The sequence below is a fragment of the Thermostichus sp. OS-CIW-32 genome (assembly GCF_054060415.1).
In genome coordinates, this window is the sequence record NZ_JBSSDD010000001.1 from 168,336 (window position 1) to 225,675 (window position 57,340).

At 57.9% G+C, this 57,340-nt stretch carries 50 protein-coding genes and 1 tRNA gene (1 of these 51 running past the window's edge); 36 read left to right on the forward strand and 15 right to left on the reverse strand.

Features of this window, described 5'->3' with window-relative positions:
• Positions 1 to 25: 25 nt before the first annotated feature.
• Together ACVWY8_RS00835 and ACVWY8_RS00840 are read left to right on the forward strand one after the other, a co-directional pair.
• Positions 26 to 1,417, forward strand: a complete 1,392-nt coding sequence (locus tag ACVWY8_RS00835; protein WP_457392699.1) for a histidine phosphatase family protein — start codon at positions 26 to 28, stop codon at positions 1,415 to 1,417.
• Positions 1,418 to 1,419: 2 nt separating this feature from the next.
• Positions 1,420 to 2,784, forward strand: a complete 1,365-nt coding sequence (locus ACVWY8_RS00840) for a dihydroorotase (RefSeq protein WP_457392424.1) — start codon at positions 1,420 to 1,422, stop codon at positions 2,782 to 2,784.
• 82 nt (positions 2,785 to 2,866) lie between these two features.
• Here ACVWY8_RS00840 and ileS read toward each other — a convergent pair whose 3' ends face one another.
• From ileS to ACVWY8_RS00855, 3 genes are all read right to left on the reverse strand, one after another.
• A complete protein-coding gene (gene ileS, locus ACVWY8_RS00845; RefSeq protein WP_457392697.1) occupies positions 2,867 to 5,650 on the reverse strand; it encodes an isoleucine--tRNA ligase in 2,784 nt (927 codons plus the stop codon).
• 775 nt (positions 5,651 to 6,425) lie between these two features.
• The gene (locus tag ACVWY8_RS00850; protein ID WP_457392421.1) at positions 6,426 to 7,688 is read right to left on the reverse strand and encodes an RNA-guided endonuclease InsQ/TnpB family protein; all 1,263 of its coding nucleotides are present in this window, start codon (positions 7,686 to 7,688) and stop codon (positions 6,426 to 6,428) included.
• 237 nt (positions 7,689 to 7,925) lie between these two features.
• Positions 7,926 to 8,840, reverse strand: coding sequence for a hypothetical protein (locus ACVWY8_RS00855; protein ID WP_457396726.1), 915 nt, complete (start codon positions 8,838 to 8,840; stop codon positions 7,926 to 7,928).
• Between the two features lie 120 nt (positions 8,841 to 8,960).
• On the opposite strand from ACVWY8_RS00855, the gene ACVWY8_RS00860 reads away from it, so the two are divergent.
• Entirely contained in the window at positions 8,961 to 9,335 is a 375-nt protein-coding gene (locus tag ACVWY8_RS00860) for a rhodanese-like domain-containing protein (RefSeq protein ID WP_011432658.1), read from the forward strand.
• A gap of 157 nt (positions 9,336 to 9,492) precedes the next feature.
• Positions 9,493 to 11,295, forward strand: coding sequence for an aminopeptidase P family protein (locus tag ACVWY8_RS00865; protein ID WP_457392415.1), 1,803 nt, complete (start codon positions 9,493 to 9,495; stop codon positions 11,293 to 11,295).
• Here the strand turns inward: ACVWY8_RS00865 and rlmN are convergent.
• Entirely contained in the window at positions 11,269 to 12,366 is a 1,098-nt protein-coding gene (gene rlmN, locus ACVWY8_RS00870) for a 23S rRNA (adenine(2503)-C(2))-methyltransferase RlmN (protein ID WP_457392412.1), read from the reverse strand. The two genes, ACVWY8_RS00865 and rlmN, sit on opposite strands and share 27 nt — an antisense overlap.
• A 416-nt stretch (positions 12,367 to 12,782) precedes the next feature.
• Between rlmN and ACVWY8_RS00875 the strand changes: the two genes are divergently transcribed.
• From ACVWY8_RS00875 to ACVWY8_RS00905, 7 genes are all read left to right on the forward strand, one after another.
• Positions 12,783 to 13,439, forward strand: coding sequence for a chromophore lyase CpcT/CpeT (locus ACVWY8_RS00875; protein WP_414400746.1), 657 nt, complete (start codon positions 12,783 to 12,785; stop codon positions 13,437 to 13,439).
• A gap of 112 nt (positions 13,440 to 13,551) precedes the next feature.
• Positions 13,552 to 14,745: an RNA-guided endonuclease InsQ/TnpB family protein gene (locus ACVWY8_RS00880; protein ID WP_457392410.1), complete on the forward strand. Its 1,194-nt coding sequence runs from the start codon at positions 13,552 to 13,554 to the stop codon at positions 14,743 to 14,745.
• Positions 14,746 to 14,769: 24 nt separating this feature from the next.
• The gene (locus ACVWY8_RS00885; RefSeq protein ID WP_457392407.1) at positions 14,770 to 15,180 is read left to right on the forward strand and encodes a YihY/virulence factor BrkB family protein; all 411 of its coding nucleotides are present in this window, start codon (positions 14,770 to 14,772) and stop codon (positions 15,178 to 15,180) included.
• A gap of 24 nt (positions 15,181 to 15,204) precedes the next feature.
• A complete protein-coding gene (locus tag ACVWY8_RS00890; RefSeq protein ID WP_414416909.1) occupies positions 15,205 to 16,296 on the forward strand; it encodes an L-threonylcarbamoyladenylate synthase in 1,092 nt (363 codons plus the stop codon).
• 14 nt (positions 16,297 to 16,310) lie between these two features.
• The gene (gene purE, locus ACVWY8_RS00895) at positions 16,311 to 16,841 is read left to right on the forward strand and encodes a 5-(carboxyamino)imidazole ribonucleotide mutase (RefSeq protein ID WP_457392404.1); all 531 of its coding nucleotides are present in this window, start codon (positions 16,311 to 16,313) and stop codon (positions 16,839 to 16,841) included.
• Between the two features lie 80 nt (positions 16,842 to 16,921).
• Complete coding sequence (locus ACVWY8_RS00900; protein WP_011432665.1) at positions 16,922 to 17,680, forward strand: hypothetical protein; 759 nt, start codon at positions 16,922 to 16,924, stop codon at positions 17,678 to 17,680.
• Between the two features lie 324 nt (positions 17,681 to 18,004).
• On the forward strand, positions 18,005 to 18,700 hold the full coding sequence (locus tag ACVWY8_RS00905) for a DUF3318 domain-containing protein (RefSeq protein ID WP_457392401.1): 696 nt from the start codon (positions 18,005 to 18,007) through the stop codon (positions 18,698 to 18,700).
• A gap of 4 nt (positions 18,701 to 18,704) precedes the next feature.
• Here ACVWY8_RS00905 and ACVWY8_RS00910 read toward each other — a convergent pair whose 3' ends face one another.
• The gene (locus ACVWY8_RS00910) at positions 18,705 to 19,658 is read right to left on the reverse strand and encodes an asparaginase (protein ID WP_414400684.1); all 954 of its coding nucleotides are present in this window, start codon (positions 19,656 to 19,658) and stop codon (positions 18,705 to 18,707) included.
• A 142-nt stretch (positions 19,659 to 19,800) separates the two neighbouring features.
• Here ACVWY8_RS00910 and ACVWY8_RS00915 point away from each other — a divergent pair, with 142 nt between their 5' ends.
• From ACVWY8_RS00915 to ACVWY8_RS00935, 5 genes are all read left to right on the forward strand, one after another.
• Positions 19,801 to 20,595 (forward strand): sirohydrochlorin chelatase, encoded by a 795-nt coding sequence (locus tag ACVWY8_RS00915; protein ID WP_457392398.1) that lies wholly within the window; start codon positions 19,801 to 19,803, stop codon positions 20,593 to 20,595.
• A gap of 64 nt (positions 20,596 to 20,659) precedes the next feature.
• Complete coding sequence (gene cobA / locus ACVWY8_RS00920) at positions 20,660 to 21,442, forward strand: uroporphyrinogen-III C-methyltransferase (RefSeq protein ID WP_457392396.1); 783 nt, start codon at positions 20,660 to 20,662, stop codon at positions 21,440 to 21,442.
• Positions 21,439 to 22,227: an ABC transporter permease gene (locus tag ACVWY8_RS00925; protein ID WP_457392393.1), complete on the forward strand. Its 789-nt coding sequence runs from the start codon at positions 21,439 to 21,441 to the stop codon at positions 22,225 to 22,227. The genes cobA and ACVWY8_RS00925 overlap by 4 nt, the downstream gene beginning before the upstream one ends.
• A 94-nt stretch (positions 22,228 to 22,321) precedes the next feature.
• Positions 22,322 to 23,515, forward strand: coding sequence for an RNA-guided endonuclease InsQ/TnpB family protein (locus ACVWY8_RS00930; RefSeq protein WP_457392694.1), 1,194 nt, complete (start codon positions 22,322 to 22,324; stop codon positions 23,513 to 23,515).
• Between the two features lie 167 nt (positions 23,516 to 23,682).
• On the forward strand, positions 23,683 to 24,372 hold the full coding sequence (locus ACVWY8_RS00935) for a response regulator transcription factor (RefSeq protein ID WP_414389514.1): 690 nt from the start codon (positions 23,683 to 23,685) through the stop codon (positions 24,370 to 24,372).
• Here ACVWY8_RS00935 and ACVWY8_RS00940 read toward each other — a convergent pair.
• Complete coding sequence (locus ACVWY8_RS00940; RefSeq protein WP_457392390.1) at positions 24,358 to 24,621, reverse strand: ParB N-terminal domain-containing protein; 264 nt, start codon at positions 24,619 to 24,621, stop codon at positions 24,358 to 24,360. The two genes, ACVWY8_RS00935 and ACVWY8_RS00940, sit on opposite strands and share 15 nt — an antisense overlap.
• A gap of 148 nt (positions 24,622 to 24,769) precedes the next feature.
• Here ACVWY8_RS00940 and ACVWY8_RS00945 point away from each other — a divergent pair, with 148 nt between their 5' ends.
• From ACVWY8_RS00945 to ACVWY8_RS00970, 6 genes are all read left to right on the forward strand, one after another.
• Positions 24,770 to 25,204: a hypothetical protein gene (locus tag ACVWY8_RS00945; protein ID WP_457392388.1), complete on the forward strand. Its 435-nt coding sequence runs from the start codon at positions 24,770 to 24,772 to the stop codon at positions 25,202 to 25,204.
• A gap of 138 nt (positions 25,205 to 25,342) precedes the next feature.
• The gene (locus ACVWY8_RS00950; RefSeq protein ID WP_457392385.1) at positions 25,343 to 25,825 is read left to right on the forward strand and encodes an ABA4-like family protein; all 483 of its coding nucleotides are present in this window, start codon (positions 25,343 to 25,345) and stop codon (positions 25,823 to 25,825) included.
• Positions 25,826 to 25,991: 166 nt separating this feature from the next.
• Positions 25,992 to 26,714, forward strand: a complete 723-nt coding sequence (locus tag ACVWY8_RS00955) for a hypothetical protein (protein WP_457392383.1) — start codon at positions 25,992 to 25,994, stop codon at positions 26,712 to 26,714.
• A gap of 69 nt (positions 26,715 to 26,783) precedes the next feature.
• Positions 26,784 to 27,203 carry an archease gene (locus ACVWY8_RS00960; protein WP_457392380.1) on the forward strand — a complete coding sequence of 140 codons (420 nt, stop codon included), beginning with the start codon at positions 26,784 to 26,786 and terminating at the stop codon, positions 27,201 to 27,203.
• A gap of 13 nt (positions 27,204 to 27,216) precedes the next feature.
• Positions 27,217 to 28,647 carry an RtcB family protein gene (locus ACVWY8_RS00965; RefSeq protein WP_457392377.1) on the forward strand — a complete coding sequence of 477 codons (1,431 nt, stop codon included), beginning with the start codon at positions 27,217 to 27,219 and terminating at the stop codon, positions 28,645 to 28,647.
• A gap of 204 nt (positions 28,648 to 28,851) precedes the next feature.
• Complete coding sequence (locus tag ACVWY8_RS00970) at positions 28,852 to 29,466, forward strand: biotin transporter BioY (protein WP_457392374.1); 615 nt, start codon at positions 28,852 to 28,854, stop codon at positions 29,464 to 29,466.
• 404 nt (positions 29,467 to 29,870) lie between these two features.
• Here ACVWY8_RS00970 and gshB read toward each other — a convergent pair whose 3' ends face one another.
• Entirely contained in the window at positions 29,871 to 30,818 is a 948-nt protein-coding gene (gshB, locus tag ACVWY8_RS00975; RefSeq protein ID WP_457392371.1) for a glutathione synthase, read from the reverse strand.
• A gap of 254 nt (positions 30,819 to 31,072) precedes the next feature.
• On the opposite strand from gshB, the gene ACVWY8_RS00980 reads away from it, so the two are divergent.
• Positions 31,073 to 31,801, forward strand: coding sequence for a pentapeptide repeat-containing protein (locus tag ACVWY8_RS00980; RefSeq protein ID WP_238376916.1), 729 nt, complete (start codon positions 31,073 to 31,075; stop codon positions 31,799 to 31,801).
• Positions 31,802 to 31,840: 39 nt separating this feature from the next.
• Here the strand turns inward: ACVWY8_RS00980 and rpmB are convergent, their stop codons facing one another.
• Positions 31,841 to 32,077 carry a 50S ribosomal protein L28 gene (rpmB, locus tag ACVWY8_RS00985; RefSeq protein ID WP_011431026.1) on the reverse strand — a complete coding sequence of 79 codons (237 nt, stop codon included), beginning with the start codon at positions 32,075 to 32,077 and terminating at the stop codon, positions 31,841 to 31,843.
• Positions 32,078 to 32,101: 24 nt separating this feature from the next.
• Positions 32,102 to 32,464, reverse strand: a complete 363-nt coding sequence (locus ACVWY8_RS00990) for a hypothetical protein (protein WP_011432684.1) — start codon at positions 32,462 to 32,464, stop codon at positions 32,102 to 32,104.
• Between the two features lie 179 nt (positions 32,465 to 32,643).
• On the opposite strand from ACVWY8_RS00990, the gene ACVWY8_RS00995 reads away from it, so the two are divergent.
• From ACVWY8_RS00995 to ACVWY8_RS01015, 5 genes are all read left to right on the forward strand, one after another.
• Entirely contained in the window at positions 32,644 to 33,756 is a 1,113-nt protein-coding gene (locus tag ACVWY8_RS00995) for a dockerin type I domain-containing protein (protein WP_457392368.1), read from the forward strand.
• A gap of 357 nt (positions 33,757 to 34,113) precedes the next feature.
• Positions 34,114 to 35,256: an NYN domain-containing protein gene (locus tag ACVWY8_RS01000; protein WP_457392365.1), complete on the forward strand. Its 1,143-nt coding sequence runs from the start codon at positions 34,114 to 34,116 to the stop codon at positions 35,254 to 35,256.
• 280 nt (positions 35,257 to 35,536) lie between these two features.
• Positions 35,537 to 36,154, forward strand: a complete 618-nt coding sequence (locus ACVWY8_RS01005; protein WP_457392362.1) for an HD domain-containing protein — start codon at positions 35,537 to 35,539, stop codon at positions 36,152 to 36,154.
• A gap of 70 nt (positions 36,155 to 36,224) precedes the next feature.
• On the forward strand, positions 36,225 to 36,662 hold the full coding sequence (locus ACVWY8_RS01010; RefSeq protein WP_011432689.1) for a peroxiredoxin: 438 nt from the start codon (positions 36,225 to 36,227) through the stop codon (positions 36,660 to 36,662).
• A 48-nt stretch (positions 36,663 to 36,710) separates the two neighbouring features.
• Complete coding sequence (locus ACVWY8_RS01015; protein WP_457392359.1) at positions 36,711 to 37,451, forward strand: M15 family metallopeptidase; 741 nt, start codon at positions 36,711 to 36,713, stop codon at positions 37,449 to 37,451.
• A 49-nt stretch (positions 37,452 to 37,500) separates the two neighbouring features.
• Here ACVWY8_RS01015 and ACVWY8_RS01020 read toward each other — a convergent pair.
• Positions 37,501 to 37,572, reverse strand: a tRNA-Gly gene (locus ACVWY8_RS01020).
• A gap of 152 nt (positions 37,573 to 37,724) precedes the next feature.
• Here ACVWY8_RS01020 and zds point away from each other — a divergent pair.
• The 8 genes from zds (at position 37,725) to ACVWY8_RS01060 (ending at position 52,698) form a co-directional block, all read left to right on the forward strand.
• Complete coding sequence (gene zds, locus ACVWY8_RS01025; protein ID WP_457392357.1) at positions 37,725 to 39,164, forward strand: 9,9'-di-cis-zeta-carotene desaturase; 1,440 nt, start codon at positions 37,725 to 37,727, stop codon at positions 39,162 to 39,164.
• Between the two features lie 455 nt (positions 39,165 to 39,619).
• Positions 39,620 to 43,219 (forward strand): helicase-related protein, encoded by a 3,600-nt coding sequence (locus tag ACVWY8_RS01030; RefSeq protein WP_457392354.1) that lies wholly within the window; start codon positions 39,620 to 39,622, stop codon positions 43,217 to 43,219.
• A gap of 29 nt (positions 43,220 to 43,248) precedes the next feature.
• Positions 43,249 to 43,953, forward strand: coding sequence for a Uma2 family endonuclease (locus ACVWY8_RS01035; protein ID WP_457392352.1), 705 nt, complete (start codon positions 43,249 to 43,251; stop codon positions 43,951 to 43,953).
• A 340-nt stretch (positions 43,954 to 44,293) separates the two neighbouring features.
• A complete protein-coding gene (locus tag ACVWY8_RS01040) occupies positions 44,294 to 47,350 on the forward strand; it encodes a DUF1156 domain-containing protein (protein WP_457392350.1) in 3,057 nt (1,018 codons plus the stop codon).
• Positions 47,351 to 47,419: 69 nt separating this feature from the next.
• Positions 47,420 to 48,067, forward strand: coding sequence for a Uma2 family endonuclease (locus tag ACVWY8_RS01045; RefSeq protein ID WP_414329080.1), 648 nt, complete (start codon positions 47,420 to 47,422; stop codon positions 48,065 to 48,067).
• A gap of 47 nt (positions 48,068 to 48,114) precedes the next feature.
• Entirely contained in the window at positions 48,115 to 48,687 is a 573-nt protein-coding gene (locus ACVWY8_RS01050) for a Uma2 family endonuclease (protein WP_457392691.1), read from the forward strand.
• A gap of 37 nt (positions 48,688 to 48,724) precedes the next feature.
• Positions 48,725 to 49,297 (forward strand): Uma2 family endonuclease, encoded by a 573-nt coding sequence (locus tag ACVWY8_RS01055; protein WP_414329670.1) that lies wholly within the window; start codon positions 48,725 to 48,727, stop codon positions 49,295 to 49,297.
• Positions 49,298 to 49,335: 38 nt separating this feature from the next.
• On the forward strand, positions 49,336 to 52,698 hold the full coding sequence (locus ACVWY8_RS01060) for a Swt1 family HEPN domain-containing protein (protein ID WP_414329672.1): 3,363 nt from the start codon (positions 49,336 to 49,338) through the stop codon (positions 52,696 to 52,698).
• A gap of 154 nt (positions 52,699 to 52,852) precedes the next feature.
• Here the strand turns inward: ACVWY8_RS01060 and ACVWY8_RS01065 are convergent, their stop codons facing one another.
• The 5 genes from ACVWY8_RS01065 to ACVWY8_RS01085 form a co-directional block, all read right to left on the reverse strand.
• A complete protein-coding gene (locus tag ACVWY8_RS01065) occupies positions 52,853 to 54,217 on the reverse strand; it encodes a cytosine deaminase (RefSeq protein WP_457392347.1) in 1,365 nt (454 codons plus the stop codon).
• A gap of 74 nt (positions 54,218 to 54,291) precedes the next feature.
• On the reverse strand, positions 54,292 to 54,621 hold the full coding sequence (locus tag ACVWY8_RS01070; RefSeq protein WP_011432695.1) for a YggT family protein: 330 nt from the start codon (positions 54,619 to 54,621) through the stop codon (positions 54,292 to 54,294).
• Between the two features lie 170 nt (positions 54,622 to 54,791).
• Positions 54,792 to 55,160, reverse strand: coding sequence for a hypothetical protein (locus ACVWY8_RS01075; RefSeq protein ID WP_011432696.1), 369 nt, complete (start codon positions 55,158 to 55,160; stop codon positions 54,792 to 54,794).
• Positions 55,161 to 55,208: 48 nt separating this feature from the next.
• Positions 55,209 to 56,981: an ABC1 kinase family protein gene (locus tag ACVWY8_RS01080; protein ID WP_457392345.1), complete on the reverse strand. Its 1,773-nt coding sequence runs from the start codon at positions 56,979 to 56,981 to the stop codon at positions 55,209 to 55,211.
• A 121-nt stretch (positions 56,982 to 57,102) separates the two neighbouring features.
• Positions 57,103 to 57,340: the final stretch of a glucose-1-phosphate adenylyltransferase gene (locus tag ACVWY8_RS01085; RefSeq protein WP_457392343.1), read on the reverse strand. It continues 1,049 nt past the right edge of the window; 238 of the gene's 1,287 nt are visible here — the last part of the coding sequence; its start codon lies beyond the right edge, outside the window; its stop codon occupies positions 57,103 to 57,105.

Here is a 57,340-nt window from a genome sequence, read left to right on the forward strand (position 1 = left end):
TGCGATGAGTAAGTCCGTGCAAGCGATGGCAAGGACTCCGTCCCGCTACCGCGACCAGCCTGCCCTGCGCATCTTGATCGTGCGCCATGGTGAGAGCACCTTCAACCTGGAAAATCGCATTCAAGGCCGCTCCGATCTCTCCCGGCTCACCCCCACTGGAGAAGTGCAGGCGCAGCGTGTAGCCGAGGCCCTGGCCGGGATCCCGTTGGATTGCGCCTATTGCAGCCCCCTGTCTCGCGCCCTCGATACCGCTCGCGTCATTTTGAAAGACCGAGAAGGGATCCCTCTGCACATCACCGATCAACTGCGGGAGATCGACCTGACGGCCTGGGAAGGGCTGACCTTTGCCGAGGTGCAGGAGAAATACCCCGAAGATTACCACCTGTGGCGGCACCATCCCGACACCCTGGAGCTAGAGGGCCGCTTTCCGGTGCGGGATCTCTGGCAGCAGGCGCAGGGGTTTTGGGAAATGCTGGCTTTCCATCTGCAATCGGCTTCGGGCCCCTGGAACCATGGAGCGGATCCCTCCCCAAGGCAGACCCTCAATATCCTCATCGTGGGCCACAGCGGCATCAATCGCGCCCTGGTCAGCACCGCCATCGGCCTGGGGCCACACCACTATCACCGCCTTGGGCAGGATAACTGCGCCATCAGCGTTCTCAATTTTCCCGAGGGCCTGCAGGGGCCGCCACAACTGGAATCTCTGAACATCACCGCTCACCTCGGCCAAGCCCTGCCCAAGCGCAAGCAGGGGATGCGCATCTTGCTGGTGCGGCATGGGGAAACCCAATGGAACCGAGAGCGCCGTTTTCAAGGGCAGCGGGATATCCCCCTCAATGCCACCGGGGAGGAACAGGCAGCCAAGGTGGCAGAATTTTTGGCCACTCAACCTCTGCAACTGGCCTTCTCCAGCCCCCTGAAGCGCCCTTGGGCCACAGCCGATGCCATCTGCAGCAACCACAGCAACCTCATTTTGCGCCCAATGCCCGACTTGCAGGAGATCTGCCACGGGGACTGGGAGGGCAAGCTGCAAAGCGAAGTCGAAGCCGAATACCCCGGCGAGCTGGAGCGCTGGCAACGGGATCCGGCCAGTGTGCAAATGCCCAATGGGGAAAACCTTCACCAGGTGTGGGAGCGCACTCGCTCCGCTTGGCAGGAGCTTTTGGCCATCACCGCAGCCCAGTTTCCTCAGGGCACGGCGGTTGTTGTTGCCCACGATGCCATCAACAAGGCGATCATCTGTCAGTTGTTCGACCTTTCCCCCCAAGCCTTTTGGATCTTCAAGCAGGGGAATGGCGCCATTACGGTGATCGACTATCCAGAAGGCAAGGAGGGTGCCCCGGTTTTGAAGGTGTTGAACCTCACCACCCATCTGTCGGGCCAGATCTTGGACTGCACCACTGCCGGAGCTTTGTGAAGATGGGATCCTCTCCTCTCCGCAAGCTGACCGGTCGCGTTAGCGGGACGGAGTCCTTACCAGATGTGTGTCTCCAGAGAGTGCGCCTATTGGATCCCTTGCGCCAGCGGGATGAAGTAACCGATGTGTGGTTGCAAGAGGGTCGTCTGCGGGCCACCGAGCCGGCAGGGATCCCTGCCGATATCCCCACCATCAATGGCTCAGGTTGGGTGGTGGGGCCGGGTTTGCTGGATCTGTATGCCCACAGCGGCGAGATGGTTGGCAGCGATCTGGCCCACAGTCGGGAAACCCTGACCTCTTTGGCTGCAGCGGCTTTGGCGGGAGGCTTTACCCAGGTGGGGCTTCTGCCCACCCCCCTTCCTGGAACCGGCATATTTCCGGTGCTGGATCACCCGGAACACCTGAACCGCTACCCCCGCCAATTGGGGGATCCCCGCTGGCTGCCCTGGGCTGCCCTGAGCGTGGGTGGCCAAGGAGAAACTCCAACCCCCTGGGGAGAACTGGCGCAAGCGGGAGCAGTTGGTTTTGCAGAAGTTCAGCCGCTGCGCTCCCTGGCTCTGCTGCGGCGGGCTCTGGAGTATTTGCGGCCGGGGAAGAAACCCCTACTGCTCTGGGCCTGGGATCCCACCTTGGCCGGGCAAGGCAGCCTTTACGAAGGGATCTGGGCGCTGCGCCTGGGGCTGAAAGGGATCCCTGCCAGTGCCGAAACTGCCGCTCTGGCCCGTCTCTTGGAGGTGATCAGGAGCGTTCCTTCCCCTCCGCCTGTGCATATTATGCGCCTGAGCCAAGCCCGCAGCCTGGAGCTGATCCAACAGGCCCAAGCCGAAGGACTGCCGGTTACCGCCAGCACCACTTGGATGCACCTGATCTTGTCCGAAGAGGCCGTCCTTGAGCATCTCTACGATCCCCACCTTCGTCTCCTGCCCCCTCTTCCCAGCGCCGGCGACCGGGAGGCTCTGATCGCCGGGATCCGTTCCGGCAGCCTGGGGATCGCGACGGATCACCACCCCTACACCCATGAAGAGAAAACCCTGCCCTTTGCCGATGCCCCGCCGGGGGCGATGGGCCTGGAGCTGGCTCTGCCGCTGCTGTGGCACCATTTGGTAGAAACGGGATCCCTGACGGCGCTGCAACTGTGGTCTGCCCTCAGCCTGTACCCGGCCCGCTGCCTAAACCTAGATCCGCCCACCCTCACCCCCCACAGCGACTGGGTGCTGTTTGATCCCACCCACCCCTGGACGGTTTCTGCGGCCACCCTCCACTCCCGATCGCCAGCGACTCCCTGGCTGGAGAAAACCCTGTGCGGCAAAGTGCTGCACACCCATGTCGAGGGGATCCCCTCCGGCAGCTCCACCCCTCGATCCTGAAGAAGGCCGACAAGACCTGTCCGGAGAAAGAGCCAATTCAAAGAGGGGGATCCCTTCCCGCCAGCGGGACGGGGTCCCGAATTCAAAACTCCCCGGCCAGAGCGGCTACACAACGCTCACACAGCTCTGGATGTTCGGCAAATTCCCCCACACGGGTGGAATAGTTCCAGCAGCGCACGCACTTTTGGCCGTCAGCCGGAAAAACAGAGACCTCCAAGCCTTGACCTGAGGTTTTCTCCAGTTCCACCTGTGAGGTGATGAACAAGTAGCGCAACTCGGCAGCCCGCTCCTGCAAAAGAGCGTATAGGCTGGGATCCGCTACCTTCAGGATTACCTTGGCCTCGGTGGAAGCGCCGATGGGCTTAAAGGACTCCGTCCCGCTAACGCGACCGGTACGGGCTTGCTCCAGAGCCTTGTTCACCTCTTGGCGCACCTCTCGCAGCTGCTCCCAAATGGCCGCCAACTGGGGATCCCGCCAGTGCTCCGGCAGCTTCATCCACCCCCCCTCAAACACCGAACGGGTGGGCTTGGGATAGGGCAGATGGCTCCAAATCTCTTCGGCCAGGTGGGAGAGAACGGGGGCGATGGCCTTGGCTAAGTTCTCCAGCAACAGGGAGAGCACCGTTTGACATTGGCGCCGCCGTAGACTTTGGGCATGGCTAATGTAGAGGCGATCCTTGGCAATATCCAGGTAAAAGTTGGAGAGATCCACCACACAGAAGTTCTGAATCGCCTGGAAAAATCGGTAGAACTGATAGCTGGCAAAAGATTCGCCGATCTCGGATCCCACCTCGTGCAGGCGGTGCAAAATGTAGCGGTCTAGCTCCGTCAAGGCTTCAAAAGGAACGGCATCCTGAGTTGGATTGAAGTCGTAGAGGTTGCTCAGCAAAAAGCGAGCTGTGTTGCGGATTTTGCGATACACATCCGCCATTTGCCCAAGAATGGTCTTACCCAGCGGCACATCCCCGGAGTAGTCCACACTGGAGACCCACAGGCGCAGCACATCCGCCCCGTAGGCGGGATCCGTCTGGGGATCTTTGCCGCCGTTAATTAACACCAGCGGATCGATGACATTGCCCAGGGACTTGCTCATTTTCTGGCCTTTCTCGTCCAGCACAAACCCATGGGTGAGCACCGCCTTGTAGGGGGCATGGCCGTTGACGGCCACGGAGGTAAGCAAACTGGATTGGAACCAGCCCCGGTGTTGGTCCGAGCCCTCCAAATACAGATCCACCGGGTAGCCCAACCCCTGCGCCTTGGCCACTGCCGCCCAGGAAGAGCCGGAGTCAAACCAGACATCCATGGTGTCTGTGCCCTTGCGGTAGGTGCGGCCATTGTGGCGGTACTTCTCCGGCAGCAACTCCTCCACCGGGCGCTGCCACCAGGCGTCGGATCCCTCTTGGGCGAAGATGGCCTTGATGTGGTCGAGGGTCTCGGCGGTGAGCAAGGGCTCGCCGGTTTCTTCGTCGTAAAAGACGGGGATGGGCACACCCCAAGCCCGCTGGCGGGAAATACACCAATCCGAACGCTCCGACACCATAGCAGTGATGCGGTTCTCCCCGATGGCCGGGATCCATTTCACGGTTTTAATGGCCTGCAGGGCCAGCTCCCGGAAGCCAGCTACAGACGCAAACCACTGCTCGGTGGCCCGGAAAATCGTTGGCTCTTTCGTGCGCCAGTCGTAGGGATATTTGTGGTTGTAGGGCTCTTCCTTGAGCAAAGCCCCCGCAGCCTGCAGAGCCTGGATGACAGCAGCATTGCCGCTGGTCTCCGGCTTCTTGGAGAGCACATCCAACCCGACGAACTGGGATCCGGCCTCGGCGGTAAATCTCCCCTGATCGTCCACAGGGCTGAGAATGGGCAGACCGTACTTTTGGCCGGTTTTGAAGTCATCTTCCCCATGCCCCGGAGCTGTGTGCACAATGCCGGTGCCGGACTCGGTGGTGACATAGTCCCCCAGCACGCAGAGGCTGGCGCGGTCAAAGAGGGGGTGCCGTCCTTGACTGTATTCCAGGGCGGATCCCGGCAGGGTGGCCTTGATCTCCAGAGGCGTCTCCAGAACCTTCTCCAGCCGCTCCCGCAGATCGGCGGCGATCAACAGCAGGCCGAAGCGGGGAGACTCCACCACTGCATAGGTGAGCTTGGGGTTAAAGCAGAGAGCCAGGTTGGCCGGGATCGTCCAAGGGGTGGTGGTCCAGATGGCTGCCCGCAGGCCCGGCATGAAAGGCTCCAAAACCGGCTGCGCCGCCGGGCTGAGGCTCTGCAGGGGAAAGGCCACGTAGATGCTGGGGGAGATGTGGTTGTCGGGGTACTCCAGCTCGGCTTCCGCCAGAGCCGTCTGGGAGCTGGGGCTCCAGTGGACGGGTTTGAGGCCGCGGTAGATGTAGCCCTTGAGGGCCATTTGTCCAAACACCTCAATTTGTGCGGCTTCGTACTCCGGCGACAGCGTCAGGTAGGGCCGATCCCAGGATCCCCATACCCCCAGGCGCTGAAAACTGGCCCGCTGCACATCAACGTAGTGCAGGGCGTACTCCTTGGCTTTTTGTCGCAGCTGCAGAGGGGTGAGGTTTTCCCGCTCCTGCGGGGTGAGGCTTTGCAACACTTTCAGTTCGATGGGCAGGCCGTGGCAATCCCAGCCGGGCACGTAGCGCACCTTGCGCCCCTGCAGGATGTGGTACTTGTTGACGATATCCTTGAGGATCTTGTTGAGGGTGGTGCCCATGTGGATATCGCCATTGGCGTAGGGCGGTCCATCGTGCAGGACAAAGGGATCCCCAGGATTGTGGTCGGCAAGGCGCTGGTAGATTTGCTCTTCCTGCCAAAAGGCTTGAATGGCGGGTTCTCTCTTGGCGGCCTCTGCCCGCATGGGAAACTGAGTTTGGGGCAGGTTGAGGGTACTTTTGTAGTCCACGGCAACTCGAGCCAACTAGAGGGCGTCCTTCTATCCTACGCTGTTGCCTTATCCTCAGCAGTCCATCCCTCACCCCTCTTGTGGGACAGGGGATCCGAAGCCCACGGTCACCCAGAGCGCCTGGAGCTCTCAAACGGCTCCAACAAACCACCGCATGAACTCCCTGATCGAGAAAACAAGAAAAGATTTGTGCTAGTCTCAGGGTGTCGTTTAGTAAGGGAGGTTCCTGCGGATGCCAGATAGTAGTAGTTGTAAGGGTCGTCAAGTTGGGTTCAGCCGGCTGTGCGCCGGGGCTGTTCTCTAACGGTCTGAACTTAGATCCTTCAGTCTGCTGAAGAGTCTTCGCGTTCTGGCTCGCTTGGAGTTCCTCCCGGCAGTCAGGTTCCAGTTGAAGGCCCGCTAGACCGCTCTTTCCCTGACCGCCTGTTGTTGCCTTGGGGGTGGGAGAGAGCGGATAGTTTTGCAGATAGCTGTAGCGGGGCTTGGAATGGACGGGCGTCTAAAGATGCCAGTGTTTCTTGAGGTTGGGTCCTTTCAAGACACCTCGACCCAACCTTTCGAGACCCCTCGGGATTGTTCGGTCAATTGCTGGCAGGAGTGGGGCGATCCACCACCGGAGCACCAAGGGAGTCGCCGCTATCGCAACCGCTCAAAAATAGGGCCAGCACCAGAAAGCAAACAAGCTGAGGGGCGCATAGTTTCCCATCGTGACATCCTCCCGACGCTGACCCTACGGGTACAGCGCGGGCTTCCTAACCTCACGGTTAGGCATTCCTGCCCCACGCCACTTATCTAGGTCATAGACCCCCGACAGAACGACTTGGCAGGCTGTTTCCGTTCGCCAGAGTCCCTGGGCTACTACATTCTCTAGTCCACGATGCAAAACCATTTCTGCTGCTGCATGGTCACGATGAGTTCGATACCCACACTCAGGACAATGATGCTCCCTTGCTGTCAACGTTTTGCTGACAGTAGCAAAACATTTGGGGCAGGTTTGGCTAGTCCCGTTGGAGTTGACTTTAGCGAAGTACACTCCACGTTTCCAGCACACCCATTCCAACAGAGACAGAAATTGTCCAAAAGCGACATCGACACAATCTTTTCGCAGCATTCCCCGTGTCAAGCCTGTGACATTGAGGTCTTCTGCAAAGATGGTTTGCGCTTGGTCACAAAGCTTATGAGCCGTCTTCAGGTGGAAATCTTTACGACGGTTCTCAATCCGATGGTGCATTCTGGCAACTTTGATTTGTGCCTTCTCCCAGTTTCGTGAGCCCTTTTGTTTTCGTGTCGCTCTGCGTTGCAGCAATTTCAGCTTGCGTTGCATCGACCTAAAAAACTTGGGCCGCTCCTGGAAGCTGCCATCTGAGACCGTCAAAAACCGTTCCAATCCCAGATCAATCCCAATCGCACGACCGTGAACCGGAGCATCGGGAACCGATATGTCCGATTCGATGGTAACGACGACATACCATTGCGTCCCTCTTACCTTGGACAGTACCCTCACCTGCTTGACCTTGAACCCATCTGGGATAGGACGATGCAAGTTGATAGGCACTTTTCCTATCTTTGGTAGCTTGATACTGCTGCCGGAGATGGGATTGTCCTTGAACTGGGGAAACACAAAAGACTTAAATTGGCCTTGTTTCTTGAAACGGGGGAACCCATATCCCCGCTTCTGGAATGCCTCCCAAGTATCATGCAGCCTGCGAATCGTAGTCTGCAAGACCTGAGAATGCACCTTGGCCAAATGCGGGAATTGCTTCTTTGCTTTGGGTAGGTTATTTTGCTGACGATAGCAAGACGGGAATGGCTCATCGGCAGGAATGATGTATTCCTTCTCCAGTGAGCATCTGTCTATGGGACACTTACGGGAAGCAATCCAGTCTTTGAGTTCGCGCAAAGCGTAGTTGTACACGCCTCTGCACGTCTCAAGCCACGACCGCAGCTCGGCCTGCTGTGCGGCATCTGGATAGATCCGGTAAGTGTAGTTCATGGTCAGCATAGTGGCAGTTTACCACAAGCTATAGCTGCTGGTAAATACTTGTCTTATCCCATCGAGAGAATCGACAAGTGCGGGGAGTCCATGTATCCCGACGCTGTAGCTAGCTTCCCGCAGGGTTGCTTTGCATACAGCGCGGGACTTATAGCTCCCCGCGCCCCTCCTTTGTTAACAAGCTCAACTGCCTGTCCAGATTACCCCAGAGCCATTCCTCATCATCCTGAAGATTTCCTAAGGGACGGTGGGGATGGCCAGGGATCCCTCCAGAGCCAAGCGATCGCTGACGATAAGACGCCGACTCTCCAGCGTGATGCCGGTTTGGTTAACCAACATCACAGAAATCCACTCAGCACCGGGTTCTTGCGGAGCATCCGCCTGTAGGAAGATCCCTCCGGCCTGTAGAGGTTCGAGAGCAAACGAGGTCACCTCTGGGTAGCCCGCCCCGGCAACGGGTTGTTTGGCAACGGCGCCCAACAGCAAAGAGTGGGTGAGAGGCTCTGCCACAATCGCCTGCAGCGAATAGGTGGATCCCGGTTTGACCACCTCCGGCAGGTTCAAGGTGACGGTGGGAGGGGCAGATCCAGAGGTGAGGGTGCTGGCCTCCCGCAGCACTTCTTGGTCAATCAACAGCAGTTGTCCGGGATTGGCTGGATCCGGGCGATAGCGATTGCGCACCAGGGCAGAGGCTTCTACCTGAAAGTCCCCCCGCACCGAGGATTGGGATCCCTCTACTTGGCTGAGAATATCCGCAACAATCTCAGGGCCCACCTGCCGCCAGGAGAGGATCTGGGCCGAATAGGTGAGCTTGGGATGAGAGCTCCACAGCTTGCGGATGGCACCTTCCACCTCTTCCCGGTCCAGCCCATCTCGGTGGCGGAAGTCGGGGCTGTAGCCGGCCATCACCCCTGGCAAATCCCGCCGGTTGGCGGCGGCCACCTGCTGGCTTAGCCACTCCACCAGGGCGGCTGGCGGTGGGCTGGAAACTTGCCGCTGGATCCCACTTTCTAGGGGCATCGGGGCAGCTTGGGCCCAAGCCGAGGACTCCGTCCGGCTGACGTGACCGGCTGTCAATCCAAGGGGGACGCTCCAGCTCACGGCCAGAGCAAGGGGCCAAAGCAGTTGCGGAAAGTTAGATCGGGATTTCAAGCCATGGGCCTCCAGCCGGCAAATCTGGATCCCAGTCTAGCCTTAGGGCAGTTGGGATCCCAAAGTCCAGACCAGATAAGATTGATTGGAATAAGCTTTGGCTCATAGCGCCTGTTCTCCATGGCTCCCCAGCACTCTCCAGCTTTCTTGGCCCTGGTCAACGAGGCCAAAAGCCGCATCCAAGAACTGACAGTCGAGCAGGTCAGGCAAAAACAACTGCAAGGGGATCCCTTCTATTTTGTGGATGTGCGGGAAGAGTCGGAGTGGCAAGCCGGCCACGCTGCCGGAGCCATCCACTTGAGCAAAGGGATCATTGAGCGGGACATCGAGAGGGTGATCCCCGACAAAGAAGCGGAGATCGTCCTGTACTGCGGCGGCGGGTTTCGTTCGGCGTTGGCAGCCGATAATCTACAGAAAATGGGCTATCGTCGGGTGATCTCGATGGATGGGGGCATGCGGGCTTGGCGGGAAGCGGGTTTTCCTGAGGAGCGCTAGAGCTGGCGGATTTCTTCCCTCACCCATAGGAAGAGGGAGGTATTGGCTGCTATCTGGCTGCTATCTGAAATGGCCGACCACTGAAGGCGGGAAGTGGGGGCGGCCCAACCTTGTTTAGAATGGCGATAGCCTGGCCGTTTAGCTTTACCCCTCTGCCATGCTCCAAACCCTGCCCCGCCTGGATGTTGCTGCCCGTTTGCAGCAGTTGCGCCAGCTTCTGCGAGAACAAGATCTGGATGGCTTTTGGGTTCCCTCTGCTGATGAGCATCTCAATGAGTATTTGCCGGAACATCGCAAGCGGCGTCAGTGGATCACAGGCTTTACCGGCTCGGTGGGGGATGCCTTGATCACCCGGGACAGGGCTTGGCTGTGGGTAGATCCCCGCTATCACGAACAGGCGGAGCGGGAGGTGGATCCCAATCTATTGACAGTGATCAAAGGAGGTCTGCCGAATCAGCCCAGCCTGATGGAGATTGTGGAAGAGCTGGGATCTGGCTTTCGCCTGGGGGTGGATCCCTTTACGGTGGCGGTGGCCACCTATCGCCAGTTGCAGGCCCATGCCCAAGCGGGAGGGGTGCTCTTGATCCCGGTCATGGAAAACTTGGTGGATAAGCTGGCTCAGGGATCCGCTCCTGTCGCTCCCTTTGACCGGCCCATTGACTCGGTACCCACCCACCTAAGCGGGGCCACCCCTGCAGAAAAGCTGGCCCAAGTCCGGCAGGAGATGCGCCGCAAGCGGGTGGGACTGTTGCCCCTGACCAAATTGGATCAGGTGGCCTGGCTGTTTAACCTGCGGGGATCCGACATCCCCTACAACCCGGTGTTTTGGGCCTATGCTTTGGTCAGCCCAGATAGAGCGGCTCTATTCACGGATCTGGAGCGGCTCAGCCCCCCATCTCGGCAACTTCTGGCAGAAGCCGGGGTGGAACTCTGGCCTTATGAGACCTACAACGAACAACTGCCCCAATGGGCCAAGAGCTACGCGCCGGTGGGCTTGGATCCCAAGCAGACCACCCAGGGCACTCAAGAGCTGCTGCAGGATGCGAGCTGCCGCGAGCTGGAGCACCCAGTAGAAGCCCTCAAGGCCGTGAAAAACCCCATCGAGCTGGAACAGATGCGCCTGGCCAACCGCAAAGCCAGCCGGGCCAAGATCCGTACCCTGGCCTGGATCGACCGGCAAATCCAACAGGGGATCCCCATCAGCGAAGCCGATGTGGCCGCCATCATGGAGGCCCATTACCGGGAGGAAGGGGAGTGGGTGGGCCTGAGCTTTAACACCATTGCCGGCGCCGGCGCCAACAGCTCCATCATCCACTACAGCACTCCGGATCCCCAAAAGCTGCTGCAGCCGGGCGAACTGTTTTTGTTGGACTCCGGATCCCACTACTTGGGGGGCACCACCGACGATACCCGCACCGTTTGGATTGGCCCGCAACCCGCGGATCCCTTGTGCAAGCGGCGCTATACCGAGGTGCTCAAGGCCCACATTCAATGCGCCCGCCAGATCTTCCCCCCCGACACCTATGGAGTCTCGTTGGATGGGATCGCCCGCTCTACCCTTTGGCAGGCCGGGCTGGACTATGGCCATGGCACCGGCCACGGTGTCGGCGCCTTTTTGAATGTCCACGAGGGGCCCAACGGGATCCACCGCCGCGCCAGCACCCCTCTCAAAGTGGGCATGATCAACAGCATCGAGCCGGGCTACTACCAGCCGGGATGGGGTGGGATCCGCCTGGAGAACCTCTACGAGGTGATTGCGATTCCCGAGCCCGAGGGCTGGATGGGCTTTCGCTCCCTAACTTGGATCCCTTTTGATGGGCGCTTAATCGATTGGGAACTGTTGAACGAGGCGCAGCGAGCCTGGCTGGACGAGTATCACCGGCAGGTTTACGCCATGCACCACGCCACCTTGCCAGAACAGGATGCCGCCTGGTTACGACGCGCCTGCGGACTGAGCTGATGTACTCGCAAAAGCGTTGCGCCCTGGCAAAGAGCGCAGGAAGGATCCCTGCAGTTGACCACATGCGGCATTGCCATCCAAGCCACGGGTTTGGCGCACAGTGGCCCGCACTTGGTGCTGTTCGAGCTGGCGGACGAACTCTCTGACCCGTGTCGGGTGGGGGCGTTGATAGTCGGCTCCAGAGATAGGGTTGTAAGGGATCAGGTTCACGTGCAGTTGCACCCCTGACCGGCTGGCCTGCTGCAGCAATTGCGCCAGTTGGCGGGCATGAATGGGCAGGTCGTTGACCCCCGATAGCAGGGTATATTCAAAACTGACTCGCCGCCCGGTGCGCAGCATGTAGTCGCGGCAATCCTGGATCAGAGCATCCAGAGGGTAGTGGGCTGCCGAGGGGATCAACTGCTGCCGCAGATTTTGATTGGGAGCATGCAAGCTGACGGCCAGGGTGATTTGCAGATCCTGCTGCGCCAGCCAGGCAATTTGCCGGGGTACCCCCACCGTCGAGAGGGTGATGTGCCGTTGGCCGATGCCGATATCTCGATTCAGGCTACGGATGGCTTGCACCACCGTATCGCGGTTGAGCAGAGGTTCCCCCATGCCCATAAAGACCACGTGGCTGACGCGACGGCCAAAATCTTCCTGCACCGTCAACACCTGATCCAAAATCTCGTGCAGCTCTAGGTTGCGTCGGTAGCCCATCTTGCCGGTGGCACAGAAATCGCAGGCCATAGGGCAGCCCACCTGAGAAGAGACGCAGACCGTCAGACGCTTGGCCGTTGGGATCCCTACCGTTTCGATCAACTGCCCATCCGCCAACCCCAGCAGAAACTTCACAGTACCATCGCGGGCCTCTGTCCGCTGCACAATGCGCGAGCGTCCCACTGGGTAGCTTTGCACCGCCTCTCGCCAAGCCCTAGGAAACACCGTCACCTGTTCCAGGGAGCGGATCCCTTTTTGGTAGATCCAAGCATGCAGTTGTTGCCCGCGATAGGCCGGCTGTCCTTGGGCAACCGCCCAGTCTTTCAGAGCAGACAAGGACTGCCCCAGCAGCGGAATGGGTAGGGCCGACATCAATACCATCTTAGACGAGATCTCAAGAGGCACAGGAGTCCGGCTCCTCTACTCTAGCCTGTCCCTGCAACCCAATCCCCTTCAAGAACTCCGTCCGAGTGGCGCGAACGGCCTCGTCGCCACAGGGTTGCGGTTCCCCTGCCCATGGCAACAACTCCGCCAGAGACAGGGCGGGTGACGGTAAGCAACAATGCTCTCTTAAATCCCTTAAATTCCCTTAAATCAAGTTGCCCAAGGGCTTTTCCACCCCGCACTCAAGTACAGGGCTACCAAGCTATTCCCTGGTGTAGTTTTGTAGAGTGTGTTATGGAGTGCGCCATCGGGACGGAGTCCCTGACAGTTGGACAAAGTCTGCAGGATCAGGAGCGCTCGATCTGAATCTTCTCGATTTCAATCCATTGAATCCATCTGAACCTATGTCTGTTTCCCCCCAACTGGCCCAACTGGCCACCTGGATGGCAGGGCACTTCAACAACCTGCAGCAGGCGCTCGCAGAGCCCGTCTGGTTTGCCAACATTCATGTGTACCAATGTCCCTTGCCTTGGTCGGTGTTCCAGGGGGTGGGGTTTTACGTGGAGCAACTGTACGACATTTATCCTGAGCAGCCCTACCGGCAGCGGGTGATCCACCTCTTCGATACTCCAGATGGGATCCGGATTCAAAACTATGCTCTGACAGCTCCTGACTCCTACAGGTGCGCCGGTCGGGAGTTGTTGCTAAGCAACGCTTACGCGAAGGGGAAATTGGCCGGTCTGACAGCAGCGGAGTTGGAACTCTTGCCCGGCTGTGTCACCCAGGTGGAATGGACGGGATCCTGCTATCGGGGCCGCAGCCTGCCCGGCAAAGGCTGTATTGTTGAACGCAAAGGCAGAACCACCTATTTGTACAGCGAGTTTGAGATCGGAGCCGACTACTTTCACAGCTTGGATCAAGGTCGGGATCCGGAGACCGATCAAGTGATCTGGGGATCCCTATCCGGGCCTTTTCGGTTTGTCAAAAAGCAAGATTTTTCCCAGTACCTACCGCAGTGGGCTGAAGTGCTGAACCATGAGGCTGTTGGAGCAACTGGTTGAGCAGCTGCGGGCGCTGGGGATCCCGTTCGCGTCGTCAGCTAGAAATCGCAGGAGCCCCGCACTGTACCCGTAGGGTCAGTGTCGGGAGGAATGCGGAAGTTACGATAGAACCATGACCCAAGTCCTGACCGTCTCCTGTAAGCTCAAGGTGTCCCAGTCGCAGGCCGCAAAGTTGGACGCGACCTTGGATGCCTTTGTGCAGGCGTTGAACTGGGTCAACCAAAACACGCCCGAGAAAGTCACCAACGCCGTTAAACTTCAATCTCTGTGCTACCGCGAAATCCGTGCCCGGTTCGGCTTGTCCAGTAACTTGGCTCAGCAGGTCTGCAGACGGCTGGCCGGTGCCCGCAAGGTTGCCCGACAGAAAAACCGCCCCGTCAAAGCGTTCAAGGGGGGCTTCGCGACCTATGACGCTCGTATCTTTTCATTCCGCGAGAAAGACTGGACGGTGTCGCTGACCACGGTTGAAGGGAGAGAACGCTTTGAACTGGCCATTGGCCGTTACCAGAGAGAACAGTTGGCGGGCTCCAATCCCAAATCGGCCACTCTGGTCAAGCGCAGAGACGGCTCCTACTACATCCAGATTTGCGTAGAGAAAAAACCACCCAAGCAACAAGATACCGACAAGGTGATCGGGGTGGACTTGGGAAGGATAGATATCGCTCATACCTCAGAGGGGAAGAACTGGAATGGACAGCAGTTGAACAGAGTCCGAGACCACTACTCCCGGTTGAGGGCGGCACTCCAACGCAAAGCCAGTAAGGGCACACGCAGTTCGCGGCGCAGATGCAGAGAACTGCTGCAACGGCTGTCTGGCAAGGAGAGACGCTTTCAAGCGTGGGTCAATCATCGCATCTCCAAAGCTATTGTCTCTAGGGCAAAAGCCACAAACAGCGCTATTGCTCTGGAAGACTTGACAGGGATACGGGAGCGTATCAACCAACAACCCCGCAGCAAAGCCGAGCGGCGCAGGGCCAACAGTTGGGCGTTCTACCAGCTGAGGCAGTTTCTGGAATACAAGGCTCTGCGTGCAGGGGTTGCTTTGACTCTGGTGCCGCCTGCCTACACGTCGCAGACCTGCCACCGGTGTTTGCACATCCATCCCGACCCTGCGCAATCCTATCGCAGTGGGAAGCAGTTCAAGTGTGGGCACTGTGGATGGGAAGGGGATGCGGACTGGAATGGGGCCAACATGATTGCCAAGCTTGGGGCTGTCGTAAACCAGCCTAGAGGCCCGTGGTTGGCTTGCCAACTGCAGGGCTACCGAAAGCCCGCCCTGTACTGCGAAGCAGTCAGGGTCGGGTAGTTTACTGCTAGCTTTTTGCGCTTCTTGTACAGGAAAGCGAGATCCTTAGCCCAGGAGGTTGGCGGGCCGACTCAGTTGGATCCCTTGCGAGAGCTGGGGTTGAACTTGTGGGGGATCCTCACCTGGCCGATTTCGCTGGAGTTGGTCGTCTTCTCCTGCTGGGTGCTGTATCGATTTGGCCCCAGCTTGCGCCGACCCCAAATGCCGATTTGGCCGGGAGCCATCGTGGCCAGCCTACTGTGGGTTGGGGTGTCGTGGGGGCTGCGGATTTACGTGGAGCACTTTGGGCAGTTCAACCAAGTCTACGGGGCGGTGGGGGCAGTTATTGTGCTGCTGCTCTGGGTTTGGCTCACTTCCTTGGCGCTGCTGTTTGGGGATCAAATCAACATCGCCCTCTACCAGGCGCGAAAATGGATTGCAGAACGGGATCCCTAGCCCCACCCCAAATCCGAGTTATGGATGCAGACGGAAATTCTTTCGCCCACTCCTGAGCACATTGCCGTAGCGGCTGCGGCCTTGCTGCAGGGCCAGTTGGTGGCCATCCCCACGGAGACGGTTTACGGCCTGGCGGGCAATGGCTTGGATGAGCAGGCAGTGGCAAACATTTTTGCCGCCAAGGAGCGCCCCCGCTTCGATCCCCTGATCCTGCATCTGCCGGCTGGGGTGACCCTAGAGCAGCTGCAGGGGTGGCTGGTGGATGTGTCGGCTTTTACTCCCACCGCCCGTGCTCTGCTGGGATCCCTGATCGACACCTTCTGGCCGGGGCCCCTAACCTTGGTGCTGCCCAAGTGTCCCACCGTGCCGGATCTGGTGAGCAGCGGGTTGCCTACTGTTGCCCTGCGGGTGCCTGCTCACCCGGTGGCTCAAGCTTTGTTGCAGGCGGTGCAAACCCCTCTGGCTGCCCCCAGTGCCAATCGCTTTGGCCGCATCAGCCCCACCTCAGCCCAGGCCGTCTATGCAGAGTTGGGAGGGCGGATCCCTTACATCTTGGACGGGGGAGAGTGTGCCGTGGGCCTAGAATCCACCGTGCTGAAGCTCAGCCCCGAGGGGATCCCGACGCTGCTGCGCCCAGGAGGGATCCCACTGGAAGCCCTGGAGGCCCACCTGGGGTTGCCCATCCGGTTGCCCCCAGAACAGGCCCCCAAGGATGGCACAACGGGCCCGCCAGAAGCGCCGGGACGACTGAGCAGCCACTATGCCCCCAGTAAGCCCCTCCGGCTTTTGCCCACCCCTTTTGCCCAGCTTCAGCCCGGCGATTGGCAACAGGTGCAGCACCTGACAACCGGTCATTCCCACCTGGGCATCCTCAGCTTTGCCACGGATCCGCAGGCTCTGCTGAACACCCTCTCCCGCCATTGGCCGGGGATCACTTTCAGTTTGGAGTGTTTGGGTTCGGATCCCAAGGCAGCCGCCCGCGCCCTCTTTGCCAGCCTGCGCCGACTGGATGAGGGAGATGCTACGCTCCTGCTGGCAGAGCCCCCACCCATCTCGACGGGGTTGGGCTATGCGATGATGGATCGGCTACGCCGGGCCAGCAGCCTTTCGCGTTAGCGTCGCTTAGCGATATGGAACTCTCCCCCCTCGTTGCCATCGTAATGGGCAGCGATTCCGATTTGCCCACCCTTGCACCTGCCGCCCAGGTGTGTGAGGAGTTTGGGATCCCTTACCAGATGCAGATCCTCAGCGCCCACCGCACTCCCGAGGCGATGGTAGAGTTTGCCCGCTGCGCCCATACCCAAGGGATCCGCGTCATCATTGCCGGGGCAGGGGGAGCAGCCCATTTGCCGGGGATGGTGGCCTCTCTCACCCCCCTGCCGGTGATCGGGGTGCCGGTGCTCAGCCCATCCCTGCAGGGGATCGACTCCCTGTACTCAATTGTGCAAATGCCCAAAGGGATCCCGGTGGCCACGGTGGCCATTGGCAACGGCTACAACGCGGGTCTGTTGGCGGTGCAGATCCTGGCCAGTGGAGATCCCGATCTGCTCCGGCGGGTGATCGCCTATCGGGAAAGCCTAAAACAGGCGGTGCAGGAGAAAAACGACCAGTTGCAAGCCCAAGGGTGGAAAGCCTATCTCGACTCCACCGGCAAAGCATAAGAGCATAATTTAGAGAACGTTGACCTATCTTGCCGCCTTGCAAAGGGCCAGATAGGGCCGAGTTTTGGGAGTTGCCATCGGTGAAGCATCAATCGGGTCGCCCTTCTTCCGGCCAGGGATCCTGGCCAGAATATCTGCAGCGGGTGGGGCGTGGGGCAGTGGAGACGGGATCCCAAGTTGCTCTGTGGATCCTATCGGGGCCACAGTGGCGGGTTTTGGCTCTGTCGGCCTTGGCGTTGGCAGGGCTGGCCTTCTGGAATGGGCGGCTGGCGCTCTCTCTGGGGGTGGGCACCTTGGTGATGTTGGGGCTACAGGGGGTGCGCAGCCCTGAGTTCAACCGCCGCTGGCAGGAGTGGCAAGCTTGGTTTCGGCAGGCGGATCGCTGGCTTTTGCTGGCAATTGGTTCGGGAGCAGCCGCCACCTTGGGCACCTACACCCTCATCTCCATCTGGGCAGAATCCACCCAACGCTGGCTGGCCACCGGTGCCATTCTACAGGGATTGGCCACTCTAGCCTTGTTGTCGCTGCTGTTTGGGGAGTGGCTCAGGGGCCGACAAGAGCGGCAACGGTCTCAATTGGAGCGCGACCTCAGCGACATTGCTTCTCCCGATCCCTTCCGACGGCTGGCGGGCGTTCGCCGCTTGCAGAGCTTAATGTCCCACCTGGATCCCGAGCAAACCCGGCTGGCGGTGGATTATCTGCGGTTGGCCCTCGACCAAGAGACGGTAGCGGTTGTGCGGGAAGCCCTGCTGGAGGCCCTACAGGGATGGGGGATCCTGCGCCGCCTCAACGATTTGACCAATCTCAAACACCCCAGCAGGGATCCCTCTTCAAACTAAGATAACGGCTGTCTTGGTCCTCAAGGGTTTGACTGGGATGATAAATTCAGTCCCTTGGGCAATCCGCCAAATAGATTGCTCACCTCAGGTTTAGCTAAACCGCCGAGAAGCCCCGCGCTGTATGCGTAGCAACCCTGCGGGAAGCTAGCTACAGGGTCGGGAGTATGTTACGCGGCATACCCCCTTTCCATCTAGGCTCAGGCTTGTCCCTCTGCCGCCAGCCCTATTGCAAAAAGCTTGCTTGGAGCTGGCCTGCAAGGAAGGCTAGAATCTTTTACTATGGGTAATCCTCTCCAGCCGCTCCCTTAGCCGCACTGTGCCAGCATGTATACCATTTCCGACTTTGACCGCCTGATCCAGTTTCTCCCAGTGGAGATCCGCCCTGAAGTGCAGATCGAGATCGGCACCCCCGACCAGTCTCGGATTGTGCAGCCGCTGTGGCGCTTTCCCTGGCAGAAATACTCTCGCTTCGCCATTGACCTCAGCCGTTGGCAGAAGCTGAGCCCTGACCAGCAGAAGATCTACTTCTTGCGAGAAGCGGTGATGGCCACAGAGCTGGCTTTGGGGGATAACTGGTCGGCGTTGTTGCTGTATCCCGCCTTGATCGGGGCCGGCAGCATGGGCATTTTGGTGGAGCTGCAGATGGGAGATAACCTCGGCGTTGGCCTAGCAGCCGGGTTGGCCGCTTCGGCGGTGTTTCTGTTGCGCAAAGCGGAGAAGGGCCAGAAGGCCCAGGTAGCAGCCGACGAGTTTGCCGTGCGCTATGCCTCCCAGAATGGCTACACCTCCGAGCAAGCTGCTGCTATCTTGCTGAGCGCGCTGCAGCAGGTGGCCATCCTCGAAGATCGCGTCAAGAACGACTACGACACCACCATGCGCCGCCGCAACCTGGAGTTCTTGGCGCAGCGGGGTTTGGGATCCGGCACCTTGACCATCAATCCTTTGACCATCAATCCTAAGTACCGCAACAAAGGCCAGAGCTCCAACCCCAATCCTTACCAAAACCCCTTCCAGCGCTGAGTCTTCAAGGCATGCGCAGCTCCCCTTCTACCTCGAGGCGGGTGTAGGGGCCGACGCGAAGGAAGCGCTCCCCCAGCATCTCGGCGGCGGCAGGCTGGATCCAGCCCATGCGCTGCAGCAGGTGCAAAGCCAGGGCATACTTGGCCCGGGCGGCTCCATCCTGGACCTTGATGGCCAGGCCCATGCCTTCCCCCACCCGGCCAATGCACTGGATCCCTTCAGCACCCGATTTGCTCACCAGATCCCCTTGAGTAGCCCGCATCAACTCCGTGTCGAAACACCCCTGTCCAGCCACCATCTCCGGGTGATGGGTCATGGCCCGTGCTACCGATTCCAAGTCGGGCCGCTCGCCAGCAGTCAGTTGGGCGAATAGGGAGGCCAGGTGATTCAGTTGCAGTTGGTAGGTGGGCACCCCACAGTCATCCCGCGCAAACAAAAACTCTTCCGAGGGCATTTGCAGCAAATCCGCCAGCTTGGCCCGCACCAGGGCTTGCACCGGATGCTGCCGCTGGGCGTAGTCTGACAAGGTCCAGTTTTGGGCGCGGCTGGCCACGAGCATGCCAGCATGTTTGCCGGAGCAGTTGTGGCAAAGGGGGCTGGGCTTGCCGGGTGGGGTGGGGCAGACCAGCAAATCGGGAGATAGATCGGCCCGCCACAGTATGCTGAACACCTGCCGCGCATGAGCCGTGGTGCCCTGATGGGATCCGCACATGATGGCAATATCTTTCTCGCTGAGGCGGTAGCGCTCGCGGATGCCGGTGGAGAGCATGGCCAGTGCTTGGAAAGGTTTGAGGGCAGAACGGGCAAAAACAGGGGTGGTGCTGTTGCCGGCCATGGCCAGAGAACGCCCGCGGCTATCGGCCACGACAGCTTGGCAATGATGGATAGATTCGGTCAACCCCTCCCGCAAGACATGGATTAAGAGTTCAGGGGCGGTGGAACGATTCTCAAATGACATGAAAACCTGGGAAAGGGCTGACGAAGCTGGGAAAGAGGGTGTGTACTCTTCAAATCATACGCGCAGATCCTACGCGAGAAGTTGGCGGGATCCCCTAAAGTAGCAAAATGGAACCCTTCCGCTCGGATCCCTGACCTCTGCCATGTCCTCCAATCCCCTGGTGTTTTTGGTCTGTCACGGCAGCCGGGATCCCGATTATCAGCAGGCTTTGGCAGATTTGTTGGCACGGGTGCGGCAGCGGCTGGCCCCTCAGCCGGTGGAGCTGGCCCAGTTGGAAGGTCAGCCTCTCACCTTGGCCGAGCAGATTCAGGGACGGCTGGCAGCTTGGCTGGGCGCAGGCCGATCTCCCAATCAAGTGGTGCTGCTGTCGCTGTTTATGGGCGAGGGATCCCATGTGGAAGAGGATTTGCCGGCTGCGGTGAAGCAGGTTCAAGCTCGCTGGCCGCGCCTGCCCATCCGGTTAACACCCCCCATTGGCCAGCACCCGGCCCTCCTGGATCTGTTGGTGGCTCGCATTCTGGCTCCACAGCCCTCTTGCTCTGCAACGCTCAGGCAATCCGGCGAACGGGCAGATGCCTGGATTGTGCTTGGCCATGGCAGCCGTCTGCCGGGGTTTGCCGCCCAGCTCCAAGCAGGGATCCAAACTGTGCAACGGCGCTTGCCCGAGATCCCCTTGCATGTGGCTTTTGCTGCCCAGTCCCCCACCTTAGAAGCGGTCGTGATCCATTGCTTGCGCCTTAGCCAGTGCCGTCTACGGGTGCTGCCGTTTTTTCTCTTTCCAGGCGGTCTGCTGCGCGCCCTACAAGAACAGGCTCAGCGATTACAGCGGGAATGGCCTCTGCTCCAAATCCAGGTGGAGCCGCCCCTCTGGCGGGATCCTCAACTGATGCAGGCCATTGTGGAGACACTCCAGGCTTTTAGCCCGGCGCTGGAATAGCCGAATCTTTCCCGTTCCCTCAAAATGGATATTTCCAACAGCAATGACGCGACCAGGACTTGAGATGGGCAAAGTGTATTTGGTGGGGGCAGGGCCTGGGGATCCAGGGCTGCTGACGGTGAAGGGAAAGGCGCTACTCGCCCACGCGGATGTGGTCATCTACGATGCTCTGGTGGGATCCTCCATCCTGGAGCTGATCCCGCCGACGGCAGAACGGATCTATGCTGGCAAACACTGCGGCGCTCACACCTTGCCCCAGGAGCAGATCACAGCCTTGCTGATGGAGAAAGCTCGGACGGCAGCCGTGGTGGTGCGGCTCAAAGGGGGGGATCCCTTCATCTTTGGGCGAGGCGGCGAGGAGATGTTGGCTCTGGTGCAGGCCGGGATCCCAGTGGAGGTGGTGCCGGGAATTACGGCGGGCATTGCCGCCAGCGCCTATGCCGGGATCCCTCTCACCCATCGCGACCTCAGCTCCTCAGTTGCTTTTGTTACCGGACATGAGGCGGCAGGGAAATACCGCCCTCAGGTCAATTGGCGGGCTTTGGCCGGGGCGGTGGAAACCCTGGTGATCTACATGGGCATGCACAACCTCAGCCACATTGCCGCTGAATTGTTGGCCGGAGGGAAAGCTCCCGATACCCCGGTTGCCCTGATCCGCTGGGGCACCACCCCTGAGCAAGAGATTCATCTGCTCCGCCTGCAGACTCTGGCTGGGCAGCCCTCGCCCGTAGCACCGCCTTCAATTGTTGTGGTGGGAGCGGTGGTCAGCCTGGCCAGCTTGTTGCCCACTTTGCGTCCGCCAGTCTCGTATTGCTCCGCAACGCTTACAAAACCGGAATCTTCATGAACGCCTTTTTGCGCAAGTTGGCTGCCCTCTTCTCCGCCTACTACGCCTACATGCTGGAGTACCGGGCCGAGCTGATCCTGTGGGTGTTGGCCGGATCCCTGCCCCTGATCATGATGGGGGTGTGGAGCGAGGCAGCCCGCTCAGGAGACTTCTCGCTGTCTGCTCTGGAGTTCATCCGCTACTTTCTGGCGGTGTTCCTGGTACGCCAGTTCACCATCGTCTGGGTCATCTGGGACTTTGAGCGAGAGGTGGTCGAAGGCAAATTATCTCCTCGCCTGTTGCAGCCTCTGGATCCCGCTTGGCACCATGTGGCCAGCCACCTGATGGAGCGCTTGGCCCGTCTCCCCTTTACCCTGGTTTTAATCGCCCTTTTCTTCGTCCTCTACCCCCGTGCCTTTTGGATCCCCTCTTGGGCCCAGGCGGGGCTGGGATCCCTGGCCATTCTCCTGGCTTTTGCCCTGCGCTTTCTCATGCAGTACACCTTGGCGCTGCTGGCCTTTTGGGTGGAGCGGGTGACGGCCTTGGAGCAGTTCCATTTTTTGATGTACTTGTTTTTCTCGGGGGTGATCGCTCCTCTTGAGGTGTTCCCACCCCCCGTGCGCCAGCTCTTGGCCTGGACACCCTTCCCCTACCTGGTGCATTTTCCCGCCAGCTTCTGGGCAGGGATCCCGGTGGATATTCTGGGCGGCTTTGGCATGGGCCTGGCCTGGGCGGGCCTGTTTTGGCTGGCCAATCGCTGGTTATGGCGCAAAGGCTTGCAACAGTACTCGGGAATGGGAGCTTAGAGGGCCAGGTTCAGCTAGAAATCGCAGGAGCCCCGCACTGTACCCGTAGGGTCAGTGCCGGGAGGAATGCGCTTTGATGAAGTACAATGAACTTATGAGCCAAGTCCTGACCGTCTCCTGTAAGCTCAAGGCGTCCCAGTTGCAGGCTGCTAAATTGGACGCGACGATGGAGGCTTTTGGCCAAGCCTTGAACTGGGTCAACCAGAACACGCCGGAGAAGATCGTCAACGCGGTCAAACTGCAATCCCTTTGCTACTACGAGATTCGAGCCCGGTTCGGCTTGTCCAGTAACTTGGCTCAACAGGTGTGCAGACGGGTGGCCGGCGCTCGCAAAGTGGCGAGACAGCGCAACCGTCCGGTTAAAGAGTTCAAGCGTAGGTTCGTTACCTACGACGCACGTATCTTCTCATTCCGCGAGAAAGACTGGACGGTGTCGCTGACCACGGTTGAAGGGAGAGAACGCTTTGAGCTAGCCATTGGTAACTACCAGAGGGGAATGCTGGCTGGCTCTAACCCCAAATCGGCCACCCTAGTCCAGCGGAAGGATGGCTCCTACTACATCCAGATTTGCGTAGAGAAAAAACCACCCAAGCAACAAGATACCGACAGGGTGATCGGGGTGGACTTGGGCAGGACGGATATCGCCCATACGTCAGAGGGGGACAATTGGAATGGACAGCAGTTGAACCGAGTCCGCGACCACTACTCCAAGCTGAGGGCGGCACTCCAACGCAAAGCCAGTAAGGGCACACGCAGTTCGCGGCGCAGATGCAGAGAACTGTTGCAACGGCTGTCTGGCAAGGAGAGGCGCTTTCAGGCGTGGGTCAATCATCGCATCTCCAAAGCTATTGTCTCTAGGGCAAAGACCACAAACAGCGCTATTGCTCTGGAAGACCTGACAGGGATCCGGGAAAGGGTCAATCAACAGCCACGCAGCAAAGCCGAGCGGCGCAGGGCCAACAGTTGGGCGTTCTACCAACTACGTCAATTTCTGGAATACAAGGCGAGGGTTGCAGGGGTTTCTCTGGTTCTTGTGCCGCCTGCTTACACGTCGCAGACCTGTCACAAGTGTTTACACATCCATCCCGATCCTGCGCAATCCTACCGCAGTGGAAAGAAGTTTAAGTGTGGGCACTGTGGATGGGAAGGGGATGCGGATTTGAATGGTGCGAATGTGATTGCGCTCTTGGGGGCTGTCGTAAACCAGCCTAGAGGTCCGGGCTTGTTTTGTTCTCTGGTAGAGCAGAACAGGCTCAGGGCTACTGAAAGCCCGCTCCGTACCGCTTAGCGGTCAGAGCCGGGTAGTTTACCTTTCAACCAGGCCACCCTTGAAACCACTATTATGGGTCAAGGCACCCCAGTCAAATGACGAATCCTGTCCGTCTCCCTAAAATAGCGACAGATAACAGGTGAATAGCGCTTTACCCTTTTCCCCAACAGCCTCCTCGAGTCCTCATGAAGCGTGTACTGGTCGTAGATGACGATCCCCTCTCCCTGAAGGTGCTGAGCCGCCACCTGACTCAGCATGGCTATCGGGTTTGTACAGGCGCTTCGGGTGTAGAAGGGTTGCGTCTGTTTGCCCAAGAGCAGCCGGATGTGGTGGTTTCAGATGTGGTGATGCCGGAAATGGACGGCTTCGAGTTTTGCCGACAGCTGCGCCAACAGCGCGGCGGCGAGCTCGTCCCCTTCATTTTTCTCTCTTCGCGGGGAGAGATCGATGACCGGGTTCAGGGCTATGAGCGGGGGGCGGATGACTACATCATCAAGCCCTTTGAACCCCTGGAACTGGTGGCCAAAATCGAGGCCCAGATTGAACGCTCCCGCCGCACCCAATCGGAAATTCTGCGGCTGATCCAACAGCAGTCCCAGCCAAAACCGGAAGCGGCCCCCCGCCCCACCCCACCCGAATTGCCTCTGACCCCTGCTGAGGAGCGGGTCTTTCGGGAAGTCATTCGCGGCTTCACCAACAAGCAAATCGGCGAGAAGCTGTTCATCAGCCCGCGCACTGTGCAAACTCACCTGACCAACATCCTCAGCAAGCTTTCTTTGGAAAATCGCTCGCAACTGGTGCGTTTTGCCTACGAACGGGGCTACACCGCCGAAGAGGAGCCGGGCCAGAAGGGATCCCTTTCAGGCCAGGTGTAGCTTCAAAACAGCACGTGGCGCTTTTCGCACCCGGCAGGGGATCCGCTCCTTGCCCAAGCGGACAAATGCCTCGTAGCGGTGGCAGCCGGAGAACCCGTAGTACTCCCCTTCCACTTCCAAAACCTCAATGGGCTCCTGTAGGCCGACTGCTTCAATGGAAGCCATCAGCGCCTGCACCTTATCCGGATCCGTTTGCCGGGGCAAAGGGCGGCGAATTTGGGCAAGGGGAATCTCGCGAATCTGCGCCATGTTGAACTTTCTCCCTAAGCAAGCTACTTAATCATACTCGTTATGACTTTGCTCTATCAAGACTGGCAGAGGGGATGGATTCTCAGGCCAGAGCATGGCAGGATAACACCATTCCTCACTGCTCTCTCCCTCAGTAGCCAACCCAGCCATGTGGCAACTCCTCAAAGCCTTATGGGGAAAGATCGCCGGCCAAGCCCCCCCTGCACCCCCCGCTGCCGCGCCACGACCACCCCTTGACAAGAGGCTGGTTCAGCAGCCCTCTCCCCGGAATGTCCCTGCTGCAGAGGCCGCCCGCAAAGAAGAAGCCCCTGAGCCCACCCCAGAACATCCCGCCCCAAAAGTTGCAGTAGCCCAACGGGGTGAGGAACCTGTGGTGTGGATCCCTGCTCAGGAAAAATCCCCAGACTCCCAGGCAGTAGAATCCCCCATCGGCCCAGCTCAACCCACCTCTACGGCCAAAAGCATCAGCAGCTTCTGGGCCATGACCGACACTGGATCCCGGATTTCCTGCATTGCTGCCACCACCGACAGTGGCCGTGCGGTCAGCTCCATTGCGACTGCTAGGCTCCGCCAACCGGAATAGAGGCCGGGATCCCTCTGGCTCCAGAAAAAACTTCAGGGCAAGTCAGGAATAGCTCCCATCCATTTCCACCCGCTACTGCAGGGATCCCCAGGGGGCATTAGGCCGATAATAGACAGGTAGCGTTGGGGGCTGCCAAGCATGCTGGAGATGATCTTTAACGGGGCTAACTGGTTTGCTCTGCCCTTTTGGGCAATGATGATTCTGTTGCCGGGTTGGAAGGTAACCCGCAAGGTGATGGAATCGCTTTTGCCCATCGCTATTTTGGCGGCGGTTTATTTGTATCTTTTGGTCACCGGGTTCAACGCGGATGTTCTCAAGGAATTTTCCGACCCTCAACTGTCTCTGACCAGCCTAACCGACCTATTCAGTCAACCCGCCGTTATGGCGACGGGATGGGTCCACTACATCGTCATGGATTTGTTTGTGGGCCGCTGGATCTTTTTGGAAGGGTGGGATAAGCGAGTATGGACAACCCATTCTCTGATTTTGTGCTTGTTTGCCGGGCCAGTGGGCTTGCTCTCCCATTTGCTTACGGTGGCAGTTGTCCAGGCACGCCGGCAAAACCAGGCGCAAGGAAGGACTCAAGAGACAGGAGTGCCACAAGAGTTGGCTAACCCCTAGGGATAGGCTCTATCGAATAGGGATCCAGGCTCGCATAGCAGGAGGAAGTCCTAAGAGGCTAGGATCAGGGGTAGGAGCCCTCAGCCTTGAGGCCAGAGGAACTGTTTGATGAGGAGTGGAGGCATAGCTTGGTTTTTGCGTCCTCAGCGGTGGCTGTGGAGCGGCCTTGGAGCAGCAGCCCTTGTGGCCCTCACGGCTGGGGCTAGTTGGGCACGGCTTGGCACGGCTTTTGTTGGAAGTGCGCATGACCATGGGCCTGCCCATTAGCCCTAACTACTGGTACATGGTGGCCCTTAGCCGAGCTGGTAGCCCTGGCCCCACCGCCAACCTGGTAGATCCCAATGTCCGGGTTGGGCCCAACGAGTACACCTTTGTGCGCGACTGGGACTACCTGATTCGGGTTACCCCTCTTAACGAGGAGGCCGTTTTGCAAGCTACCATCCAGCGCTTTGGTGAGCAGGAGCGAGAGTTTGCCGTTGGCTTTAACCAAGTGCGGGTGGAGCACGTTAACCGGGACCGCGACACCCTTAGGTTTCGGATTGACCTTTCGGAGCTCCAAGGTCTGGACGGGCAAAACCAGGATATCCAGGTGGCTTTGCTCACTGCCCGCGCCCCTTTTCGCGTGGCTCCTGAAGAGACCAATCTAGCCATTGATGCCACCCGCGGCGAACTGCCCAACTACTATCGCCTTAGTCTCTCCAACCAGCGGCAGGTGGTTGTCGACGATCCCCAGCGCCAAGAGACCATGCGCCGCAGCCGTGAGTTACTCCAGCAAAGTGGATCTGGAAGCGGCCTCACCCGCGAGCTCATTGAGGGAGGAGCCCTGGAGATTTTGGCTGCCAACATCCTCACCTTTGAGCTACGCCTTCTTTCCTCTTCCAGTTTCTAGAGAGAAACCTTAATCTATCCAGGTGGCCTCTGGCTTTGGCCTGAGAATGAGAGCAGGGGGACTGCCGTGGTGCAGGCAAGATGGGAGCACTTTGAACACATGGCTGACATTGGTGTCCGCGGCTATGGGGCAACGCCGGAGGAAGCCTTTGCCCAGGCAGCTTTGGCCCTGACTGCGGTGGTCACTAGCGTGGATGAAGTAGCTCCCAGAGAACACCTAGAGATCGAGCTAGGAAATGCAAGCGATCTGGAACTGTTGTTGGTGGATTTCCTGAACGCAGTGATCTACGAGATGGCCGTCAGAGGCATGCTCTTTGGAAAAGTCGAAGTGCACCTGGCAAAAGAGCATCTCAAGGCCAGCCTGTGGGGGGAAAGAGTTGACCATGCCAAGCACCGACCGGCGGTAGAAGTTAAGGGGGCAACTTACACGGAACTCAAGGTAGCCCGAGAGGGTGAGCTTTGGGTGGCCCAGTGCGTGGTGGACGTGTAAGGGGAGGCAACCTATGGATATCAAGAAACTTGAGCGTGTGGATGAGACAGTCTGGCGCATTCCTCCAAAAGGCAGAATGCGTGTCCCGGTCTTGATCTTTGCCGACGAGGAGTTAATCCGGGAAATGGACGACAAAGTGGCCGAGCAGGCCAGCAACGTGACCACCTTGCCAGGGATCGTTGGAGCCTGCTACGTGATGCCAGACGCCCACTGGGGCTATGGCTTTCCCATCGGTGGGGTGGCGGCCTTTGATGCGGAAGCAGGGGGGGTGATTTCCGCCGGCGGCGTGGGATTTGACATCTCCTGCGGCGTGAGAACCTTGCGAACCGGGCTAAAGCGCGAGGAAGTGGAGGAGATAGCAGAGCCCCTAGCCAATGCCCTGTACGCGAGCGTACCGGTAGGGCTCGGCAGCCGCAGCAAGATCTCCTTGAGCGACAAAGAGATGGAAGCTATGCTCGAAGGCGGAGCAGAATGGGCTGTTGCTCAGGGCTACGGCAAGAAAGAGGATCTGGAGCGCATCGAAGAACATGGCCGCATGCGCGGAGCAATGCCGAGCGAAGTCTCCGCCTACGCCCGTGAGCGCCAGCGGCGCGAGATGGGAACCCTCGGTTCGGGTAACCACTACCTCGAAGTCCAAGTTGTTGACGAGATCTACGATCCCGAGATTGCCAAAGGCTTTGGCCTTAAGTCGGGGGAAGTGGTGATTACTATCCACTGCGGCTCCCGTGGCTTGGGTCACCAGATCGGCACTGAGTACTTGAAGAAGATGCAACAGGCGGCTAAAGAACACGGCATAGAGCTACCTGATCGCGAGCTGGCCTGTGCGCCCTTGAAGTCCAAAGTGGGGCAAAGCTACCTGGGAGCAATGCGGGCGGCAACCAACTGCGCTTTGGCTAACCGCCAGATCATCACCTACTGGGTGCGCGAGGTGTTCGCTGAGCTTTTCCCCAAAGCTGAACTCGACCTTATTTACGACGTCTCCCACAACACCTGTAAGGAGGAAACCCACGAGATAGAGGGGAAAAAGCGCCGCCTGTTCGTTCACCGCAAAGGGGCAACGCGCGCTTTTGGGCCTGGCCACCCAGAGCTTCCTCAAGCTTTTCGCTCTATCGGTCAGCCCGTCATCATCGGTGGCTCCATGGGCACGGCTTCCTACATTCTGGTCGGCACCGCGCAAGGGGAGGCCCTTTCCCTCTCCTCAGCCTGCCACGGCGCTGGGAGGGCGATGAGTCGCAACCAGGCCCTCAAAGCCTGGACAGGGCAGGAGATTATCGAACAACTGAGACGGCGCGGCGTCATCGTGCGCAGTCCCTCTTTGCGGGGGGTAGCTGAAGAAGCGCCCCAGGCCTACAAAAACGTCGACAAAGTGGTGCGCGCTGCCGATCAAGCCAAGATTGCGAAACTTGTAGCGCGCTTAAAGCCAATTCTGTGTATCAAAGGCTAGCTATTTGCTGAAAGGGGAAGCTATTTTTAGGGGCTTAATGCCCTTTTTTTGTTGCTTCCAAGTGATGCTTTGCTGCGTTTGTGAGTTATTCCCCAAGCTGTGCTTGCCCAAGCGCGAATGCCTTAGGAAAGGGTTAGTGTGTACTTGCCCTCTTCTTTGCATTCCCCTATACTGACCTTCATGTCTCGACACTCCAGGTGCTCTATGACTGCGAGTTACCTACCCTTGGCCCAGACTTTTCTGCCCCGTTCTTCTCGCATTCGCGATCTACTGCTGGTGGTGGGAGGGAGCCTATTCGTAGCAGCTCTGGCGCAGGTGAGGATCCCTCTGCCTTTTACACCGGTGCCCATCACTGGACAAACCTTTGGGGTAATGCTGGTGGGAGCAGGCTTTGGGGCCAGGCTGGGCTTTCTCGCCTTGCTGCTGTACCTGCTGGAGGGGCTCTTGGGATTGCCCTTCTTCAGCGGTGGCGGATCCGGGCTTGGCCACTTGGCCGGGGCGACGGGGGGCTACCTGTTGGCTTTTCCCCTGGCTGCAGGGCTGATGGGTTGGTTGGTGGAGCGCTGGGGCGTGGATCGCAACCCCTGGAAGATGGCGCTGGCGATGTTGTCCTGCTCGGCTCTGATTTTTTTGCTAGGAGCCACTTGGCTAGGGGTGTGGCTGAACCAGAATGTTGAGCCCACCTCGATCTTGGCCGTCCTCAACAAGGGGGTCTTCCCTTTTATTCCAGGAGACTTGGTGAAGTGCGGACTGGCGGCAGTGCTGCTGCCCACCATCTGGCGCTGGGTGGGTCGGGAAAGGCCACCGGCAGACTCCTAGCCCACTGGGCAAGAGCAGCAACTCTAAAGACCGCTCCGGCAAAGCAGAAGGGGCCTGGGATTAGCCTCGGGTCGGAAAATCTAAAAAAAAGATAACAGCTCCGAGGATTTGGCCTTTTTTCTGAGATTCTAAAAACTGTGCTCAATGCGATGTTCAATACGGCCTATTCATGGAGCTTTTCTTTATATTGCTCTAGAGTTTTATAAGTCGCTGACTGGTCGCGGCAGAGCCCCCTTGTGGGGCTTTTTATTTTCTAGCTGCCGACCAAAAGAAGCTGATCTCAACCTTAAGCTATAATTATGTCTTTCTGAATTCATGGGATCCCTATGGATTCCCTGGATAGACGGGATCCCTGCCATGCAACAGACGCGCCGGATCCCAGAAACATCCTGGTGGGTAGTCATTCAGCCCTTGACGGGTACCTTCTTTTCCAGCCACTGAGCCACTTGATCTGCCAGGTCAACTCCTTCCAACTGACAGAGTTCTCGCAGCATTGTTGGGCTGGTCACGTTCACTTCGGTTAGTCGTTCCCCGATAACATCGATCCCGACAAAATACAGCTTCTCCTGCCTGAGCACCGGCGCCAAAGCCCCGCAGAGAGCCCGTTCTTTTTCGGTAATCTTGGTTTTTTCCACTCGACCGCCGGCGGCAATATTGCCCCGAAAATCTCCCTCTCCAGGGATCCGATTGACGGCACCCAAAGGCTCTCCTTCCAGCAGCAAAATGCGTTTGTCTCCTGCCGCCGCCTGTGGCAAATACTCCTGCACCATCACAGGCAGCCGACCAAATTGGGTGCTCATTTCAATCAACGAGTTGAGGTTTGGATCCCCGGCATTGACCCTCAGGATCCCTTCCCCACCTTTGCCACCCAAAGGCTTGAGCACCGCCTGTCCTTCCTGTTCGACGAACTGACGCAGCAGACGCTTGTTGCTGCTGACGCGGGTGCGCGGGATCCACTCTTGAAATTGCAGGGCATAGAGCTTTTCGTTGGCCGAGCGGATCCCGGCAGGATGATTGAGCACCAGTGTGCGGCTGGGGGAGAGACGATCCAAAAGGTAAGTGGCATAGAGATAGGCCGTATCCACCGGCGGATCCTTGCGCATCCACACCGCCTGCATTTGGCTCAGGGGCAGCAGTTGCCGGTCTTTGACCTCATACCAGGGATCCGCCTTCAGATCCAACCGGATTTCCTCAAGGGATCCCCACGTTTCCCCTTGATCCCAGTAGAGATCCGCCAGGCCCAGGCAGAAAATGCGGTGCCCCCGTTTCTGCAGGGCTTCCATTAGGGCAATGCTGGTGTCATGGCCCACCTGCAACTGAGGCAACGGGTCAACAATGAAAGCTACCTGCATGGGAGGTGCGGTTCACTGACGAAAGGCTGCCCCGAGTATGCAACAAATCGGAGCCGATTGTGCTCTGCTGGCAGGCTGTTTCCACAAGAGAAGACCCCCTCTGGAAAGCTCGATGCAGAGTTGTCTTTTTAATGTCCTCTTAACCTCGACAGGCGACGCAAACGTTAGCTTGATAGGTGGAATCCCCAGTTGGCCCTCAGTTCTCGGCTGGGTTGACCGGATTTCTGGCCTAACCTGTGAGGAATGCTCCATCTGTGAGTGCTCCCCCTTCTCAACCCTCAGAGCCGGTTCGCATTGAAACCACGCGGGACTTGCTGGAAGCCTTGCGTGAGGGGCGCTCCCTGGTGGGTGCCAACCTGGAGAATGCCTACCTCTCGCGGGGCCTGTTCGACCGCATTCAGATGCCCAAATCCAATTTGACGCGGGCTAACCTGCGCTCGATCAGCCTGCAGCAAGCCGACCTACGTCTGTGCAACTTTCGCCGCGCTGAGCTAGAGCGGGCCAATTTTACCGCCTCAGATCTACGGGGATCCAGCTTTAGCCAGGCTCTGGGGGACTACAGCAACTTTACCGCCGCCAAACTGGACAAAAGCAGCTTTCAGGGGGGCCGTTTCAGCCATTCCATCTTTCGCGAAGCCAGCTTGGTGGCTGCTAATCTGGCGGAGGGGAACTTTTTTGCCGCCGACTTCCGCCAGGCTAACCTATCTCGCTGCAACCTCTCCCAGGCTGCCTTGGTGAGTTGCCAGCTTCAGTTTGCCAACCTAGAACAAGCCATTTTGGTGGGGGCCAACCTACGGGACGCTCAGATTGAAGATACGCTCTTCAGTGGAGCCGATTTTACCGATGCCAAGCTCTCCGATGAGACGCGCAAGCTCTTAATCGAGCGGGCCAGCGGCACCAACGAGCTTACCCAACGGGATACCCTCAACACCTTGCTGGCGGGATTGCAACCCAAGTCCCGTAAGCTTTTTGGCTTGCTGTGAGGTTGGAGCCGTCAAGGACAACCGGGCTAAAGAGAAAACTCAAAACTGGTTGAGGTCGATCCCGGCTTCCCGGGCCATGGCTCCTATCCCTTTGGCCTTGAGAGTCTTCAAGGCTTTGGTGGAAAGGCGCAGACGAACAAACCGCTTACCCTCTTCCCACCAGATGCGCTTCCACTGCAAATTGACTTCCTGCAGGCGCTTGGTGCGCCGGTGGGAGTGGGAGATGGCAAAAGCGTTGTTGCGTTTCTTGTTGGTTAGTTGGCAGCGACGCGCCATGGGATCAAAGCAAACTCAGTCTAGCTATCGTAAGGCATCTTTTTGTTGGGCAGCAAGCTGAAGTTGACTTTGCAACTGGGCTAGCTCTGCCTTCAGTCGGTCAAAGGTTTGTTGGCAGTGGTTAACGCTTCTGAGGGGCAGCTCTTCATTTTTGGCAATGCAGGTCACCTGTACAGAGCCGTCGGCAGCCTGACGGGTGCGATCCACAAACACTTCCACCGTCACCAGTTTGGTGTGGGGATTTTTTCCGGGAGGCTCGCCGGCCACCCAATAATCAAGGCTGTTGTGGAGGATATTGAGTTGGCAGCGCTCCAAAACAGCGCGGATCGACTCGCTGAGCTGCTCGGCTGAGCCCACAAGCTGGGTAACGCAAGAGTATCGAGCCATAGAACAGGCAAGCCACCACGGTTATCCTACCATTAAGTTTTCGGCTCCTGCAGCCAAAGGCGAACCGGCAAAATTGCGCTCAAGAGTACTCTACACCGGCTCGGCCAACCCTGCTGGGAGGAGGTGAATTGCGTTAAAACATGGACAACGCCTTCCAACTTTTCCCCAGGAGAGTTGCGATGTCTAGGATCTCCTGTTTAGTCCACTCGCTCTTGTTGCTGGGATCCCTGGGCCTGGGTTGGATAGGCGTGTCTTTTGCCCACGCGCAGCCCTTTCAGGCGGGCGACCTGGATGGGGATGGCCGTTTGACGGTGCAGGATCTCAACCTGTTGGGGGCCTACTTGCGGGGAGAACGGGGATTGACCGACGACCAGATCCGAGCTGCCGATGTCGACCAGGATGGACGGATCACAGAAGCCGACTGGCAAGTGTTGCAGCAGCGCATTCAGGCAGCAACGGATGTGCCCACAGGACAGGTGCAGTTGGATTCCGCCTATTCGGGACAGGTGGTGGATCGGCTGACAGGGCAGCCCTTGGCCGGGGCGGAGGTGGCCATTCCGGGGGCGGGTATTTCGGTGCGCACCGATGCCCAGGGTCGGTTTCGCCTGCCAGGGCCGCTGCCGGCAGAAGAAATTTTGGTGGCGCGGCTGGAAAATTACTTGCCCTATTCCCAAAGTACAGGCAACGGTCAAGCCAGCGGGGATCGGCCTTGGCAACTGCAGTTGGAGCGCTGGGATCCCAACACAACTTTGGTACTGGAGGCGAATGTCATCCGCCTGGGGGATAACCAGTACTCACCGGAATCGGCTGCCGCCGGGCAATTTTTGGGCCCTGCCCAAGGGGTGGAGATGACCCGCTCTTTCACTTTGCAACGCCTGCCTTCGCGCCCACCGGTTTTGCGGATTGGATCCCTGATTGGGTTGGATACTGCCGCCGCCTATCGGGCCGGCCAATCCCGGATCCCCAGTGCCAACATGTCTCCCATGCAGGTCATCCTGAACGGAGTGGAAGTCGAACAGATTCACCTGGGGGGAGATAACCTACAGATTCCCCTGCCGCTGCAACCTCTGCGCCTGGGCCTGAACACTGTTACCCTGCGCACTGGCAAAACCCTGATTCAGCCCCCCATGGTCACCCGTGGTCCCCAAGTGCCGATCAGCATTCCCCTTTTCGGGGGATCCCTGCACATCTCGGTGCCGGTGGGAGGTGATACGGTCGTCCGGCACGGCGGAGCCTGGGTGGATCATGACGATGTGCAGTTGGCTAACGTAACCATCGAGATCCCCAACTGACCCTGCTCCGTTCAATGGTTTTACGGCCCATACCGTCAGCCAATAGCTTGGACGTTGAATCCAGGTTGAGCGGGCCACGGGGCCTGTCGGTCAAGAGGAACAAGTTTGAGCCTGCTTTCGATAACTGACTCGATATCTGATCCGTTTGCTCAACAAGGGAAATACGTTTGTCCAGCGATTGGAAGATTCCCCTTCCAATAGCAGGCATACTGCAGTTGCTGAATTGCTCCTCTTCGATGCCTCTGGGAGTTCTGGGCATCTCGATCTTCGAGAGGGATCCCTGAGGTGGCCCATTTGAGTGAGGTGAAATCCTGGCAACCGAGCAGACCGATCAACCCAAACCAAGGAGAGCTGACCATGAGCATGAATAGGGCTTCTACCCTCCCCTTAACCTGGCTGTGGACGGGATCCCTGGCCCTGGGGGTGACGGCCCTGGTGACCCGCCAAGTGATCTGGGGGCTCTTACCTTTGGCAGCAGCCTACCCTGCCATCCGCCGCCGCGAAGAACAGCTTGGCCAAGTTCTGGAACAGACCTGGACACAGCAGCAACAGACAGCAACCCAACTGGAGACCCTGCAAGCGCGTTTCGAGGTGCTGGACGCTCGGCTCACTGCTGAACCGTCCCTTCTGCAGCAGACCTTGGCTTCCCCGGCTGAAGCCATTCAAGAGCTCGAGCAGAAAGTAAAGGTTTTGGAGCCCATCTGGGTACAGCAGCAGCAGACGGCGGCCCGACTGGAAACATTACAAGGGCGGATCGACGCCCTCGAAGCTCGGCCCACGTCTCATCTGTCCGTGCGGCAGCAGCTAGCCCCCACCACCCAGGCCATCCAGCACATTCAGCAGCGGTTAAAAGCTGTGGAGCTGCGGTTGAATGCTCTGCCGACATCCCAGCCCCAAGTGACTCTGGAGCAACTGGAGTCTGTACAGGCGCAACTCCAACACCTGCAGCAGCTTGTGGCGTCTCAGCCGACCCCTGCATCTCCCCGCAAAGCCCTGGGGGTGTTCATCGACGCGGCCAATCTCCACGCCAGCGCCCAGCAGTGGGGATCCCATCTCGACTATCCCAGTCTGCTCAGCTGGCTGGCCCAGGGCAGATCCGAGATGGAAGTGCATGTCTACAGCGGGGTAGATCGCCACAACCTAGCTCAGCGTCGTTTCCTGCGGGAGTTGAGAAAACAGGGCTATCGGGTGGTCACCAAGCCGGTGGTGATCCACGCCGACGGCAGCCGCAAAGCCAATCTGGATGGGGAGCTGATCGTGGACTTGATGGCGATGCACTCCCACTACGAGACGGTGCTGCTGCTGAGCGGGGATGGAGATTTTGTGCCGGCCCTCAAGTACATCCGCCGCCAAGGCTGCCGGCTGGAGGTAGCCGCCTACAGGCCGAATACAAACCCGAAGCTCATTCGGATAGCCGATCGGTTCGTCGATTTGTGCGCTTGGCAGGGGACAGGAACGCTGGTGCCGCTACCTGCAAAACAGACTCCGGCCACCGGCTGAACCTTGCCATCTCAGGAGAATGAGGGCCATTTCGATTCCAACCAGAACACTGCACCCACACCCAGAACATGGGTCGCGTCGTCGCGTCAGCGTTGCGGAGCAATGCGGCCAAAGGCTGTTCTCAGTAGCCCAGGCGTCTCACGCTAACCTGAAACACTATTGAAACACTATATTTTCTAACGATTTTCTCATTTGCGATCTCAACGCCTGAGCCTCACTGGGATCAGCCTTGTCCAATCACTTGTTCAATCAGCCAACTGAACCCAATCGGAGAATCCAGATGTCAACGCAGCTAACACAGCGGTTTGCGGAGGCCATGCACTATGCCTACCGCTGGCACGCTTCTCAAACCCGCAAGGGAACCGGGATCCCTTACCTCAGCCATCTGTTGGCCGTAGCAGCCATCGCCCTGGAGCATGGGGCGGATGAAGATGAAGCGATTGCCGCTCTGCTCCACGACAGCCTAGAGGACGGCCCCCACAACACAGGCGAGCCCCGGGCCCAGATTGAGCAACAGATCCGGGAGCACTTTGGGGAACGGGTGCTGCAAATCATTCTCGGCTGTACCGATACCCGCAGCGATGGCTCTCTGGGAATGGCCAAAGAAGACTGGGCAGAGCGCAAAACCGCCTACCTGGAGCATTTGGAAACTGCCGATGCCTCGGTTTTGCTGGTGGCTGCCGCCGATAAGCTGCACAACATGCAGTGCATCTTGCGGGATTTTCGCCAACTGGGGGATGAACTCTGGCAGCGGTTTTCCGCCGGAAAAGAGGGATCCCTGTGGTACTACCGATCATTGGCAGAGATTCTGGGGCGACGGCTGCCTGGCAGGCTATCGGTGGAGCTTCAAGAGCTGGTGGTCGAGTTGCAACGTCAAGCTGGAGCAGCAATGCCTTGACAGGGACAACCAGGGCTGAAGAAAATGCTGAGGGCAGCCCTATTCATCACACTTTTTGGGTCACGCACCTATGGTTCTCGCTGTTGGCACCCCTGCTCCTGGGTTCAACACCACTGACACCCAAGGCAACCAGGTTTCGCTGGCTGATTTTGCCGGCAAAACCGTTGTCCTCTATTTTTACCCCAAAGACGACACCCCCGGCTGTACCAAAGAAGCCTGTGGATTCCGCGACGCCTACGCCGACTACCAAAGCAAGGACGTGGTGGTGCTGGGGGTGAGCATGGACGACCAAGCTTCTCACCAAAAGTTCACCGAAAAGTACAACTTGCCTTTCCCCCTACTGGTGGATAGCAGTGGGGTGATTACCCGCGCCTACGATGTGGATGGGGGCGGCTATGCCAAGCGGGTGACCTACGTCATTGATGGCGAGGGCAAAATTGCCAAGGTCTACCAGAACATCAATACCGAAACCCATGCCCGCGATATTTTGGCGGATTTGGGTTTGTAGAAACGCTGCCTCTTTTCAGTACTCCTCGCTAGATCCCGGCCTTTGCGCATGAACGACGACATTCCGGTCGCCCGTCGCCAGTCCACTCCGGCGAAAAAAGCGCAAAGTTCGGTGCCTGCCCTGAGGTCCCGTCTAGTCTTGGGCCTGGTGCTGGTTGGGCTAGTGCTCCTGGCGGGTTGGGGGATAGAGAAGTTACCGGGATCCCAGCAGGCGGCGGATCCCCAAGTTCTGGAGGAAGCCGGTCAGCCCCCTCTGCCGCAGCCAACTGTGCAGAATGGGCGACCTTCTCTGTTGGGGCACTATGCCTATTCCGAAGCCCCTGCAGACAGCTTGCGGGTGGTGGGCAGCTACCGTGGTCGAGAGGTGCGCCTGCGCCAGGCGGCTGCCGAAAGTTACCTTCGCATGAGCGAAGCAGCTCAAGCTGCCGGGATCCGCCTTGTCCCCATTTCCGGGTTTCGCTCCATTGCGGATCAGGAATTCTTGTTTTTTCAATTGGCTCAATCCCGAGCCTTGCGACCCGAGGAACGAGCTGCGGTCAGTGCTCCCCCTGGCTACAGCGAGCACCACACTGGCTACGCCATCGACCTTGGGGATGCCGGGTTTCCGCAGTGGGATACTCAAGAAGCCTTTGAGACCACCCCGGCCTTCCAGTGGCTGCAGAGCAACGCGGCCCGCTTTGGCTTTGAGCTGTCTTTCCCCAGAAACAACCCTCAGGGGGTAAGCTACGAGCCCTGGCACTGGCGCTTTGTGGGCGACCGCCATAGCCTAGAGACCTTTTACAAGCGCTAGCCAACTCCCTTCTTCTGAGGGGAGGGGGGCTGGGGGTGAGGGCCCAAAGAGCGGATGACGCGATTCGAACGCGCGACCGTCTCGTTGGCAACGAGAAGCTCTACCACTGAGCTACATCCGCGTCGGGAAATTTATGATGGCAAGTTTTGCGGTGGTTTGTCAAGTCAGGGATCCCCGGCGCATTTTGTTCCAGAATGAGAGAAGTTCATCTTTCTTTGCAGTTGCGTCAGGTCTGGGCGGGATCCCGGGCGGCGCTTGTTTGAGGGTATCGCTATGCGGGTAGCCATTATCGGGGCAGGATTGGCCGGGTTGGTGACGGCAGTCGATTTGGTCGAGGCAGGACACGAAGTGCAGCTCTACGAGGCGCGGCCTTTTGTCGGCGGCAAGGTGGGATCCTGGCAGGATGCCGATGGCAACCACATCGAGATGGGGCTGCACGTTTTTTTCTGTAACTACAGCAACTTGTTTGCCCTGATGAAGAAGGTGGGAGCCTACGAGAACCTGCTGCCCAAGCAGCACACCCACATCTTTGTCAACCGCGGCGGGCAGACGGCCAGTCTGGATTTTCGCTTTCCCCTGGGGGCACCTTTCAACGGCCTCAAGGCCTTTTTCACCACCGAGCAACTCTCTTGGGCGGACAAGCTGCGCAATGCTCTGGCGCTGGGCACCAGCCCTTTGATTCGCGGCTTGCTGGACTATGAAGGGGCAATGCGGCAAATTCGCGCCTTGGATCGGATGAGCTTTGCCGATTGGTTTCGGCGGCATGGGGGATCCGAGGGTAGCCTGAAGCGGATGTGGAACCCGATTGCCTATGCCTTGGGCTTTATCGATACAGAGCAGATTTCTGCCCGCTGTATGCTGACGATCTTTCAGATGTTTGCCAGCAAAACAGAAGCCTCCAAGCTCAATCTCCTCAAGGGATCCCCGGACACTTACCTCACTCAGCCCATCGTCCGCTACATCCAAGCCCGCGGGGGCCAGATCCACACCCGCAGGGGGGTCAGCCGCATTGAAGTGAGCGACTCCTCTCCCTACCCCGTGACCGGCTTGCTCTTGGCCAATGGAGAGCGGGTGGAGGCAGATGTGTACGTGTGCGCAGCGGCGGTGGAAGGGGCCAAACGGCTGATCCCGCAGGTATGGCGGCAGTGGCCACAGTTCGACAACCTCTACAAGCTGGAATCCGTACCTGTGGCCACGGTGCAGTTGCGCTTCGATGGCTGGGTGACGGAGCTGACCCCCCAAGGCCAGGCCAAACGAGCTGGCGAACACCCAGAGGCTCTTGGCATCGATAATCTCCTCTACACCGCCGATGCCGATTTTTCCTGTTTTGCCGATCTGGCCCTCACCAGCCCCGCCGACTACTACAAACCCGGCCAGGGATCCCTGTTACAATGTGTGCTCACGCCGGGGGATCCCTTCATTTCCATGCCCAACGAGCAAATTGCCCAGCACGTGTTGCACCAAGTCCACGAGCTGTTTCCTTCATCCCGGCAACTGAACATGACCTGGTACAGCGTGGTGAAACTGGCCCACTCCCTCTATCGAGAAGCGCCGGGCATGGATCCCTATCGCCCACAGCAAAAGACCCCAATACCCAACTTCTTTTTTGCCGGCAGCTACACCGCCCAAGACTACATCGACAGCATGGAAGGGGCCACCCTCTCCGGCCACCTGGCTGCTCAGGCCATTCTGGCTGCCCACAGGGATCCCTGATAGGAGCATGACTCTAGTCAATAATAAGCTCAACTATACTGAAAATAATGTATAATATGTTCAGTACGGATTACTACCAGTTGATCTTTCTGTTTACTTTCGAGTCTGCCAACATGGTAGCCAAAGCAAAGCAGAAAATTGGTAGTAAGACGACACGGAAACTGCGCTTTGGGTATTCTACTCAAAGCTTTGCGGGATACCGCCATTCTGGTTGGAAACAAACAGAATGCTATCGCTGCATAGTTGAACAGTGATGTTCAGCAGCGTTCAGCGTAAATGTATCAGGACTTAAAACCGGCTTAAAACCGTCGTGAAGCCGCTTGCCAACTCCAAACTGCTGTCTCCTTTTATGGAAGAAGGGGACTTTTGCTGTGGGAAAAGAGCTGGAAGTGAGCGCAACATAGCAATGGGGAGCTGGAACAGGCTCCGCTCGCAGCTCTGGAAACCCGCAGTTTATGGCTCGACTGGAAGATCTCACCCCTGGCGCCAAGGTCAAAGGGATCCTGCCCAATCAAACCGTTGCCATCGTGAGTGTGAGGTGGTACGGCAGCAGCACCATCGAGGCCATCTACAAAGACACTCAGGGGCGTCTCCATTCAGAGCTTCTGTTTCGGGATAAAGAGCCAACCCTAGAGGTGGTAGCCGAGGGATCCCTTGGCAACTTCGAGGGAGACGGCGCCTTATTTCGCCTAGCTTCAGAGGCCTATCGGATTCGGCTGGCGCACCTGTTTGATCCCTTGCTGGCCGTTCACACCTCTCTGGTAGAACCCCTGCCCCACCAGATCAGCGCCGTCTATGGGGAAATGCTCACGCGGCAGCCGCTGCGGTTTTTGCTGGCCGATGACCCAGGTGCCGGCAAAACCATCATGGCAGGGCTTTTGGTTAGAGAGCTATTGATTCGAGGTGACTTGCACCGCTGTCTCATCGTTTGCCCGGGGAGTCTAACGCTGCAGTGGCAAGATGAGATGGTGCAAAAGTTTCATTTGCCCTTTGAGATCTTGACCAACGATCGCATTCAAGCCGCCCGAACTGGCAACCCTTTCCTGGAGATACCTCTTCTCATTGCCCGCCTCGATAAGCTCAGCCGAGATGAGGCCCTGCAGGAGAAACTGAGGCAAACTGATTGGGATCTGGTTATTGTTGATGAGGCCCACAAACTCTCCGCATCCTTCTTTGGGGGAGAAATCAAAGAAACCAAGCGTTACAAGCTGGGCAAGTTACTCTCGCAGCTAACACGCCACTTTTTACTGATGACAGCCACTCCCCACAACGGTAGAGAAGAAGACTTTCAGCTTTTTTTGGCTTTGCTGGATGGGGATCGCTTTGAGGGGAGATTCCGAGATGGAGTTCATACCTGTGATGCCTCGGATTTGATGCGGCGGCTGGTGAAAGAAGACCTGCTCAAGTTCGATGGCAAGCCTCTCTTTCCCGAACGGCGAGCTTACACCGTCCAGTACGTCTTGTCTGACCTGGAAGCCAGGCTCTATAAGGAAGTGACCGATTACGTGCGCGAAGAGTTTAACCGCGCGGAAGCTTTAGAGCAAGGTAGCCGCAAAAGGACGGTCGGTTTTGCTTTAACCATCCTGCAACGTCGGCTAGCCTCTTCTCCAGAAGCGATCTACCAATCCTTGCTGCGAAGACGAGAGAGACTGCAGCGGAAGCTAAAGGAAGAACAATTGCGCAGCCGGGGAGACAACCTTGCTTTTACCACTTCCCTGCTAGACGAAGAAGGCTGGGATGAGGATTTTGAAGACTGCCCTGCTGAAGAGCGGGAACCGCGAGAAGAAGAGCTGGTAGATCAGGCAACTGCCGCCCGCACAATTGTCGAGCTGCAGGCAGAAATTCAGCGGCTGCAGGAGCTGGAAAAATTAGCCTTGCAAGTGAGACGTAGCGGCAAAGACCGCAAGTGGGAGGAGCTATCGAAACTCTTGCAAAATCAGGGGGAGATGTTTGATGCCGGCGGACATCGGCGCAAGTTGGTTATCTTCACCGAACATCGAGATACCCTCAACTATCTGGCTGACCGAGTGGGGAACTTGCTGGGCCAACCGGAAGCGGTGATCACCATTCACGGCAGCATGGGTCGAGAAGAGCGCAAAAAAGCCGAGGAAGCCTTTAAACAGGATCCCGCCGTTCAAGTACTCATTGCTACCGATGCTGCGGGAGAAGGGATCAACCTTCAACGGGCCCACCTGATGGTGAACTACGACCTGCCTTGGAACCCCAACCGCCTGGAGCAGCGCTTTGGGAGAATTCACCGCATTGGTCAAACCGAGGTCTGCCACCTGTGGAACCTAGTGGCCGAGGAAACGCGGGAAGGAGATGTCTACTTGGCTTTGCTGAAAAAAATAGAAATCGAGCAAAGGGCCTTGGGGGGCAAGGTCTTCGATGTCCTGGGCAAAGCGATTGCCGGTCAAGAACTGCGAGAGCTGCTGATCGAGGCCATTCGCTACGGGGATCGTCCAGAGGTCAAGGCCCGACTCAATCAAGTGATTGCAGATCGCCTAGACCACGAGCGGCTCAGGGAACTCCTGGCAGAACGCGCCCTGGCCCACGACTCGATGGATACGACCAAAGTGCAGCAAATCCGGGCGGAAATGGAGCGAGCCGAGGCCCGCAAGCTCCAGCCTCATTTCATTGCCTCCTTCTTCCTAGAAGCTTTTCAACGCTTGGGTGGCACCATTCGAGAGCGGGAACCCAAACGCTATGAAATTACCCATGTGCCGGCAGCAATTCGCAATCGCGACCGCCAGATTGGGTTGGGCGCACCCATCTTAAAAAAATACGAGCGGATTACCTTTAACAAAAACCTCATCAGCGTCCCCAACAAGCCCCCGGCAGAGTTCATCTGCCCAGCCCATCCCCTGCTGGATGCCACTCTGGACTTGGTTTTGGAGCAACACCGAGATTTGCTCAGACAGGGATCCATCCTCGTCGATGAAAACGATCCCGGCGAAACACCACGGATACTGGTGTACCTAGAGCATGCCCTTCAGGATGGGCGCCTAGACCGAAATGGCCAGCGACGGGTTATCTCCCGACGGATGCAATATGTGGAGATCTTTCTCCCCGCTCCCCAAGGGCTAGGAGGAGGAGAGAGCGTCAGGGTAAGAAGCGCCGGCTATGCTCCCTACTTGGACTACCGGCCCCTAACTCCCGCAGAGCGCGACCTTGTGAAAGCGAAAGCTGGATCCCACATCCCCCAGCTCTCGGCTTCAGAGGTAGAAAGCCAAGCCATCGCTTACGCCATTGAGCGTTTAGTTCCCCAGCATTTCCAGGAAATCAAAGCTCAGCGGGAAGAATTGATCAACAAGACGGAGCTGGCTGTTAAAGATCGCCTCACCCGAGAAATTAACTACTGGGATCATCAAGCTGCACAGTTGCGGCTGCAAGAGCAAGCCGGCAGGCCCAACGCCAAGCTCAACTCTGCCAAGGCTCAGCAGCGGGCGGATGAGTTGGCGGATCGCCTTCAGAAGCGCCTATCGGAGTTGGAGCAGGAGCGCCAGCTATCCTCCTTGCCGCCGGTGGTAACCGGGAAAGCCTTGGTGATCCCCATCGGACTGCTGCAGCGGCTACAGGGCAAGCGAGGGTCAACCCCTACCACCTTTGCCCGCGAAACCCGGCGAGTAGAACAAGCAGCAATGGCTGCCGTTATGGCCATAGAGCGGGCGTTGGGCTACGAACCTCGTGATGTCAGCGCTGAAAACCTGGGCTACGATATCGAATCCGCTGGAAGGGAAGGCCTTCGCTTCATTGAAGTCAAAGGCAGAGTTGAGGGAGCAAAGACGGTAACCGTTACCAAAAATGAAATCTTGACAGCTCTCAACAAACCCGACCATTTCATCCTGGCTTTGGTAGAAGTGCCAGCCGATCCCGCCTTTCCAGAAGGGGATGCCTTCAGGGTAAAGACCCCTGCAGGCACCTACACCGTGCCGGGCGAAGGCTGCCAGGTGCGGTATGTGCGGCGGCCTTTTCAACGGGAGCCGGATTTTGGGGCCAGTAGCGTCAACTATGATTGGAAAGAATTGTGGAATCGAGGAAGGGATCCCAAATAGATACTAACTTTCATTGGTAGGATGAATTCATGCTACTGGAATTGCGGCAAATCCATGTTCCAGCAGGTCAGCGAGTTGTCTTGCAGGGCATCTCTTGGCAAGAGTTTGAAACCATACTGAGCGAATTGGGAAACCAGCGGGGGTCTCGGTTGGCTTACGATCATGGCTTGCTGGAGATCATGATGCCGCTTCCAGAGCATGAGGATGATAAAGAGATCATTGGTGATTTAATTAAAGCGCTGTTGGAAGAGCTGGATATTGAGTTCCGCAGTTTAGGTTCGGTGACCTTAAGAAAGCCTACAACTTATGGCCTGGAGTCTAACCAGTGCTTTTATATTCAGAATGAGCTAGCAATTCGCGGCAAGAAACGAATAGATCTCATGATCGATCCACTACCCGATCTTGCAATTGAAGTTGATATCACATCCCGAACCCATCTTGATCTTTACGCAGCACTTCAGGTACCGGAGCTATGGCGATTTGATCAAGGCATTCTTCAAGTTAATGTACTCCGATTTGGCAATTACCAAGAAGTTGATGAAAGCCCAACTTTCCCAGGCTTAAACCTAAAGCAAGTTATCCCTCATTACCTACAGGAGAGCAAAGTCTTAGGTAGAAACAAAGCAATTCAAGCATTCCGCCGATGGGTACAAGGACAAATCCAGTCGTCGTCCAGAAAAAGTAGCAACTCAATCGGCACCCAACATGGCTTGTCCAAAATCAAGATGCCTTAGTTGTTCTTGAACAGGCTGGAGCCATCTTTTCGTTGAGCCCGCCTTCCCCTCAGACTAAACTCTAAACTGCAGCCTGTTTAACCCGAGTAAACTACCCGACACCAACCGCTAGGCGGTACGGAGCGGGCTTTTAGTAGCCCTGCAGTTAGCAAGCCAACCACGTTCGCGAAGCGAGCCGTAGGCTTGACCTCTGGGGTGGTTTACAGCACCCCCAATCGACCGTTACCAGTGCCTTAAACAACCGTTTCTGGTGTCCGTAGTATTATTATAGCATTCCTCCCGACACCGACCCTACGGGTACAGTGCGGGGCTCCTGCAATTTCTAGCTGACCTTTGTCTAATGAGCCGCCGCAAGAAGCTGATTGAAGTTGCCCTGCCCCTCGAAGCCATCAATCTGGAATCGGCTCGCGAGAAATCCATCCGCCATGGTCACCCCAGCACCCTACATCTCTGGTGGGCGCGGCGACCCCTAGCAGCCTGTCGGGCAGTGCTCTGGGCTTCCCTGGTCGATGACCCTTCCAGTTGGCCGGACAAGTTCCCCACCGAGGCCGACCAAGAGCGAGAGCGGCAGCGGCTGTTCAACATCCTGGGCCGCATAGAGATCGAACAGGGGAAGCGGGTCGTGCGGGGTCTGGTGTCCTGGGATGACGTGAACAATCCAAACTCCGGCGTGCTGGAGGCAGCGCAGCGAGAAATTGCCCGATGTCTAGCCTGGGATCGAGGAGAAGAGCCCCCTACGGATCCGGCAGCAGTTAGAGAATACATCGCCAAGTACGCGCCGCCCGTTTACGATCCCTTTGCCGGTGGCGGATCCATCCCGTTGGAAGCGCAGCGCTTGGGGTTAGAGGCCCATGCCAGCGATCTCAACCCGGTGGCGGTGCTGATCAACAAGGCATTGATCGAGATTCCACCGAAGTTTAAGGACAAAGCCCCCATCAACCCTGAAGATCGGGCTAAGAAGCATATCTCAGCCTGGCGGGGTGCCCAAGGATTGGCAGCAGACGTCCGGTATTACGGGGCTTGGATGCGGAAACAAGCCTTTGAACGCATTGGACATCTCTATCCTCCCTATTCAAGCCCCGTTCGCGTCAGCGGAACGGAGTCCTTAGGCACAGAGGAGTTGACGGTGATTGCCTGGTTGTGGGCGCGGACGGTGACCTGTCCAAATCCAGCCTGCCGCTGTCAGATGCCCTTGGTGCGATCGTTTCAGCTTTCGACGAAGAAGGGGAAAGAGGTTTGGGTAGAGCCAGTGGTGGTGAATGGGGGAGAGAGCGCTTCTGCTCCCTCAATCCGGTTTGTGGTCAAGTCAGGTAAGGGTCAAGCGCCAGAAGGAACCGTAGGCCGCAGAGGGGCACGCTGCATTGCCTGCGGAACGCCTGTGCCGCTGGAGTACATCCGCAAAGAAGGTCAGGCCGGACGCATGGGAGCGCAACTGATGGCCATTGTGGCGGAGGGACAAAATGGCAGGGTGTATCTATCACCTCAACAAGAACACGTTGAAATTGCTGAATCAGCACAACCCACTTGGAAACCAGAAGCCGATTTGCCTCAAAATCCCCGAAACTTTAATACCCCTATCTATGGATTGAACACCTACGATAAACTCTTCACCCCTCGGCAACTGGTGGCCCTCACCACTTTCAGCGACTTGGTGGCGGAAGCACGGGAAAAGGCCATCGCCGATGCCAAGGTGCTGCGCACCGCTGACGCGACTGCCGCCGGACTCCCCAATGACGATGTGCCCCTAGCCGAGGGGGGGACGGGAGCTAGGGCCTATGGAGAGGCGATTAGCGTTTATTTGAGTTTTGCGATCAACAAAAGTTCGGATTATTGGAGCAGCATTTGCACTTGGCACACCAGTGGCGAGAAAATGAGCCATGTTTTTACACGACAAGCAATTCCTATGGCTTGGGATTTTGCCGAAGCCAATCCCATGAGTGATTCAACAGGAAACTTCAATGGTGCGATTGATTGGATTGTTAAAGTTCTTGAAAACGCGCTTCCCAATTCTCTTGCTCAAGTCACCCAACATGACGCAACAGCTCCTCACCCCCAGGACACCACCCCCAAGCTCATCTCCACCGACCCGCCCTACTATGACAACATTAGCTATGCCGATTTATCAGACTTCTTCTATGTTTGGCTGCGCCGTTGTCTCAACTCTGTATACCCCGATCTTTTTAGCACTCTTTTGGCTCCCAAGGATCAAGAGTTGGTAGCTACTCCCTACCGTTTTAGTGGAGACAAGCAAAAGACTAAAGAGTTCTTCGAGGCAGGATTAAGTAAGGCTTTTAACCGAATTCGCGGCATTTCTCATGCCGATTACCCGCTCACGGTTTACTACGCCTTTAAGCAAACGGAAGAAGACACCTCTCCCCAAGGACAAGGGGAAGATGAAGAGGATGATGACACGGACAAGCCTATCCCCCTCTCCCGTACTGGTAGGGGAGCCAGGGGTGAGAGCCCAGAGCGCATGAGTGGCCGAGTCTCTACGGGTTGGGAAACCATGCTCGAAGGCTTGATCAGGGCTGGGTTCACCATTGACGGCACTTGGCCTCTGCGAACCGAACTCGCTAACCGCATGATTGCATCTGGCACTAACGCCCTCGCTTCTTCCATCGTTCTAGTCTGCCGTCCTCGTCCTGCCGATGCGCCCAAGGCTACCCGTCGCCAATTCCTTGCCGAGCTGAAGCGCGAGCTGCCTGAGGCTCTCAAGCTTCTGCAGCAGGGCAGCATTGCTCCTGTGGACTTGGCCCAAGCCAGCATCGGCCCCGGCATGGCCATCTATTCCCGCTATGCTGCAGTTTTGGAAAGCGATGGCTCGCCCCTGACCGTCCGCACTGCCCTGCAGCTGATCAACCAGTACCTAGATGAATATCTCAGCGAACAGGAAGGGGAATTGGATGAGGGCAGCCGCTGGGCCACCACTTGGTTTGCCCAATATCAATTTGAGCCAGGCCCCTACGGGGAAGCAGAAGTCCTCAGCAAGGCCAGAAACGTCAGCATTGAGTCCCTTGAGGAACTTGGGATCCTAGAAGCCAAGGCCGGCAAGGTGCGGTTGTTGAGAAGAGAGGAAATAGCCCAGAGAAAAGAAAAGGGAGCAGATTCCCTCTCCTTGCTCCTTGCTTCCTCCGCCTGGCTCATCACCCAGACCCTCATCCACACCCTCGATCAGAAAGGGGAAATGGGAGCCGCCGCTCTCCTGGCTGCCTTGGGAGATAGAGGTGCGGTTGCCCGCGATCTGGCCTATCGGCTCTATACCCTCTGCGACAAAAAAGGCTGGGCTCAAGAGGCGCTGGTCTATAACACCCTCGTCATTGCCTGGCCGGAAATTAACCGGCTAGCATCCGAAATGAAGAAAAAGCAGCATGATCCTTTCCAGCCCAGCTTGCTTTAGCCCCCTACCTCTGGGGGAAGCAAAGCCTAAAAGACCTCAGAGATTTCTATCCTTACACCCAACCAGACGATGGTCACCCTCCAGCTTCGACAACTCACCATCCCACCCGGCCAGCGCCTGCTGATTCACAATCTGAATTGGTTAGACTTTGAAGCCATCCTAGATGAGCTGGGCGAAAAGCGAGCCAGCCGCATTGCCTACAGCGATGGGATATTGGAAATCAGAATGCCCTCACCCAAGCATGAGCGAGAAAAATCCATCATTGGAGACATTGTCAAAATCTTGCTAGAGGAACTGGAAGTTGACTGCGAATGTTTTGGGTCAGCTACCTTCAAACAGCAAGCAATGAACTACGGGATCGAACCTGATGAATGCTTCTATATCCAAAATCACCAGGCCGTGATTGGCAAAGATCGGCTGGATCTATCTGTTGACCCGCCTCCGGATCTGGCCATCGAAGTGGATGTTACTTCCAAAACCCAGATTGAGGCTTACACCCGCCTAGGAGTGCCCGAACTTTGGGTTTATCAAGGCAACCAGCTAACCATCTACATCCTGCAATCCGGCCAATATCAGGCTTCTGCCACCAGCCCAACCTTTCCTCAGCTACCGATTTTAGAGTGGGTGCCAGAAGTCTTGGCCCAAAGTCGAGATCTGGGTAGAAGTCCAGCCCTTCGTGCCCTTCGCCAAAAAATACGCTCCATCTTAGGGAATTAATACGAGCCATAGGCCACGTACTCTGAGAGTTTTGCCCAAAGAAGATGATGCTTGCCCTCAACCTGCAACCGGCTTTGAATTTAACCGATGAAGTTTTCGAACAGCTTTGCCGGCAAAATCCTGAGCTGCGCCTGGAACGCACTGCCCAAGGAGAACTGATTGCCATGGCCCCTGCAGGCAGCGAAAGCAGCCGTCAAAACTTGAGCCTCAGCGCCCAGCTCTGGCAGTGGAACCGGCAAACCCAGCTTGGTGTAGCCTTTGACTCCTCTGCAGGTTTTGCCCTGCCGAATGGGGCCATCCGCTCTCCCGATGCCGCTTGGATTGCCAAAGAGCGCTGGCAGCAGCTTACCCCAGAGCAGCGCCGTCGCTTTGCTCCTCTTTGCCCTGACTTTGTGCTGGAACTAAAGTCTCCTACTGACGAGCTGGCTATCCTTCAGGCCAAGCTGCAGGAGTACCTGGACAACGGATCCCAACTGGGCTGGTTAATTGACCCAGAAAAGGGCCAAGTTTACGTCTATCGCCCAGGTCAGCCGGTACAGGTTTTGGAGCGACCTGCTAGTTTGTCTGGGGATCCGGTTCTCCCTGGCTTTGTTGTGGATCTCACTTTAATCTGGGAGTAGCGCCCCCGGGCCCTGAGTTGCTCTGCAGGCAAAGCTTATGATTGCCCTCAACCTGCAACCGGCTTTGAATTTAACCGATGAAGTTTTCGAACAGCTTTGCCGGCAAAATCCTGAGCTGCGCCTGGAACGCACTGCCCAAGGAGAACTGATTGCCATGGCCCCTGCAGGCAGCGAAACTGGATTCCGCAATGCCGACCTGCTGGGCCAACTGTGGCAGTGGAATCGAGGCAAGAACTTAGGTTTTGTCTTTGACTCTTCCGCGGGCTTTGCCCTGCCCAATGGGGCCATCCGCTCTCCCGATGCCGCTTGGATTGCCAAAGAGCGCTGGCAGCAGCTTACCCCGGAGCAGCGTCGTCGCTTTGCTCCTCTTTGCCCCGACTTTGTGCTGGAACTGAAGTCCCCCACTGACGAGCTGGCTATCCTTCAGGCCAAGCTGCAGGAGTACCTAGACAACGGATCCCAACTGGGCTGGCTGATCGATCCAGAAAGCCAGCGGGTTTACGTCTACCGCCCAGGTCAGCTGGTGCAAGTTTTGGAGCGGCCTACTAGCTTGTCTGGGGATCCGGTTCTCCCTGGCTTTGTTGTGGATCTCACTTTAATCTGGAAATAATCGACCCACCCCCTAACTTCAATTTCATTCAATCACTTATGGCTATCAGCAACCACGAACGAGTTGGACGCGCCCTCAACCTTCTGCGGCAGGGGCTTTATCCTTTTGTCGTGCGGGAGATGCAAGCCTTCCATGGAGAGAAGTGGCTGACAGTTGTCGCCGACAACCTGCCCGAGAGCTCTCCCAAATTCAAAAGTCCTGAGCAGATCCTGGAGGAAGATGTTTTGGCGCTGCTGACTCTCATGTGGGAGCAGTGGAACACCGTCTTCAGGCAAACTCTGGGACAAGCGGAGCGCACCCTAGTCAGCGAGCTGCGCAATACCCGCAACACCTGGGCCCACACCTGCACTTTTGGTTTTGACGATGCCTATCGCGCCCTCGATAGCGTTGCCCGACTGCTGAGCGCCATTGCTGCCCCCCAAGCTGCCGAAGTTGAAAAACAAAAACAAGAGCTACTGCGACTGCGCTTCGAAGAACAGGCCAAGCGGGAAAGCCGTCGCGCTATGGGATCCCCTACAGAAGGTCAGCCCCAGGCTGGCCTCAAGCCCTGGCGCGAGGTTGCCACTCCCCACCCCGATGTGGCTTCAGGTCGCTTCCAACAAGCCGAATTTGCCGCCGATCTTTGGGAAGTCTACCTGGGCGAAGGTTCGGATGAGTACCGGGATCCCGTCGAGTTCTACCGCCGCACCTACCTTACCGAGGGATTGCAACAACTGCTCACCAATGCCCTGAAGCGCCTCAGCGGCCAAGGGGGGGATCCCGTGATAGAGTTGCAGACCAACTTTGGCGGCGGCAAAACCCACGCCATGCTTGCCCTCTACCACCTCTTTGGAAGAGGGGCTAGGGGTGAGGGCCCCCTACCCGGCACAGAGTCTCTTCTCCAAGCCGTCGGCCTGCAGAGACCACCTCAAAACGTCAGGATAGCCGTCCTGGTGGGGAACAAGCTCCAGCCCAGCGGCATTCCCTCCTACAAGCCTGAGCACGCCCAGCAAAACCGCCCCCTGATCCGCACCCTTTGGGGGGAGTTGGCCTGGCAACTGGGAGGTGCCGAAGGCTATGCGCGGGTGCAGCAGGCCGACGCAACTTCCACCAACCCCGGCGATGCGCTTAAAGTCTTGTTCAACCGCTATGCCCCTTGCCTGATCCTAATCGATGAGTGGGTGGCCTATGCTCGCCAACTCCACGACAGCCCTGACCTAGCCGGCGGCAGTTTCGACACCCAGTTTACCTTTGCCCAAACCCTGAGCGAATCGGCCAAGAACGCAAAAGATACACTGCTGGTGGTGAGCCTTCCTTCTTCGGATATTGAAATTGGCGGGGAGCGGGGCAAAGAAGCTCTGGTTCGCCTGAGAAATGCCATTGGCCGGGTGGAATCCCCTTGGCGGCCCGCGAGCGCTGAAGAAAGCTTTGAAATTGTCCGCCGCCGCCTGTTTCAGCCCCTCACCAATCCCGAGCTATTTGTGCAGCGGGATGCCGTGGTGAAAGCGTTCATGGATCTCTATCGCAGCCAAAGCCAGGAATTTCCCAGCGAGTGCAAAGAAAGTGACTACGAACGCCGCCTCAAGGCTGCTTATCCCATTCACCCAGAGCTGTTTGACCGCCTTTACTCCGACTGGTCTACTCTCGACAAGTTTCAACGCACCCGCGGTGTGCTACGGCTGATGGCCAGGGTCATCCACACCCTCTGGGAGCGAAATGACCGCAGCCTGATGATCCTGCCCGCCCACATCCCCATGGACGATCAACAGGTACAAGCAGAGCTGACCCGCTACCTAGACGACAACTGGCTGCCGGTAATCGACAAAGACGTGGATGGCCCCACTTCCCTGCCCCTGACTCTCGACCGAGATCACCCCAACCTGGGCCGGTATTCCGCCTGTCGCCGGGTTGCCCGCACCATCTACATGGGATCCGCCCCCACCCTGCGGGCCGCCAACCGCGGCATTGAGGAGCGCCGCATCAAGCTGGGCTGCGTGCAACCGGGAGAACACCCCATCACCTTCGGCGATGCCCTGCGGCGGCTATCCGACCAGGCAACTTACCTATACGGAGATGGCAGTCGCTACTGGATTTCCACCCAGCCCAACGTCAACCGCACTGCTCAGGAGCGAGCCGAGCAACTGTTGAGGGACGAGCCCCACACCCTCTGCCAAGAGATCATCCGGCGCCTCAAAGCCGACAGAAATCGCGGTGAGTTCAGCGCCGTTCACGTTGCCCCCGACTCCACTGCCGATATTCCCGACGATCCCACTTTAGGCGTGCGGCTGGTGATCCTGCATCCCCAGTATTCCCATAGCCGGGGTAGCCAGGATAGCCCTGGGCGAGTCTGGGCTGAGCAGGCCCTCCAGCGTCGCGGCAGCGGCCCCCGCTACTACAGGAACATGCTGCTGTTTTTGGCGCCCGACAAAACCCGCCTGGAAAGCCTAGAACGCAATACCGCCCAATACCTAGCTTGGAAAGGGATCCTGGAAGACAAAGATCTCCTCAACCTAGATGCCTTCCAAACCGCCCAAGCCAATACCAAGCTGCACCAATCCGAGGCTGCTGTTGAGGCTGCTCTGCGGGAAACCTATCAATGGCTGCTGATCCCAGCCCAGCCTGATCCCCAAGGCAGTCTAGAGTGGAAAGAATGCCGACTGCAGGGGCAAGATTCCCCCATTTTGCAAGCCAGCCGCAAAGCTGTCCACGAGGGGGATCTGGTTACCGCTTACTCTGCCATCACCCTCCGCCTGGATACGCTGGATAGATTCCTCTGGCGCGAGGCTGATCACATCGATCTCAAACGACTGTGGGAATGCCTGGCCCAGTACCTCTACCTACCCCGCTTGAAAGACCCATCCGTTCTTCTAAGAGCTGTAGAAGACGGGGTAGCCTCAACTGCTTGGGAGGATAGCTTTGCCTACGCAGAGGCCTTCGATGAGTCCAAAGGCAAATACCTCGGCTTGCAAGTGGCAGCCATAGTCAAGCCCAGCATCGGTTCCAACAGCCTGCTGGTCAAGCCAGAGGTTGCCCGCCGTCAATTGGAAGCCCTTCAAGTTCCTTCCCCAAAGGCGCCCTGCATCTTCCCAGACAGCACTCCGCCTCTTCCTGGCCCCGGCGAGGAGGATTCCCCAGTTACGAATCAAGGAAATCAAGTTTCCCAGCCGGCGTTGCCGAGGCGATTTTACGGCAGGGTGGAAATGGATCCCCTGCGGGTCAACAGAGATGTTGCAACCCTTGCCGACGAGGTCATCCGGCACCTGACCAATCTGCCAGGAGCCACTGTCAAAATTACCCTGGAAATCGACGCGGAAATACCGGAAGGCTTACCGGAGAGCGTGAGGCGCACGGTAGCGGAAAACTGCCGAACCTTAAAGTTCTGCACCCTGGAGTTCGAGGACAATCCGCATAGTCATTTTTAAGCGGGAATGAAACTTTTTCCTTAGCATTGTGCACTAGCTCCTCTCTCCCTTTGCCTGGAGGTGGTGGTTGTGGCAGCGGCGCGGAACGCTGGGGCGGCACCGTGGAGCAATTGGGAAGTGTCTTAATCTAACTTGAAACGACTGTGACCCCGCTCTACTTCTCGGAGCTGAGCGCTGTCCCCACCTTCTCCATCAAGTCGTCCAGTTCGCTGTAGTCCGGCAGAGTCGTGTCGATGGCCTGCCCCTGACGCAACACCACCCGGTCATGCTGGGGACGGGAAAGCAGCTCATCAAAGCCACGTCCCTTGAACAGCACCAGATCTGCCGGCAAACCCACCCCAATTGGCCCTCGCTCGGTCAAGCCCATGATGCGGGCAGGGGTGGTGGTAATCGCCTGTGGCCAATCCCCATAGGGGGTATCCAGGTGCAAAATGCGGGTGGCCTCCCGGAACACCTCCAGGCCGTCGTGATCCCCAAAGCCGTAGAAGGGATCCCGACAGTTATCGCTGGCTATCATCACCGGCACGCCCAAAGCCTTCAGCTCATGCAACAGCGTCACTCCCCGCCAGCGGGGGGTATGGCCGGGGTTACGGGCTTGCAAATATAGGTTACACATGGGCAGGCTGACCACGGCAATTCCCGCCTCTCTGACCAAGGCCATAGTCTTGTGGGCCACCTCCGGCGGTTGCACGGCCAGGCTACAGCAATGGCCACACACCACCTGATGGGGAAAATCGTTGCGCAAGGCCGCCGCTGCTACGTGTCTCAATGTGAGGGATCCCGGATCATCCGTCTCATCCGTATGAAAGTCCAGAGCCAAGCCCCGCTCCTTGGCCAGGGCAAACACCCGATCCAATTGCCGATCCAGTTCCGGCCCCATCGCCGCCACCCCACCCAGGATCCCGCCCACTTCGGCCACCTTGTCCGCCAGCTTTTCCCCTGCAGGGGTGAGAAAGGCATCCAAGCTCAGAAGCGTGACCGCCTGGAGTTCCAGCTTGCCCGCCCACTCTCGGCGCAACTGGACAAACACCTCCCAGTTGGCCCCCATAACTTGAGGGTTCTCACAGGCCAGATGGGTGCGCACCGCCTGGGATCCATGGGCATAGCTGCAGCGCAAACCAAAGCTGAAGCGACGGTAGAGATCCTCCCGAAACCGCTCCGGATCCCCGTCATAGGCTTGCTTCATCTTCACCCAATCTTCCTGGCCGGCCTGCCTCGCCCCGGCAAAGGTGCCATCGGGATTGGGGGTGCGCGGCCACACATGTCCCTTGTCCAGGTGGGTATGGATATCCACAAAGCAGGGCCACACCTGGCCTCGCCTTAGATCCACGCCGGGGATCCCCTGGGGCGGGATCCCTGTTGCCGCCTGGATTTGGCGGATCTGCCCCCCTTCGATTTCCAGATCCAGCAACACCAGGTTATCGCGGTTGGGAACAGCTCCTGGCACCGCCTCCTTCAGTACCGACAGGGGAACCTGAGCATTCAGCAGCCAGTAGTGGGCAACGCCGGGGATCTGCATGGCGGGCAACGAAAAAGTGACTCCCAATATTAAGGGGATCCGAGCCCCTCAGGAGGAATCCAGTGCTACAGCGGCTAGGCAAACTGGCCCACCACCTGCATGGCAAAACTGAGCAAAATGAAGGCCAGCCAGGGGGAAAAGTCCAAGCCGCCAATGGGGGGAATGATGCCGCGGAACAGGTTGAGATAGGGATCGGTGAGTTGGCTGAGCACCGACAGGATGGGGTTAGACCAGTTCAGTTGCGGGAACCAGCTCAGCAAAATCCGCACGATCAGCAGAGCATTGTAAATGACGATGAACTGGTAAAGGGAGCGGAACAGCAAAGACGCGGCAGTGCCGTAGACCAACCCCAGGGAGAGGCCGTCCACCCAAGCGAGAGGAGACAACAAGTGACTGAGCATCATGGTTGGGAAAAGTAGGGAAACGACTCGATCAACTCAACATCCATTAAGCTGAAGCACCTTCGCCAGAGGCAGACCTGGCCCAGGATCGCAACTCAGCCGAGAGAGGATGGCAGAACCTAGAGAGGAAAGCCGCTGCCGCCTCTAGTTTGGCATGGACAGGGATCCCCTGCTCAAGGCTTTTCCTCAACAGCCCTGGAAGAGGTTTCCTTGACGAGCAATTGCGTGCGCATGGCCTGAATCGCCTCGTTTAACTCGGCAATCTTGGCCTCTAGAGTGCGGCGGGCTTGAGCAATGCGTTCTGCCTCATTTTCCCACTTCCTCCAGTCGCTGGACATGGCCGACTCACCCGAAGCACTGAGGCGCGGTCGTTCAGGGGCTACCGAGGTGCCGTTGAGACGATCCGGATCCCGGCGTTGGCCTTCGGCGGATCCCTTTCTGAGTCGAGGGGCAAGCACAAACCCAATGACCCCGCCGATGATCCCTCCCAACAGGGCGCCAGTCACTACACCCGCAATGAAGTCACCTTTCTGATCTGCCACGCTTTTGTCCAGCTCAATAACAATAAACTTGAGTCATCTTCTTCCGTTCTACCTTTCCTGTCCCACTCCTGCCAGCAAATCCGACCAAGGTTGAGGTAGCCGCCAGCGGCTGAGATGTTCCAGATGGGCTTGCACCTGATCCCTCAACTCGGCAAACGTGTGTTGCAGATCGCCGGTCGAGGGTAGGGATCTCAGCGTTGCCTGCCAGAGGTAAGCTGGGGAAAGTTCAGGGCTGAGCAACTGCCACAAACGCTGCAGCTCCTCAAAGTGAAGGCGATCATCTTCTGTGAGGGAAAGCACCAACTGGCGACGCAGATCGCGGGCCTCTTCCGACATCAGGTAGCGCAAACCCGTTTGGGCGGTGGGTAACCAATCCAATCCCCCATCGCTGCGGGCAATTTGAATCAGGTTCTCCAGGCGGTTCCAGCGGAACTTACCATCCTTGATCAACACTTGCAGCAGCCGTTGGCGAATACGCGGCGATTCATCCGTCAGCAGGCGCTTGGCCACATAGGGATAGGCCACACCGACGATGCGGAACTGGGGATAGAGGCTGAGGGCTACTCCCTCTTGGGTCACCAAAGAGCGGATCACCAGAGCAAAGTGGGAGGGCACCTGAAAGGGGTAGCGGTACATCAAGTCGGAGAACTGATCTGTGGCCGTTTTGAAGTTAAAGTTGACCACCTCTTGGGTCAGCACGTCTGCCAGCACCTTTTCCAAGGCGGGGATCAGCTCTTGGCGGCCGACATCCGGCTGCAAAAAGCCCAGATGAATAAAGTCATCGATCAGGGCGTTGTAGTCGCGATCCACCAGGTGAACCAGAGCATCCACCAAGTACTCCTTCATTTCCTCGGTAAGCTGATCCATCATGCCGAAATCGATGTAGGCCAAGCGACCATCGGCCAGGGCGAACAGGTTGCCCGGATGGGGATCCGCGTGGAAAAAGCCGTATTCCAGCAATTGCTTGAGGGCAGCAACCACCCCGATACGCACCAATTGTTTCACCTCCAGGTTGGCTGCTCGAATGCGCTCCACATCCGTCAGCTTGATGCCGTCGATCCACTCCAGGGTCAGAACCCGGCGGCTGCTGTAGGCCCAAAAGATGCGCGGCACGTACACATCCGGATCGTCGCGGAAGTATTCGGCGAAGCGCTTGCAGTTTCGCCCTTCGTGCAGGTAGTCGATCTCCTCAAAAAGCTTGCGGCCAAACTCATCGACCACCGCCGTCAAAGTACTGCCCAGGTTCAAGGGCAGCCAGGGGCCCAGCCATGTCGAGGCCCAGCGAATCAGGTACAGATCCAGGCTCAACTGCTCTCGCAGATGGGGTCGCTGCACCTTCACCGCCACCCATTCGCCGCTGTGCAACTGCGCTTTGTAGACCTGCCCCAGGCTGGCGGCGGCCACCGGCTCTGGAGAGATCTGGGCAAAGATCTCGGCAATCGGACGGCCCAACTCGGATTCGATGCGGGCAAATGCTTGCTCGGAAGGAAATGGCGGCAGTTGATCTTGCAGTTGGGTGAGTTCTTCTAGGTAGTCTTTGCGCACCAGATCGGGGCGGGTGGAGAGGGCCTGACCCACCTTGATGAACGTTGGCCCCAGGTCGGTGAGCAGCTTTCGCAACTGCACCGAGCGCCGTCCCACATTGCGATCAGTGTGTCCCCACAGTTGATCCCAGCGCAAACAGAGGACAAACCACAAGAAAGGCCAGAGAATGGCCAGCGCCCGACCGATCACTTGGGGCAGGCGCCAGCGGTAATAGCGGCAGATCAATTGCGGATCGTAAACTTCCAAAGCGGCAATGGGCGAAGTTCTACTAAACACACTCCAGCGATCTCACAGTCTTTTGTTTTAAAGCTCTCGGTATCCATCTTAACAGAAAAAGCCTCGCCGTTTCTGTGCCTCACCCGGCCCCATTCTCGGCCAGGGCCGGCCTGTTTCCCCCTCAAATGATGGTGTTGTCCGGGATCACCGAGTCTTTGATGATGGTGACGATGCCGTTGCTGATCCAGATCCCTTCCTCTTCCCGCTGCGCTTCGGTGACGTGATCCTTGTTGAGGATGCGGACATTGCGCCCAATGCGGGCATTCTTATCCACGATGGCGTTGACAATGTGAGAGTTGGCCCCGATGCCCACCGGTGGGATCCCTTCCTCCAGCCTGGCCTGTCGCTCTTCTGCCGAC

Bases quoted from the DNA above. Each gene is read 5' to 3' on its own strand.
- ACVWY8_RS00860 (WP_011432658.1), top strand. From the start codon at position 8,961: ATGGCTCCCCAGCACTCTCCAGCTTTCTTGGCCCTGGTCAACGAGGCC.
- ACVWY8_RS01030 (WP_457392354.1), top strand. From the start codon at position 39,620: ATGGCTCGACTGGAAGATCTCACCCCTGGCGCCAAGGTCAAAGGGATC.
- ACVWY8_RS00925 (WP_457392393.1), top strand. From the start codon at position 21,439: ATGAACGCCTTTTTGCGCAAGTTGGCTGCCCTCTTCTCCGCCTACTAC.
- ACVWY8_RS01060 (WP_414329672.1), top strand. From the start codon at position 49,336: ATGGCTATCAGCAACCACGAACGAGTTGGACGCGCCCTCAACCTTCTG.
- ACVWY8_RS01010 (WP_011432689.1), top strand. From the start codon at position 36,225: ATGGTTCTCGCTGTTGGCACCCCTGCTCCTGGGTTCAACACCACTGAC.
- ACVWY8_RS01040 (WP_457392350.1), top strand. From the start codon at position 44,294: ATGAGCCGCCGCAAGAAGCTGATTGAAGTTGCCCTGCCCCTCGAAGCC.
- ACVWY8_RS00910 (WP_414400684.1), bottom strand. From the start codon at position 19,658: ATGTCATTTGAGAATCGTTCCACCGCCCCTGAACTCTTAATCCATGTC.
- ACVWY8_RS01050 (WP_457392691.1), top strand. From the start codon at position 48,115: ATGCTTGCCCTCAACCTGCAACCGGCTTTGAATTTAACCGATGAAGTT.
- ACVWY8_RS01055 (WP_414329670.1), top strand. From the start codon at position 48,725: ATGATTGCCCTCAACCTGCAACCGGCTTTGAATTTAACCGATGAAGTT.
- ACVWY8_RS00990 (WP_011432684.1), bottom strand. From the start codon at position 32,464: ATGGCTCGATACTCTTGCGTTACCCAGCTTGTGGGCTCAGCCGAGCAG.
- zds (WP_457392357.1), top strand. From the start codon at position 37,725: ATGCGGGTAGCCATTATCGGGGCAGGATTGGCCGGGTTGGTGACGGCA.
- ACVWY8_RS01005 (WP_457392362.1), top strand. From the start codon at position 35,537: ATGTCAACGCAGCTAACACAGCGGTTTGCGGAGGCCATGCACTATGCC.
- ACVWY8_RS00940 (WP_457392390.1), bottom strand. From the start codon at position 24,621: ATGGCGCAGATTCGCGAGATTCCCCTTGCCCAAATTCGCCGCCCTTTG.
- ACVWY8_RS00965 (WP_457392377.1), top strand. From the start codon at position 27,217: ATGGATATCAAGAAACTTGAGCGTGTGGATGAGACAGTCTGGCGCATT.
- cobA (WP_457392396.1), top strand. From the start codon at position 20,660: ATGGGCAAAGTGTATTTGGTGGGGGCAGGGCCTGGGGATCCAGGGCTG.
- ACVWY8_RS00950 (WP_457392385.1), top strand. From the start codon at position 25,343: ATGCTGGAGATGATCTTTAACGGGGCTAACTGGTTTGCTCTGCCCTTT.
- ACVWY8_RS00945 (WP_457392388.1), top strand. From the start codon at position 24,770: ATGTGGCAACTCCTCAAAGCCTTATGGGGAAAGATCGCCGGCCAAGCC.
- ileS (WP_457392697.1), bottom strand. From the start codon at position 5,650: ATGCGGGCAGAGGCCGCCAAGAGAGAACCCGCCATTCAAGCCTTTTGG.
- gshB (WP_457392371.1), bottom strand. From the start codon at position 30,818: ATGCAGGTAGCTTTCATTGTTGACCCGTTGCCTCAGTTGCAGGTGGGC.
- ACVWY8_RS00835 (WP_457392699.1), top strand. From the start codon at position 26: ATGGCAAGGACTCCGTCCCGCTACCGCGACCAGCCTGCCCTGCGCATC.
- ACVWY8_RS00850 (WP_457392421.1), bottom strand. From the start codon at position 7,688: ATGAACTACACTTACCGGATCTATCCAGATGCCGCACAGCAGGCCGAG.
- ACVWY8_RS00880 (WP_457392410.1), top strand. From the start codon at position 13,552: ATGACCCAAGTCCTGACCGTCTCCTGTAAGCTCAAGGTGTCCCAGTCG.
- ACVWY8_RS00970 (WP_457392374.1), top strand. From the start codon at position 28,852: ATGACTGCGAGTTACCTACCCTTGGCCCAGACTTTTCTGCCCCGTTCT.
- rlmN (WP_457392412.1), bottom strand. From the start codon at position 12,366: ATGTCGGCCCTACCCATTCCGCTGCTGGGGCAGTCCTTGTCTGCTCTG.
- ACVWY8_RS01035 (WP_457392352.1), top strand. From the start codon at position 43,249: ATGCTACTGGAATTGCGGCAAATCCATGTTCCAGCAGGTCAGCGAGTT.
- ACVWY8_RS01045 (WP_414329080.1), top strand. From the start codon at position 47,420: ATGGTCACCCTCCAGCTTCGACAACTCACCATCCCACCCGGCCAGCGC.
- purE (WP_457392404.1), top strand. From the start codon at position 16,311: ATGGAACTCTCCCCCCTCGTTGCCATCGTAATGGGCAGCGATTCCGAT.
- ACVWY8_RS01000 (WP_457392365.1), top strand. From the start codon at position 34,114: ATGAGCATGAATAGGGCTTCTACCCTCCCCTTAACCTGGCTGTGGACG.
- ACVWY8_RS00935 (WP_414389514.1), top strand. From the start codon at position 23,683: ATGAAGCGTGTACTGGTCGTAGATGACGATCCCCTCTCCCTGAAGGTG.
- ACVWY8_RS00915 (WP_457392398.1), top strand. From the start codon at position 19,801: ATGTCCTCCAATCCCCTGGTGTTTTTGGTCTGTCACGGCAGCCGGGAT.
- ACVWY8_RS00930 (WP_457392694.1), top strand. From the start codon at position 22,322: ATGAGCCAAGTCCTGACCGTCTCCTGTAAGCTCAAGGCGTCCCAGTTG.
- ACVWY8_RS00890 (WP_414416909.1), top strand. From the start codon at position 15,205: ATGCAGACGGAAATTCTTTCGCCCACTCCTGAGCACATTGCCGTAGCG.
- ACVWY8_RS01015 (WP_457392359.1), top strand. From the start codon at position 36,711: ATGAACGACGACATTCCGGTCGCCCGTCGCCAGTCCACTCCGGCGAAA.
- ACVWY8_RS00995 (WP_457392368.1), top strand. From the start codon at position 32,644: ATGTCTAGGATCTCCTGTTTAGTCCACTCGCTCTTGTTGCTGGGATCC.
- ACVWY8_RS01065 (WP_457392347.1), bottom strand. From the start codon at position 54,217: ATGCAGATCCCCGGCGTTGCCCACTACTGGCTGCTGAATGCTCAGGTT.
- ACVWY8_RS00865 (WP_457392415.1), top strand. From the start codon at position 9,493: ATGCTCCAAACCCTGCCCCGCCTGGATGTTGCTGCCCGTTTGCAGCAG.
- ACVWY8_RS00905 (WP_457392401.1), top strand. From the start codon at position 18,005: ATGTATACCATTTCCGACTTTGACCGCCTGATCCAGTTTCTCCCAGTG.
- ACVWY8_RS00840 (WP_457392424.1), top strand. From the start codon at position 1,420: ATGGGATCCTCTCCTCTCCGCAAGCTGACCGGTCGCGTTAGCGGGACG.
- ACVWY8_RS00875 (WP_414400746.1), top strand. From the start codon at position 12,783: ATGTCTGTTTCCCCCCAACTGGCCCAACTGGCCACCTGGATGGCAGGG.
- rpmB (WP_011431026.1), bottom strand. From the start codon at position 32,077: ATGGCGCGTCGCTGCCAACTAACCAACAAGAAACGCAACAACGCTTTT.
- ACVWY8_RS01070 (WP_011432695.1), bottom strand. From the start codon at position 54,621: ATGATGCTCAGTCACTTGTTGTCTCCTCTCGCTTGGGTGGACGGCCTC.